The 56,665-nt window shown below is 66.3% G+C and carries 51 protein-coding genes and 1 tRNA gene (1 of these 52 cut by a window edge); 26 read left to right on the forward strand and 26 right to left on the reverse strand.

The window, feature by feature from the left end; genetic code table 11:
* Nucleotides 1–20: 20 nt before the first annotated feature.
* Both HBF26_RS18535 and HBF26_RS18540 read right to left on the reverse strand, forming a co-directional pair.
* Entirely contained in the window at nt 21–482 is a 462-nt protein-coding gene (locus HBF26_RS18535; protein ID WP_167129678.1) for an SET domain-containing protein, read from the reverse strand.
* A 111-nt stretch (nt 483–593) separates the two neighbouring features.
* Nucleotides 594–911, reverse strand: a complete 318-nt coding sequence (locus HBF26_RS18540) for a ComEA family DNA-binding protein (protein WP_240151422.1) — start codon at nt 909–911, stop codon at nt 594–596.
* Nucleotides 912–1,104: 193 nt separating this feature from the next.
* On the opposite strand from HBF26_RS18540, the gene HBF26_RS18545 reads away from it, so the two are divergent.
* The 3 genes from HBF26_RS18545 (at nt 1,105) to HBF26_RS18555 (ending at nt 4,211) form a co-directional block, all read left to right on the forward strand.
* Complete coding sequence (locus tag HBF26_RS18545) at nt 1,105–2,547, forward strand: M20 family metallopeptidase (protein WP_167129576.1); 1,443 nt, start codon at nt 1,105–1,107, stop codon at nt 2,545–2,547.
* A complete protein-coding gene (locus HBF26_RS18550; protein WP_167129578.1) occupies nt 2,544–3,248 on the forward strand; it encodes a YggS family pyridoxal phosphate-dependent enzyme in 705 nt (234 codons plus the stop codon). Before HBF26_RS18545 ends, HBF26_RS18550 begins: the two co-directional genes overlap by 4 nt.
* 255 nt (nt 3,249–3,503) lie before the next feature.
* The gene (locus tag HBF26_RS18555; protein ID WP_167129580.1) at nt 3,504–4,211 is read left to right on the forward strand and encodes a C40 family peptidase; all 708 of its coding nucleotides are present in this window, start codon (nt 3,504–3,506) and stop codon (nt 4,209–4,211) included.
* Between the two features lie 109 nt (nt 4,212–4,320).
* Here HBF26_RS18555 and HBF26_RS18560 read toward each other — a convergent pair whose 3' ends face one another.
* Genes HBF26_RS18560 through HBF26_RS18570 form a run of 3 tightly spaced genes read right to left on the reverse strand, consistent with a single transcriptional unit; the run spans nt 4,321 to nt 9,711 of the window.
* Nucleotides 4,321–5,796 carry a hypothetical protein gene (locus HBF26_RS18560; RefSeq protein ID WP_167129581.1) on the reverse strand — a complete coding sequence of 492 codons (1,476 nt, stop codon included), beginning with the start codon at nt 5,794–5,796 and terminating at the stop codon, nt 4,321–4,323.
* Nucleotides 5,797–5,835: 39 nt separating this feature from the next.
* On the reverse strand, nt 5,836–8,091 hold the full coding sequence (locus HBF26_RS18565) for a hypothetical protein (RefSeq protein ID WP_167129583.1): 2,256 nt from the start codon (nt 8,089–8,091) through the stop codon (nt 5,836–5,838).
* Nucleotides 8,092–8,133: 42 nt separating this feature from the next.
* Complete coding sequence (locus tag HBF26_RS18570) at nt 8,134–9,711, reverse strand: hypothetical protein (RefSeq protein WP_167129585.1); 1,578 nt, start codon at nt 9,709–9,711, stop codon at nt 8,134–8,136.
* 116 nt (nt 9,712–9,827) lie between these two features.
* Here HBF26_RS18570 and HBF26_RS18575 point away from each other — a divergent pair, with 116 nt between their 5' ends.
* Nucleotides 9,828–10,637: a pseudouridine synthase gene (locus HBF26_RS18575; protein WP_167129587.1), complete on the forward strand. Its 810-nt coding sequence runs from the start codon at nt 9,828–9,830 to the stop codon at nt 10,635–10,637.
* Nucleotides 10,638–10,653: 16 nt separating this feature from the next.
* Here HBF26_RS18575 and kbl read toward each other — a convergent pair whose 3' ends face one another.
* The 3 genes from kbl to tdh form a co-directional block, all read right to left on the reverse strand.
* Nucleotides 10,654–11,853 (reverse strand): glycine C-acetyltransferase, encoded by a 1,200-nt coding sequence (gene kbl / locus HBF26_RS18580; RefSeq protein WP_167129589.1) that lies wholly within the window; start codon nt 11,851–11,853, stop codon nt 10,654–10,656.
* A gap of 76 nt (nt 11,854–11,929) precedes the next feature.
* On the reverse strand, nt 11,930–15,514 hold the full coding sequence (locus HBF26_RS18585) for a DUF748 domain-containing protein (RefSeq protein WP_167129591.1): 3,585 nt from the start codon (nt 15,512–15,514) through the stop codon (nt 11,930–11,932).
* Nucleotides 15,515–15,600: 86 nt separating this feature from the next.
* The gene (tdh, locus tag HBF26_RS18590; RefSeq protein WP_193569971.1) at nt 15,601–16,635 is read right to left on the reverse strand and encodes an L-threonine 3-dehydrogenase; all 1,035 of its coding nucleotides are present in this window, start codon (nt 16,633–16,635) and stop codon (nt 15,601–15,603) included.
* 210 nt (nt 16,636–16,845) lie between these two features.
* Here tdh and HBF26_RS18595 point away from each other — a divergent pair, with 210 nt between their 5' ends.
* The 12 genes from HBF26_RS18595 (at nt 16,846) to HBF26_RS18650 (ending at nt 31,172) form a co-directional block, all read left to right on the forward strand.
* A complete protein-coding gene (locus HBF26_RS18595) occupies nt 16,846–18,999 on the forward strand; it encodes a S46 family peptidase (protein WP_167129593.1) in 2,154 nt (717 codons plus the stop codon).
* 378 nt (nt 19,000–19,377) lie between these two features.
* Nucleotides 19,378–20,337 (forward strand): tRNA (adenosine(37)-N6)-dimethylallyltransferase MiaA, encoded by a 960-nt coding sequence (gene miaA, locus HBF26_RS18600; RefSeq protein WP_167129595.1) that lies wholly within the window; start codon nt 19,378–19,380, stop codon nt 20,335–20,337.
* A gap of 110 nt (nt 20,338–20,447) precedes the next feature.
* Nucleotides 20,448–20,708 (forward strand): RNA chaperone Hfq, encoded by a 261-nt coding sequence (gene hfq / locus HBF26_RS18605; RefSeq protein ID WP_167023080.1) that lies wholly within the window; start codon nt 20,448–20,450, stop codon nt 20,706–20,708.
* A 136-nt stretch (nt 20,709–20,844) separates the two neighbouring features.
* On the forward strand, nt 20,845–22,140 hold the full coding sequence (gene hflX, locus HBF26_RS18610; protein WP_167129597.1) for a ribosome rescue GTPase HflX: 1,296 nt from the start codon (nt 20,845–20,847) through the stop codon (nt 22,138–22,140).
* A 160-nt stretch (nt 22,141–22,300) separates the two neighbouring features.
* Complete coding sequence (gene hflK / locus HBF26_RS18615) at nt 22,301–23,434, forward strand: FtsH protease activity modulator HflK (protein WP_167129599.1); 1,134 nt, start codon at nt 22,301–22,303, stop codon at nt 23,432–23,434.
* Nucleotides 23,431–24,300, forward strand: a complete 870-nt coding sequence (gene hflC, locus HBF26_RS18620) for a protease modulator HflC (RefSeq protein ID WP_167129601.1) — start codon at nt 23,431–23,433, stop codon at nt 24,298–24,300. Before hflK ends, hflC begins: the two co-directional genes overlap by 4 nt.
* A gap of 30 nt (nt 24,301–24,330) precedes the next feature.
* Nucleotides 24,331–25,638 carry an adenylosuccinate synthase gene (locus HBF26_RS18625; protein WP_167129603.1) on the forward strand — a complete coding sequence of 436 codons (1,308 nt, stop codon included), beginning with the start codon at nt 24,331–24,333 and terminating at the stop codon, nt 25,636–25,638.
* Nucleotides 25,639–25,642: 4 nt separating this feature from the next.
* A complete protein-coding gene (gene folC, locus HBF26_RS18630) occupies nt 25,643–26,989 on the forward strand; it encodes a bifunctional tetrahydrofolate synthase/dihydrofolate synthase (RefSeq protein ID WP_167129605.1) in 1,347 nt (448 codons plus the stop codon).
* A 40-nt stretch (nt 26,990–27,029) separates the two neighbouring features.
* Nucleotides 27,030–28,073: an SPOR domain-containing protein gene (locus tag HBF26_RS18635; RefSeq protein ID WP_167129607.1), complete on the forward strand. Its 1,044-nt coding sequence runs from the start codon at nt 27,030–27,032 to the stop codon at nt 28,071–28,073.
* A gap of 36 nt (nt 28,074–28,109) precedes the next feature.
* Nucleotides 28,110–28,745 (forward strand): CvpA family protein, encoded by a 636-nt coding sequence (locus tag HBF26_RS18640; RefSeq protein ID WP_167129609.1) that lies wholly within the window; start codon nt 28,110–28,112, stop codon nt 28,743–28,745.
* A gap of 11 nt (nt 28,746–28,756) precedes the next feature.
* Nucleotides 28,757–30,235 carry an amidophosphoribosyltransferase gene (gene purF / locus HBF26_RS18645; RefSeq protein ID WP_167129611.1) on the forward strand — a complete coding sequence of 493 codons (1,479 nt, stop codon included), beginning with the start codon at nt 28,757–28,759 and terminating at the stop codon, nt 30,233–30,235.
* Nucleotides 30,236–30,371: 136 nt separating this feature from the next.
* A complete protein-coding gene (locus tag HBF26_RS18650) occupies nt 30,372–31,172 on the forward strand; it encodes a ferritin-like domain-containing protein (protein WP_167129613.1) in 801 nt (266 codons plus the stop codon).
* Nucleotides 31,173–31,331: 159 nt separating this feature from the next.
* Here the strand turns inward: HBF26_RS18650 and HBF26_RS18655 are convergent, their stop codons facing one another.
* From HBF26_RS18655 to HBF26_RS18695, 9 genes are all read right to left on the reverse strand, one after another.
* Nucleotides 31,332–32,078, reverse strand: a complete 747-nt coding sequence (locus HBF26_RS18655) for a UDP-2,3-diacylglucosamine diphosphatase (RefSeq protein WP_167129615.1) — start codon at nt 32,076–32,078, stop codon at nt 31,332–31,334.
* Nucleotides 32,075–32,788 (reverse strand): peptidylprolyl isomerase, encoded by a 714-nt coding sequence (locus HBF26_RS18660; RefSeq protein WP_167129617.1) that lies wholly within the window; start codon nt 32,786–32,788, stop codon nt 32,075–32,077. The genes HBF26_RS18655 and HBF26_RS18660 overlap by 4 nt, the downstream gene beginning before the upstream one ends.
* 65 nt (nt 32,789–32,853) lie before the next feature.
* Nucleotides 32,854–34,371, reverse strand: a complete 1,518-nt coding sequence (locus HBF26_RS18665) for a Ppx/GppA phosphatase family protein (RefSeq protein ID WP_167129619.1) — start codon at nt 34,369–34,371, stop codon at nt 32,854–32,856.
* A gap of 147 nt (nt 34,372–34,518) precedes the next feature.
* On the reverse strand, nt 34,519–35,025 hold the full coding sequence (locus tag HBF26_RS18670; RefSeq protein ID WP_167129621.1) for a hypothetical protein: 507 nt from the start codon (nt 35,023–35,025) through the stop codon (nt 34,519–34,521).
* Entirely contained in the window at nt 35,022–36,167 is a 1,146-nt protein-coding gene (locus HBF26_RS18675; protein ID WP_167129623.1) for an MGDG synthase family glycosyltransferase, read from the reverse strand. Before HBF26_RS18675 ends, HBF26_RS18670 begins: the two co-directional genes overlap by 4 nt.
* Nucleotides 36,164–38,239, reverse strand: a complete 2,076-nt coding sequence (gene ppk1 / locus HBF26_RS18680; RefSeq protein ID WP_338039708.1) for a polyphosphate kinase 1 — start codon at nt 38,237–38,239, stop codon at nt 36,164–36,166. Before ppk1 ends, HBF26_RS18675 begins: the two co-directional genes overlap by 4 nt.
* 78 nt (nt 38,240–38,317) lie before the next feature.
* Nucleotides 38,318–39,424 (reverse strand): phosphate regulon sensor histidine kinase PhoR, encoded by a 1,107-nt coding sequence (phoR, locus tag HBF26_RS18685; protein ID WP_240151429.1) that lies wholly within the window; start codon nt 39,422–39,424, stop codon nt 38,318–38,320.
* A gap of 241 nt (nt 39,425–39,665) precedes the next feature.
* Nucleotides 39,666–40,355: a phosphate regulon transcriptional regulator PhoB gene (phoB, locus tag HBF26_RS18690; RefSeq protein WP_166698972.1), complete on the reverse strand. Its 690-nt coding sequence runs from the start codon at nt 40,353–40,355 to the stop codon at nt 39,666–39,668.
* Between the two features lie 118 nt (nt 40,356–40,473).
* Entirely contained in the window at nt 40,474–42,090 is a 1,617-nt protein-coding gene (locus HBF26_RS18695) for a M48 family metalloprotease (protein ID WP_167129629.1), read from the reverse strand.
* 158 nt (nt 42,091–42,248) lie between these two features.
* Here HBF26_RS18695 and grxC point away from each other — a divergent pair, with 158 nt between their 5' ends.
* The 3 genes from grxC to HBF26_RS18710 all read left to right on the forward strand — a co-directional run bounded on the left by grxC (nt 42,249) and on the right by HBF26_RS18710 (nt 44,037).
* Complete coding sequence (grxC, locus tag HBF26_RS18700; protein ID WP_167129631.1) at nt 42,249–42,518, forward strand: glutaredoxin 3; 270 nt, start codon at nt 42,249–42,251, stop codon at nt 42,516–42,518.
* Entirely contained in the window at nt 42,518–42,907 is a 390-nt protein-coding gene (locus HBF26_RS18705) for a carboxymuconolactone decarboxylase family protein (RefSeq protein WP_167129633.1), read from the forward strand. The genes grxC and HBF26_RS18705 overlap by 1 nt, the downstream gene beginning before the upstream one ends.
* 107 nt (nt 42,908–43,014) lie before the next feature.
* Nucleotides 43,015–44,037: an isocitrate dehydrogenase gene (locus HBF26_RS18710; protein ID WP_167023135.1), complete on the forward strand. Its 1,023-nt coding sequence runs from the start codon at nt 43,015–43,017 to the stop codon at nt 44,035–44,037.
* A gap of 155 nt (nt 44,038–44,192) precedes the next feature.
* On the opposite strand, the gene HBF26_RS18715 is transcribed toward HBF26_RS18710, so the two are convergent.
* The 7 genes from HBF26_RS18715 to HBF26_RS18745 all read right to left on the reverse strand — a co-directional run bounded on the left by HBF26_RS18715 (nt 44,193) and on the right by HBF26_RS18745 (nt 49,527).
* On the reverse strand, nt 44,193–44,654 hold the full coding sequence (locus HBF26_RS18715) for a hypothetical protein (protein WP_167129635.1): 462 nt from the start codon (nt 44,652–44,654) through the stop codon (nt 44,193–44,195).
* 43 nt (nt 44,655–44,697) lie between these two features.
* Nucleotides 44,698–45,621 carry an aspartyl/asparaginyl beta-hydroxylase domain-containing protein gene (locus HBF26_RS18720; RefSeq protein ID WP_425483011.1) on the reverse strand — a complete coding sequence of 308 codons (924 nt, stop codon included), beginning with the start codon at nt 45,619–45,621 and terminating at the stop codon, nt 44,698–44,700.
* A gap of 100 nt (nt 45,622–45,721) precedes the next feature.
* Entirely contained in the window at nt 45,722–46,492 is a 771-nt protein-coding gene (thiD, locus tag HBF26_RS18725) for a bifunctional hydroxymethylpyrimidine kinase/phosphomethylpyrimidine kinase (RefSeq protein ID WP_167129639.1), read from the reverse strand.
* Between the two features lie 150 nt (nt 46,493–46,642).
* Nucleotides 46,643–46,966 (reverse strand): GIY-YIG nuclease family protein, encoded by a 324-nt coding sequence (locus tag HBF26_RS18730; RefSeq protein WP_167129641.1) that lies wholly within the window; start codon nt 46,964–46,966, stop codon nt 46,643–46,645.
* A gap of 18 nt (nt 46,967–46,984) precedes the next feature.
* On the reverse strand, nt 46,985–48,373 hold the full coding sequence (locus tag HBF26_RS18735; RefSeq protein WP_167129643.1) for a PhoH family protein: 1,389 nt from the start codon (nt 48,371–48,373) through the stop codon (nt 46,985–46,987).
* Nucleotides 48,374–48,455: 82 nt separating this feature from the next.
* Nucleotides 48,456–48,926 (reverse strand): peroxiredoxin, encoded by a 471-nt coding sequence (locus tag HBF26_RS18740; protein ID WP_167129645.1) that lies wholly within the window; start codon nt 48,924–48,926, stop codon nt 48,456–48,458.
* Nucleotides 48,927–48,951: 25 nt separating this feature from the next.
* Nucleotides 48,952–49,527: a glycine cleavage system transcriptional repressor gene (locus HBF26_RS18745; RefSeq protein WP_167129647.1), complete on the reverse strand. Its 576-nt coding sequence runs from the start codon at nt 49,525–49,527 to the stop codon at nt 48,952–48,954.
* A gap of 164 nt (nt 49,528–49,691) precedes the next feature.
* On the opposite strand from HBF26_RS18745, the gene dapA reads away from it, so the two are divergent.
* The 3 genes from dapA to HBF26_RS18760 all read left to right on the forward strand — a co-directional run bounded on the left by dapA (nt 49,692) and on the right by HBF26_RS18760 (nt 52,405).
* Entirely contained in the window at nt 49,692–50,585 is an 894-nt protein-coding gene (gene dapA, locus HBF26_RS18750; protein ID WP_167129649.1) for a 4-hydroxy-tetrahydrodipicolinate synthase, read from the forward strand.
* A 20-nt stretch (nt 50,586–50,605) separates the two neighbouring features.
* The gene (locus HBF26_RS18755; protein WP_167129651.1) at nt 50,606–51,193 is read left to right on the forward strand and encodes a hypothetical protein; all 588 of its coding nucleotides are present in this window, start codon (nt 50,606–50,608) and stop codon (nt 51,191–51,193) included.
* Nucleotides 51,194–51,442: 249 nt separating this feature from the next.
* A complete protein-coding gene (locus HBF26_RS18760) occupies nt 51,443–52,405 on the forward strand; it encodes a hypothetical protein (protein WP_167129653.1) in 963 nt (320 codons plus the stop codon).
* A gap of 45 nt (nt 52,406–52,450) precedes the next feature.
* Here HBF26_RS18760 and fdxA read toward each other — a convergent pair whose 3' ends face one another.
* Together fdxA and HBF26_RS18770 are read right to left on the reverse strand one after the other, a co-directional pair.
* On the reverse strand, nt 52,451–52,774 hold the full coding sequence (fdxA, locus tag HBF26_RS18765; protein ID WP_167129655.1) for a ferredoxin FdxA: 324 nt from the start codon (nt 52,772–52,774) through the stop codon (nt 52,451–52,453).
* Between the two features lie 27 nt (nt 52,775–52,801).
* Nucleotides 52,802–52,877 (reverse strand) — tRNA-Glu (locus HBF26_RS18770).
* Nucleotides 52,878–53,057: 180 nt separating this feature from the next.
* Between HBF26_RS18770 and pcnB the strand changes: the two genes are divergently transcribed.
* The 4 genes in view from pcnB to panB are tightly spaced (at most 58 nt apart) and all read left to right on the forward strand, a layout consistent with a single transcriptional unit that may run on beyond the window.
* A complete protein-coding gene (gene pcnB, locus HBF26_RS18775; protein ID WP_167129657.1) occupies nt 53,058–54,419 on the forward strand; it encodes a polynucleotide adenylyltransferase PcnB in 1,362 nt (453 codons plus the stop codon).
* Nucleotides 54,419–54,901, forward strand: coding sequence for a 2-amino-4-hydroxy-6-hydroxymethyldihydropteridine diphosphokinase (gene folK, locus HBF26_RS18780; protein ID WP_167129682.1), 483 nt, complete (start codon nt 54,419–54,421; stop codon nt 54,899–54,901). The genes pcnB and folK overlap by 1 nt, the downstream gene beginning before the upstream one ends.
* Nucleotides 54,902–54,959: 58 nt before the next feature.
* Entirely contained in the window at nt 54,960–56,045 is a 1,086-nt protein-coding gene (locus HBF26_RS18785; protein WP_167129659.1) for a GlcNAc-transferase family protein, read from the forward strand.
* A gap of 39 nt (nt 56,046–56,084) precedes the next feature.
* Nucleotides 56,085–56,665: the 5' portion of a 3-methyl-2-oxobutanoate hydroxymethyltransferase gene (panB, locus tag HBF26_RS18790; RefSeq protein WP_193569973.1), read on the forward strand. Its footprint extends 262 nt past the window's final position; 581 of the gene's 843 nt are visible here — the first part of the coding sequence; it begins with the start codon at nt 56,085–56,087; the stop codon falls past the right edge of the window.

The following is a 56,665-nucleotide window of genomic DNA, read 5'->3' on the forward strand; positions in this document are numbered from 1 at the left end:
GCCATCGAAGTGACCAGGTGTCAGCCGAGCAGGAGGGCCAGCGCGCGGGTGCTTTGCGCGAGGCTTTCCTGCCAGGACAAGCCGGTTATTTTCTCACCAGTGGCCGCGTCATGGAAGCTCTCATCCTGGCCCGGTGCGAGAAGGTGGCGGTAATCCACCGTGATTTCAGTACCTTGTGGCAGGTCTTTGGCGGCGAAGATGAAGCCAAGGTGCCAGAGCCCCGTCGGATCGAAGCTGTGGTTCACATAGCACTCGTCGGGCCATTCCGGCGACACGGTATAGCGGTCTTCGAACCAGCGCGCCGCGGCGTGCAGGTCGGCGGCGAGCGCGGGAGAGCCCGTGATCTCGGCCCAGCCGTAGGTGCGATCGATCTGGTCGGGCGCCGTGACGATGCGTCCGGCCGCCACGAATTCGTCGACGAAAAGGCCCTTGCCGGCGCCGGGGATGGCGGAGTCGGCGATACGGTAACGCGGCAGGATCATCGCTTCATCAAGCCCCTGTTCCATGCGGCGGCACACGTGGCGGCCCCGCACTGGGCGCGAGTGTAGCGCTTTCGCCGCGGGTGGGAAGGCCCGCCCGCGGCGGACACTCGATCAGTCTTCCTCGCTGCCCTTGGGCTTGCGCTGGCTTTTCGCCTTCTTGGCCGGCTTGGCGCCGTCCACCTGGATGGCGTCGCGGTTACGGTCGACGAGGGCGGCGCCGATGCCCTTGACCTCGGCGAGTTGGTCGGCGGACTCGAAGGCGCCGTTGGCTTCGCGCCAGGCCACGATGGCCTGGGCCTTGGCCATGCCGACGCCGTCGAGCGACTGCGCCAGGGTGGCGGCGTCGGCGGTATTGATGTTCACGGGCGTCGATGCGAGGGCCAGCGGCGACAGCAGAAGGCCCGCGAGGGCGATAACAAGACGTTTCAAGATGGTGCTCCTCATGGTGGCGCCGGATGGCGCTGGGGCACTCTGCGGTGCGCCGGAGGGCGCGCGAACCGGCGCGAGCCCGAACGGCGCGTGCGTCGTTCCCACCACACCGTGGCCATGGTTTCCGACATGATCCAGGGCGCCACCGTCGTCGCTGTTACAATCGGCCTTTGTCGAACGAGCCTGGCCCCTCATGGATACTTCTCGCGTTTCCTCCTTCGTCAGCGGTCTCTGGGATGCCGAGATCGTCCCGCAGCTGGTCGAGTACATCCGTATTCCGAACAAGTCGCCGATGTTCGACAGCCAGTGGCGCGAGCACGGATACATGGACCAGGCGGTGGCGCTGATGGAGTCCTGGGCACGTTCGAAGCTGCCCGCGCTTCCCGGCGCCACCCTCGAAGTGGTGCGCCTGGAAGGACGGACGCCGCTTATCTACATCGACGTGCCCGCGCAAGGCGTGCAGGGCGCGGGCACGGATCAGGCCGTGCTGCTCTACGGGCACCTCGACAAGCAGCCGGAGATGACAGGCTGGGCCGAGGGCCTCGGTCCGTGGACGCCCGTGATCAAGGGCGACAAGCTCTACGGTCGCGGCGGTGCCGACGACGGCTACGCCATCTTCGGTTCGCTGGCGGCCCTCCTCGCGCTGCGCGACCAGGGCGTGCCGCATGCGCGCTGCGTGATCCTGATCGAGGCCTGCGAGGAATCGGGCAGCTACGATCTGCCGTTCTATGTGGACCACCTGGCCGACCGCATCGGCAATCCGTCGCTCGTCGTCTGCCTCGACTCCGGCTGCGGCAACTACGACCAGTTGTGGCTGACTACCTCGCTGCGCGGCATGACCGGGGGCAATCTCACCGTGCAGGTGCTGGAAGAAGGGGTCCACTCGGGCGATGCGTCGGGCGTGGTGCCGTCGAGCTTCCGCATCCTGCGCGACATACTCAGCCGTCTGGAGGACCCGGCCACCGGCCGGATCGTGCCGAAGGAGCTCTATGTCGACATCCCGGCGCAGCGCATCGAGCAGGCGCGCCGGTCGGCGGAGGTGCTGGGCACCGCGATCTACGACAAGTTCCCCTTCGTGGAAGGCATGAAGCCCGTTACCGAGGATCTGGCGGAGCTCGTGCTCAATCGCACGTGGCGTCCGCAACTGGCGGTCACGGGCGCCGGCGGCATGCCCTCCCTCGACAGCGCGGGCAACGTGCTGCGCCCCAAGACATCCGTAAAGCTGAGTCTCCGCGTGCCGCCGACGTTATCGGGTGCCGAGGCCGGCAAATTCCTGAAGCAACTGCTCGAGAAAGACCCGCCGTACGGTGCGAAGGTCACCTTCGATCTCGAGAAGGACGGCAGCGGCTGGAATGCGCCGGCTCTCTCGCCCTGGCTCGAAGAGGCGGTGGCCACGGCCTCGGCGCATTATTTCGGCGCGCCCGCGGCCTACATGGGCGAGGGTGGCAGCATCCCGTTCATGGGCATGCTCGGTGAAAAATTCCCGCAGGCGCAGTTCCTCATCACGGGCGTGCTCGGACCGCATTCGAATGCGCACGGCCCCAATGAATTCCTGCATATCCCGACCGGCAAGCGGGTGAGCATGGTGGTGGCCGACGTCGTGGCCCGGCATTTCCAGGAAGCCTCCAAGGCATGAACCCCGAAGCGGGGACGCTCGCGGAACGGCTGGCCGCCGTTCGGGCCTCCATCGCCGACGCCTGCCGGCGTGCCGGTCGCGATCCCGCCGACGTGGCGCTGCTTCCGGTCAGCAAGACGTTCGGTGCCGACGTCGTGCGCGAGGCACTTGGCCTGGGCCTGCATCGCTTTGGCGAGAACAAGGCCCAGGAAGTGCAGGCGAAGGCCGCGGCCCTCGCCGGCGAGCCCGTGGAATGGGTGCTGATCGGCCATCTGCAGACCAACAAGGCCAAGATGGTGGCCGCCCACGCCAGCGAGGTGCAGTCGCTCGACCGCCCGGAACTGGCGGTCGCCCTGGACAAGGCGCTGCAGGCCCGGGGGCGCGCGATCGACGTGCTGGTGCAGGTGAAGACCTCGCCGGAGGAAACAAAGTCCGGCATCGCCCCGGACCGCCTGCTGCCGTTCCTCGATGAACTCAAGGCCTTTTCCTCCCTGCGGCCGCGCGGCCTGATGACGCTTGCCGAGGCAAGCGACGACGAGGAACGGGTGAGAGCCTGTTTCCGGATGCTGTATCGCCTGCGAGACAGGGCCCGCGACGCGGGCCATGCCGTGGATCGCCTGTCGATGGGCATGAGCGGGGACTACGCGCTGGCGATCGCGGAGGGAAGCACCGAGGTGCGTATCGGCTCCGCCATTTTCGGGGCACGAACCTACAAGGCCTGAGCCGATTCTCGGCGTTAGAGGTCGCGTACCCGCCGTTTTCCTCGTCACGTATGTGAAGGCAAGTGCCTAAACCTGTTCAGGTTTTCGCCGTTCCCGCCGTAATTTCATACGAGTGGTCTGAATCTTTCCTAGGAATGGCATTTTTTAACTTTATGCCAACAACAAGGCGTAGGGGGTTTGGTAACTTCACCGCTCGTTCACGGTCGTCTCACCTTCACGGCGGCTTAACTCCACGATGAATAGGCCTTTTCGCTCATGCATTTAAAGCGACTGACCGCTCTCGCGTTAGCCACCTGCTGTATCGCTTCCGTAACACCCGCCATCGCCGATACCGTCTCCGCTCCACAGGCCCTTGACCAGTCGGCAACGCTGCTCCTCACCGATCTGCCCGTGTTCGCGCCCGCTACGGCGCTGGCTCAGTCCGCCATTCCGGACCTCGCCTCCCTCTCCTCTCCCAAGGTCGACGAATCCGCCACGGCAGGGGACAACGTCGCCCTGTCCGATGATGGCGACGACGACGGTGACAGCCTCGTTGCCGCGGCTACGGCTCGCCTCGCAGGCCACGTCGACGGCCACGCCCGCGAGGCGCTCCTCGCCTTCGCCATGAAGCTCCGCGACATCCGTTATCACCGCGGCGGCCGCAAGCCCTCCACCGGTTTCGACTGCAGCGGCTTCGTTCGCTACGTGTTCCTGCACAGCATCGGCCTCGACCTCCCGACCAATTCGGCCAGTCAGTTCCTTGCCGGCCTGAAGGTCAAGCGCAGCGAAATGAAGACGGGCGACCTCGTTTTCTTCCGCACCCGTGGCAAGGCCATTTCCCACGTGGGCATCTATATCGACAACGGCCAGTTCATCCATTCGCCGTCGGCCGGCAAGACCGTCCGCGTCGACAGCCTCAACGAAGCTTACTGGTCCAAGCACTTCGCCGGCGCCAAGCGCCCCGAAGGCATCGCCAAGATCTGACGGAACCCTTCAACGTATATTTCCGAAACGGCGTGCTACGGCATGCCGTTTTTTTTTGTTGCTTTCCCAGCCTCGGCGTCGCCATCGCGCATGTCTCCATGCGAAAGACTCATTGCGGTCTGTCGGCGGAGACTACCGGCGAAACAAGGAACTGTCCGTCACGCTTCACCCAGTAATAGATCCGATCCGGTGCGCCGAGCCACGAAGGCGGAATACCTGCATTGAACGCAGCCGTTTTTTTCGGATACGGCGTGTCGTGGGTGCCGGTGCCTTCATAGGCCACCCATATCTGGTCGCTGCTCAGCATGCCGGGATAACCGATCCTGGCGTAGCTGCGGTCGGCGGCGAGTTCGGGCGGGGGCAAGTCTCCTGCGGCAGCTTCGACGTCGAGAGGCAGGGCCGGTGAAGTGTGGTTACCGGGTGGGAGCGTGTCGTCGATGACCACGAACGACACATGGACGGGCTGCCCCAACGCGGCGAGGACGTTGCCACGAGGGACATGGAACGCCGTGGGGCTATCCGCGACGAGCGGCTGGGCCGGGGTTTCGTAGAGGGACTGCTCGCTCTTCCAGCGGATGCGAGCCGCCACAGGGGGGAGGGGCACCGCCTGGTCTTCGGGCAGGTAATCGAACCGGGCATCCTCCGCTTCGGTTGTCGGCATCGTCATGCGGATGATCGGCACCCAGCGACCGGCACTCTGGTAGAAATCGCGCTGGTCCACCTTCGCGTTGGCTGGTCCGTTCGCCGTGCCGGCCTGATAGAAAAATGCCTCGATCGGTATGGTGGTATGGATGTCTTGCGGCCAGGTGCGAACCAGTAGTTCGTCGGTGTAGCTGCCGGGCTTGTTCGTCTGGAACCTCTCAGGAAGCAGTGCCATCGCCGCGCCCATCTGTCGGAAAGTCGTAGCGGAATGGGAGGTTCCAATGCGCACGTCGAAGCTGCAGATGTAGCCTCCGCTTCGATAGCGTGCGACCCATGCTTCGCCGGTGGTGATGCCCTGTTCGGCGCAAGGACGCGTATAGGTGGGATGGGACGCTGGATGGGGACCGCATCCAAGATCGCTGCGGGCATCGGTAGTCGCATCGAGCGGATAGACGCATACGATTTCCATCGGGTGGTAGCCGTGCTGCTCGGCATCGGCAGAGGGAAGAAAGATGAAACCGCTGGAATACCTGGGCGTATAGATGGTGCGAAACTTGGCGTCCTGCCGCAGCCACGAAAACGATACGGTGCCCTTGCTGCTCGACGGGTTCGGATTCCACGTGTGGTAGGGCCCCGGTACCGTCGCCCTGAAAAGAACGCCGGAACAGAGAAACGCGGGACGATCCTCCGCGCCGCAGTCATCCCGTGTGTCGGCATAGCGTTCCGTGAGGTGTCGGGCCACCGCAAGGCCGTCCACTCGATCGGACAGCGGCGGTACAACCACCTCGACGTCGGGACGGGCGAGGATGTCCCGGAGATACAGCGTGCCCGAGGACGCCACCGGCACCGAGGGCGCCTGATCGATAGAGCCCGCATTCGCGCTCAGGTCGACGACGAACAAGGTAGCGGCAAGGAATAACGGCTTGAGTGCACGTGACTTCATGTCGTTTCGCTCCGTGTTTGCCCGCGTTCTGCTTGCCCGTCATTTCCCAAAGGCCATGTGATTGACCGGGAAGCGCAAGGCACGCGTTTCGTCGGCGAGTTTCTCGAAGCCGACCTTCAGCTCGACCGTGAGTGGCGATCGGTCTGCCAGGGCATCGAGCTGAGCGAGCGGCACGGGCCGGATCAGGCCATTGGTGAGGTCGGCGGCGACGGTGGCTTCATTGCTGGCCAGGCCGATGACCGCTTCGCTGCCGTCGGGCTTGCGGCCGTGCACGCGAAGCCAGACGCGTTGGCCGAGGGCCATGCCGGGCCACGGCGCGACGCGAACCTGCGCTGTGCCGGTAAAGGCGGAGCGTGAGAGCAACCCGTCGACAGGAAGGGCGGCGCCGTCGGCCTGCGCGTCGACAACCTGCGGTAGCGGCTTGGTCACGATCGGCCCGGGTGCGTTGCGCAAGGTCAGCCGGGTCACCGGGAAGGCACGGGCCTGGGCGAGATCGCTGCCGGCGAGCGCGCGCAGGAAGACGGCACTGCCGTCGGGCAGGCGACGCAGCCAGTCGCGGGACACGGTGGCGTGTAGGCCTTGCTCGACCATCGCATCGTCGACGATGGCGCCGTCGATCAGGCGTGCACGTTGCTCGGTGCCGTCGGGGAAGTAAGCCAAGGCATCCAGCCATACCGACTGCCCCGTGGCGATGCCGTCCCAGGGCGCCACGGTGACCGCCGGATCGCTGGTGAGCGCGGCAAAGTCGAGCCAGCCGTTCGCGGCGTCGCGCACGATCGGCCAGGGTGCATGGGTAGGCGACAGCACGGGCGAGACGAGGAGCTGGGTGCCGCGTTTGACCCAGTAGTAAACCTGGTCGGGTGCACCCAGCCAGGAGGGAAGAAGCCCGGCGTTGAAGGCGGCGGTCTTCCTGGGGTACGGCGTGTCGTTGACACTCCTGCCTTCGTAGCTCACCCAGATCTGGTCGGTACTGAGCATGCCGGGATAGTCGATCCTGGCGTAGCTGCGGTCGGCGGCGAGTTCGGCCGGCGGCAAGGTGCCATCGGCGGCACCGACCGCGATGGTGAGTACGCGCGAGGTGCGCTCCTCCGCCAGGGTCTTGTCGGTCGCGACGAAGGACACGTCGACGGATTGGCCAAGGGTGGCGAGCACGCTGCCGCGGGGAATCGAGAATACGGTCGGCGTATCGGCGGCGAGGGGTCTTGCCGGGGTTTCGTAGTAAGCCCGCGTTCCCACCCAGCGCACGCGACCGGTCGATCCGGCGGGAAGGCCGGACTGAGCGGGCACGCTTACCTCGATGTCCTTGCGGGTAAGGATGTCCTGCGCACTCAGTGTCCCCGTCGGTGCCTGCACCACAGAAGGCGATTGATCGAGACTCGCCGGAAGGGTGGGCAAGGCGATGGCCTGGTCGGCGGGGGTGTAGGCAAAGGACGATTTGCCGCCGAGGGTGGTGGGCAGAGTGATCTTGATAACGGGTACGGCGACGCCGCTCGTATTGAGTAGATCGCGCTGGTTGCGCTGCGCGCCGGCGAGACCCGACTGGCCGGAGATCACGACATAGAAAAAGGCCTCGATGGGAAGGCTCGCGCCGACGTTCTGCGGCCATGTCGCCAAAAGTACTTCGTTCCATATGTTGAACTCGGCAACGGGTAACAACGCGCGGGCCTGCAGCACGGCGAGGAAGGCGGAGGCCGGGTCGGCGCTGCCATCGATGGTGAATCCGCATTGTTTTGCGTAGATCGGTGCGCCGGCTTGTGTCACGTGCTGCATCCATTGCGCCACCGTTTGAATGCCTTGCTCCTGGCACGGACGGCCGGTTGGGTAGGCACCATTCGCATAGGCACCGCATCCTTTCTGCGAACGGTTCCAGGTGTTGGCTTCGAGCGGGAACGCACAGAGCATGATGGGGTGGATGGTGGCGGCGTCGAGCGCTTTCGCCGGCGAAAAAATCAGTCCGTCCCTGTCGTTCCATGGCGTGCCCCCGAAATTGACATCGGCACGCAGATAAGCAAAAGACACGACTCCCATGGACACGGACGTAGGGCTGGGATTCCACACGTGGTATCCGACGCCGTCGCCTGTGAAGCGGAAGAGCACCGTGGAGCAGAGAAAGGCGGGTTCGTCGGGACCGCCGCAATCATCGGGCACGGCGTCATAGCGAGCTTGAATCGCCGCGAGTTGGGTCGTACCGAAGTCGGAGCGGGCAGGTATCCTGTCGGCGGCGACGCTGACGTTGAACCCGAAGAAGAGCAGGGTACAAGCCAGCACAGTGTGCATCATGGTTCGTGACGTCATGTCGTTGCGCTCCCTTGACCGTCGGCGAGGTCGGCGTGCGGGTCATCTCTGCAATTCGAAGCAATCCAGGCGAATGCCGTCCTTCGCTTCGAGTACGACGGAATCGATGTCTTCCATCTCGCACTTGGCCTCGTGACCCGCCGTGGGGCTTCCGCCGGGAATCGTCTGCTGGACCGTCTGTCCCGAGGCGCTGTGCCAGGTGAGGAGGAGGGGCGCGTCGACCGACGTCACACCGAAACGCACTTTCGCCCAGCGCCGCTTGAAATCGATGCGTACGACATTGTCCGTCGCCGTGCCCGTGGGGCCGCCGATGTAGAACACCATGCCGGAGTAATAACCTGGAGAACTGTAGGGAAAGTGTTCCACCGCGACCTGATTGCTTGCGGGCGAGACCTTGGCGGCGACGAAGACGACGTCCAGCAGCGGGAACGACAGGGTCTCTCCCACGTGGATGGGCGTAATCTCTTCGAACTGCAGATCCTCGAGATCCCAATAGACCCTGGCGGCTTGTGCGATGGTGTACGTCTTTTCCGGAAAATCGACGGTATCGAATGGATCGTCCGTACCGCTGAGATTGATGGCGATCTGCACCCTCAGGGTCGATCCGATGGGAAGGAGGTCGAGTAACTCCCGAGGGATCGGAATCCGCAGGCCGCTGTCGGCCTCGGCCTGGGTGACTTGGCCATCGAGCTTGACGGGATAGAAGACGGGCTCGCCGTCGCCTTCCGATGCGACATAAGCCCAGTAGATGCAACCCGCCTTGACGACTTCGCTGGGGTTCGTCGCGATATGGGCATCTCCGGTGAACGAGTCGACCTCGAGCACGTCGCCAATGGCTTCCTCGATGAGAGGCTCTTCCAGCCTGAGTGGCGTACCGATTCGGAAGGTCGTCGAGTCGGAAGACAAGGTTGTCGTTCCATCGGGCAATACGATCTCGTAAGAGGCATCGACCTCCTGGTCGTCGTGTCTCGCCGGATAGCCGCGAAGGACAAAAGGCAGCGGCGTCAGGGCAACGGCGATCCGCTTGGTTTCCTGCGTGATGTCCCTGGTCGCCCCGGGTGGCGATACGGCGAGGACCTGCGACAGCGCCTTGAGAAAAGGCGGCGTGTCGGTGCGCAAGGCAAGGATGACCTTGGCACCGGCCAGACTGGCTTCCGATGCCGGCACGGTGACGAGCAGCCGGGGAAGTGTGGAATCCACGATGCCGCTGACGAGGTCGCCGACCTCGGGCGGGGGAAGCGGTTCCGGCGCGACGAGTTCGCCGACGGTCACTTCCAGGCTTGCGGAATGAGCCGGCACGTCGCTGCCGTCGGGCGAAGCGATCGTATAGCTGAACGTCGCGCTGCCGTTTCGCAGCGATTCGACGAGATCCTTTGTGCAGTAGAACCACAGACTGTCGCCTGCGTTCTCTTCAGAAAGCTGGTCCGCGGACTCCCACTCGACCTCCGCACCCTGCAACGTCCTCCCTTCGACGCGCAGGATGCACCTGGCAAAGGGGACAAGGGCCGCGCTGGCGGGTACCTCGATCTCGAGGTAAGGGCCGACCAGGTCCGGGTCGAGGCTGCCGGCGTTTGCCAGTGGGACGATGGGCGCGGGCAAAAGTGTCTGGGCATGTGTCATCGGAGGTTCCTTCCTCGGACGTGTATGGATACGGCATCGCATGCTGACGAAACCGCAGTCCATGATCCGATGGTCTGCTAGCGAACGCGATAGGCCTCACGGTGTAGGTGTTCCCTATGCGACACCGGCAAGCGTTCGGCAAAGTCGCTATCCTGCGCGACATGTCTCGCCATGCCACCCGCGGTCCGGCCCGGCCCCCGCACCGTCCGCTCGCTCCCGTCCACGGCCTCGCACGCACGCTCTCGAAGCGCGGCATCTGCTCGCGCAGCCAGGGAGAACGGATGGTGAGGGAAGGGCGCGTGCGTGTGGACGGACGTGTCGTGCGCGACCCGGAGTGGCCCATCACCGGACACGAACGGATCGACGTGGACGGGGCATCGGCCGCGACCGCGGCGTCCGTTTATCTGGCTCTGAACAAGCCGCGCGGCATCGTTGTCTCCGCGGCGGACGAGCGCGGTCGCGATACTGTCTATTCCCTGCTGGAAGGCGCCGGGCTGCCGTGGCTGGGGCCGGTAGGACGGCTCGACAAGGCGAGCGAAGGTCTGCTGCTGATGAGCAACGACACAGTGTGGGCGGCGGGCATCACCGATCCCGCGACACATGTGCCGAAGACCTACCACGTGCAGGTCGCCGGCAAGCCCGACGAGGCGACCATCGCCGCCATGCTCGAAGGTGTCGTCGATGCCGGCGAGTCGTTGCGCGCGGGTGACGCATCGCTATTGCGTCAGGGCGAGCGCAACGCCTGGCTGGAAGTCACGCTGGACGAGGGCCGCAACCGGCATATCCGGCGCCTGCTGGCGGCACTGGGTTTCGATGTGCTGCGGCTAGTCAGGGTCGCGATAGGCGATCTGGCCCTCGGGGAACTGCCCAAGGGCCAGTGGCGACACTTGAGTGCCGACGAGGTGTCGGCACTGCGCCGTCGTTAGGGCCTGTAAACAGGGCCTAAGCCTTCAGGACGCCGAGCTTCCTGCCCACCTTGGTGAACGCGGCGATGGCGCGGTCGAGATGCTCCCGCGTGTGCGCCGCGCTCATCTGCGTACGGATACGCGCCTTGCCCTGCGGCACCACCGGGAAGAAGAAGCCGGTGACGTAGATGCCTTCCTCGAGGAGTTCCGATGCCATGGCCTGGGCCTGCTTGGCGTCGTAGATCATCACCGGCACGATCGGGTGCTGGCCGGGACGGATGTCGAAGCCGGCCTCGGTCATCTTCTCGCGGAAGTAGCGGGTGTTTTCCTTCACCTTCTCGCGGAGGTCGCCTGCCGCCGCCAGCATGTCGAACACCTTGATGCCCGCGGCCACCACGTGGGGCGGGAGCGAATTGGAGAACAGGTACGGGCGCGAGCGCTGGCGCAGCATCTCGATGACTTCGCGACGGCCCGTGGTGAAGCCGCCGAGGGCGCCGCCCAGGGCCTTGCCCAGGGTGCCGGTGAAGATGTCGATCTTGTCCATCACGCCGTGCAATTCAGCGGAGCCGCGGCCGGTCTCGCCGAGGAAGCCGGTGCAGTGGCATTCGTCGATGTGCACCAGCGCGCCGTATCTGCGGGCCAGGGCGGTGATCTGGTCGAGCGGGGCGACGAAACCGTCCATCGAGAACGCGCCGTCGGTGGTGATGAGCTTGGTGCGCGCGCCCGCTGCATCGGCCGCCTGGAGTTGGGCCTCGAGGTCAGCCATGTCGCAGTTGGCATAACGGAAGCGCTTGGCCTTGCACAAGCGGATGCCGTCGATGATCGAGGCGTGGTTCAGCGCGTCGGAGATCACGGCATCTTCCTCGCCCAGCAGTGGCTCGAACAGGCCGCCGTTGGCGTCGAAGCAGGCGGCATAGAGGATCGTGTCCTCGGTGCCGAAGAAGTCGGCGATCTGCCGCTCCAGTGCCTTGTGCAGATCCTGCGTGCCGCAAATGAAGCGCACGCTGGCCATACCGAAGCCGTGTGTGTCCAGGGCGTCCTTGGCTGCCTGGATCACGTCGGGATGGTCGGCCAGGCCGAGATAGTTGTTGGCGCAGAAATTGAGGACCTTGCGGCCTCCTTCCAGTTCGATCTCCGCCGACTGCGGCGAGACGATGACCCGTTCGTTCTTGAACAGGCCCTGCTCGCGGATGGATTCGAGCTCGCTGGCGAAACGGGTCTGGCCGGGATAAGACATGGTCGGGAGTTCCGGAACGTAGGAGAACTCCGATTGTGAGGCCTTTGGCCCGATGAGAAAACCTCGAGCCCCCGTCTCAGTGCAGGCCGAAATCCACGCGCGTCGTCTTACCACCGTCGTCGATGCCCTTGGCGTCCGTCTTCGGGGCGACCACGAACACGCGGTTCCCATCCACTTTTCCCTTGAGCCATTGCTGCACCGCGCCGGCCCGCCGCTCGGCCAGGTGGCGCAGGGCATCGGCATCCACCGGCACGTTGCTTTCCAACAGCGAGCGCATGTCGTCCGGCGGAAGCGACTTGTTCAGCCCGAGCAGGTTCTTCGGCTTGGGAAACGAGGCATGGCGGTAGGCACGCGCGAGATATTTCTCACGCTTTTCGTCGGTGAGGGGTGTGCCATCGTCGTCCCCCGCATTCGCCCGTTCCTCGCTGATGAGGTCGTCCACCGTCACCCTCCGCAACCCGCTCTCGTCCTGGGCCGGGTCGACGCGGCCCACGATGTCGAGGCTGATGGAGGGCTTGTCGGTCAGCACTTTCACGATCTCCGCCAGCTTGGCTTGTCCGGCCTCGTCGAGCACGGCGGAACCGGGTGCGAACTCGATATAGCCCAGGTCTTCGCGCCCGCCGTGGCCTCCGATGGAGGCCAGGAGGCGGAACGGCGAGGTAGCCGCCTTCACGATAAGGTTGCCGATGGCGCGCCACACGAGGCCGGCCACGCTGAATTGCGGATCGTCCAGCGAACCCGAGACCGGCACGTGTACGTCGATACGTCCCTGGCTGTCTTTCAGCAAGGCGACGGCGAGCTTCACGGGAAGATGGCTGATGCCGGGTCCTTCGATGCGATCGCCGAAGGTGAGTTGATCGATGAAAATGTGGTTGTCGGCGGTCAGCTTGCGCTGGTCGAGCAGGTAGTGCACGTCGACGTTCAGGCGTCCCTTCGTGATCGGATAGCCGGCGTACTTGCCGGAGTAGGGCGAGAGGTTGGCGAGCTGGATGCCCTGGGCTTTGGCCGTCACATCGAGGAATGCGACAGGGGTCAGGGGGTTGATCGAGCCACGAATGTCGACGGGCGCGTCGTTGTCCAGCTGGCCTTCGAGCGTCAGTTCCGCCGGCGCGGTGCCGCCAACGCTTCCGAACGCGCCGATCTTGCCCGTGAGCTGGGTCACGTCCGCGGTGTAGTTGGGCTTGATGAAATTGTCGGTGTAATTGAGACGGCCCCTGCTCAGCGTGATCTGGCCGATCCGGATATCCGCCGGGGGCCCAGCCGGCGCCGCGTCGACGGCGGCCGGCGCGGGCGTGGGCGCGGTGCGTACCTCCGTCACCGACACGGCAGCCGGCGCCTCGGGGCCGGCGACCACGTCCTGCAGGTTCAGCCGTCCATTCGCATTGACGATGACGCGAGCATAGAAGTCGTCCATCGCCAGCCCGCGGATATCGACATGCGGCGCTTCCTCGCCGAGGCGAATCGTCATGCCGGTGGCGCTGAGCGAACTCCAGCGCAGGAAGTCGGCGTCGGTGACCTTGTCGAGAACGCGCACGCGGCCCAGGGTGGCGTCGCCGCGGTAGGCGATCCGTGCGGGGGCCATGCCGCGGTCCGTGTAACGGACCTGGCCATTCATGCTCAGCAATCCGCTGGCGATGCGAACGTTCAACGGCACGGTGATCAGCGATTGCAGCGGTGCCACGTTCCATTGGCGGGCGGCTACGACCAGCTGCGCGTCGAGGGGCTGTGGCCTCAGGGTGCCCGTGACGGAAAACGCGCCCTTGCCCAAAGCGCCTTTCAGATCGAGCTTCACGGGCTTCTTCATGTCGTCGGACAGGCCGTCGACCGCGAAAGCCGTGGCCTGCAGTTCGATGCCGTCGCGTCTGGCCCCGGACCTGGCGTCGCGCAGGGTCACTCTGCCATCGCCCAGTCCGACATGGCCGATGCTCCATCGCCATGCGGGCGACGTCGTCTCTGTGCTGGAGGCAGGTGACGACGGCACGATGCGCGACAGGTCGAGGTTGCCGTCCGCGAGGCGGCGCAGGTCGAGCGAGAGCCCGTCGAGAACGAGGCTGTCGAGGCGCGCTTCGCTGCTCGCGAGATCGACCAGCGTCACGGCGGCCTTCATCGACGACCAGGTGACGGGCGCCGCCTTGTCGTGTCGGGGGACGAGGCGGAAACCGTCGACTTGTGCCTTGGCGTTGGTGACGCGCACGGTCGCCGCTTCGTGCCAGTCGAGCGTCAACTCGCCGTTCGCCCCCAGGTTACCTGCCGCGATGTCGGCGTCGATCGGGGGCGGTGCCAGCGGTACGAGTGCCGGAAGCGAGACATCCGCCAGCGACAGCGTGCCCGCATAGCGGCTTCGGGGAAGATCGAGCTTCCCCTTGGTGGCGACATGGCCGCCGGCCATGCGCGCCCCGAGGACAAGGTTCGCCACCGGCGCTGTTACCGTGCCGAGGCCATGGATCTCGCCATGCACGTCTTCGAGCAGCAGGTGCGCCGGTGCAGGGGCCGCAAGGTCCGCGTAGTCGACGCGCGAGTCGTTCAGAACCAGTGTGTCGATGCGAACGTCCGCGGGTTTCGAGTCGGCCGACTCGGGTGCCGACGGCCCGCCCGTGAGCGCATCCACGTTGCTGCGGCCGCCGGCGAGTCGCGCATAGCGGACACTGAGGCGGTCGAGGGCGACCTTGCCCAGGCGATAGCGGGATGTCAGCGGTTCGAGCGCGGTGAGTTCGGCGTCGCCGTGTCCGAGTTCGAGCAACGGGCCACCGCTCTTGTCGGTCACCTTGAGGTCGTCTACGGCAAGGCGCCCGCTCAGAATCACGCGGGGATGTGAATCGGCCATGGCGAAGCGCAGGTCGAGCAGCCCCGATAGCTTGCCGCCTGGCATGGCCACCGGCATGGGCGCGGGTACGAATCCGATATAGCGGGGAAGATCGAGGTGGTCGAGCCGGAATGTCAGCAGCGATTCCCGGCTGTCGGCGAACGGCTTGCTCTGGCCTTCCACCCGCAGGGGGCTGCCGTCCACGTTCATGGCGAGCAGCGGGCGCACGTAGATATCCGTGGCGCTCGGCAGGTTGGCGATGAAGGGCAGGCCCAGCTCGATGTGGTCCACGCGATGCGTGGCATCCAGTACCCGATCATCGAAGTCGACCTGTCCGCCGTGGATGGCGATGTTGGCTATCGCGAAACGTGCCGGGCCCTCGCCGGGTTCGGCCGGCCCCGACCCGAGGCGCTCGACGATGTCGGAGACATTGAATCGCTGTGGCGCGGTCCGCCGCAGCCGGATCGTGGGCTTGTCGAGCTCGAGCGCATCCAGGATCGGCGCGACCCGGAAGAGCGAAGCCCAGGACGCATCGGCGACGAGCCTGTCGACATCGACGAACGGTGCCTTGCCGTCCGCCTCGCGGACATGCAGGCCCTCGATGGTGAGCTTCAGCGTGAACGGATTGAAGGAAAGCCCGTCGACCGTCACGGACCGCCCGAGTGCCGCGCTGGCGCGCGTTTCCATCTGGTGGCGAATGAGGGGCGGGGCGGCCAGGAAACCCAGCAGGCCGAAAACGATCAGGGCGATCGCGGTCGCCGCGGCGACCCGGCGGGCCCGGCGCGATCGATAAAGGACGAGGGCGCGCTCACGTCCCTTGTCCAGGTACACCTTCCCCTTGATCCTGCGTGTTTCCATACTTCCGACTCCCCGGGCAACCCGGCTTCCCCGGCGCAGTGTACTCGCCGGGGAAACCCTTCGGAGGTCGGATCAGGCGACGTGGATCACGTCCAGGAGCAGACGACCTTTCCGCAATGGCCGGCGTCCATCAGGTCGAACCCCTTCTGGAAGTCGTCGATGGCGATCTGGTGCGTGAGCACCTTCTGCAACGGGAAGCCCGTGAGCACCATCTGGGTCATCTTGTACCAGGTTTCGTACATGCGCCGGCCGTAGATGCCCTGCAGGGTGAGGCCCTTGAAGATCACCTTGTCCCAGTCGATGCCGGCGCCGCGCGGCATGATGCCGAGCATGGCAATCTTGCCGCCGTGGTACATGCACTCCAGCATGTCGCTGAAGGCGCGCGGGTTGCCGCTCATCTCCAGGCCGACGTCGAAGCCTTCGATGTGCAGGTCCTTCACCACGTCCTTGAGCGACTGGTTGGCGACGTTGACGACACGCGTGGCGCCCATGTCGGCCGCCAGCTTGAGGCGGTAGTCGTTGACGTCGGTGACCACGACATTGCGCGCGCCCACGTGCTTGGCGATGCCGGCGGCAATGATGCCGATGGGGCCGGCGCCGGTTATGAGCACGTCTTCGCCGATCAGGTCGAATTCGAGCGCGCAATGCGCGGCATTGCCGTAGGGATCGAAGAACGCCGCCAGCTCGGACGGAATCTGGTCCGGGATCGGCCACAGGTTCGAGGCCGGCATGGTCATGTATTCGGCGAAGGCGCCGTTGCGGTTCACGCCGATGCCGATCGTGTTCGGACAAAGGTGCTGGCGCCCCGCGCGGCAGTTGCGGCAGTGGCCGCACACGATGTGGCCCTCGGCGGATACGCGGTCGCCCACCTTGTAGCCGGTGACGCCGGGGCCGATCTCGGCGATGCGGCCGACGAATTCGTGGCCGATGGTCAGGCCGGGCTTGATGGTGCGCTGGGACCATTCGTCCCACTTGTAGATGTGCAGATCGGTGCCGCAGATGGCGGTCTTCTCGATCTTGATCAGGACTTCGTTCGGGCCGACCTGCGGCACCGGCACTTCTTCCATCCAGATGCCTTGCTCGGGATTGCGCTTCACCAGCGCCTTCATCGTCTGCTGCATGGGGTTCCTGGGTTCCGTGCGGGGAAGGTCCGCGGCGCGGACCGAATTGCACATTATAAGTGGGAAGCGACCTTGGGCGCGAAAGGCGGCCTCCCTGGCACGCTCCCCCGGGGGGGCGGGTGCCCGGCGAATGCCATTGCCAGCCGTGGCGGCGGGCCCTATGGTCGGGGGCGGTTTTCTTTCTGCCGGATGGCGACAGGGGCAACGAACATGCGAATCCGCTCGATGATGCTGGGGGCCGCCATGGCACTGGCGCTGGACGCGAATGCCGACGAAGGCATGTGGCTGCCGTCGCAGCTCCCTGGGATTGCGAAGAATCTCAAGAATGCAGGCTTCCGTGGCGACCCCAAAGACCTCGCCGACCTCACCCGGGCGCCCCTGAACGCTGTGGTGCGCATCGGCGGGGGCACCGGCTCCTTCGTCTCGGACGAAGGCCTCGTCGTCACCAATCACCACGTGGCGTTCGGTGTCATTCAGTACAACTCGAAGCCCGGCCGCGACCTGATAGCGAACGGCTACGTGGCGGCGGACCGCGCCGGCGAACTGCCGGCCAACCCGGACTACCGTCTTCGCGTCACGGTCGGCTTCGACAAGGTGACCGACCGGATCCTGTCCGCCGCCAGAGGCAAGACGGGTCGGGCCTATTTCGACGCCGTGGATGCCGCCAGCAAGGCGCTGGTCGCGGCATGCGAAGGCGAGAAGGGATACAAGTGCAGCGTCGCCACGATGTTCTACGGGCGCGACTTCTATCTCGTGAAGCAGCTCGAACTGCGCGACATCCGCCTCGTGTACGCACCGCCCCGGGCCATCGGAAACTACGGCGACGAGATCGACAATTTCATGTGGCCCCGCCACGCGGGGGATTTCACCATCCTGCGGGCCTACGTGGGTCCGAACGGCGAACCGGCCGACTATTCACCCGACAACAAGCCATACCGCCCGCCGTCGCACCTCAAGCTCGCCACCGAGGGCGTGGCCGAGGGCGACTTCGTGATGCTGGCCGGTTATCCGGGCATTACCTACCGCCACCGCACGGCGGCCGAGTTCGCGGATCAGGTGGAGTGGCGTCTGCCCACGTCGGTCGCGGTCCTCAAGGCCTTGCAGGACGTGATCGAGGCCAAGGGCAAGGGCGACAAGGAGGCGGGCATCCGGTACGCCGCCCAATTGCAGTCGTTGAAGAACGGCATCAAGCGCTTCAGCGGCGAACTGGAAGGTCTCCAGCGCAGCGATGCCGTCGCCGTGCGGCGCGACGACGAGGCGGCCATGCTCGCCTGGCTGGCGACTCAGCCTGAGGGCAAGGCGTTGCAGCCGGACATCGACGCCGTCATGGCGCTCATCGCCCGCGGCAAGGACGTGCGCGAGCGCGATCTTCTCGTGGGTCTGCTGTCGACGCAGACGCAGTTGCTGAAGGGCGCGCTTGCCGTGGACCGCTTGTCGGTCGAACGGCCCAAGCCCGACGAGCAGCGCGAGACGGGCTACCAGAAGCGCGACGAGGAACTCATCCGCAGTCAGCTGAAGCAGATCCAGCGGCGCTACGATCCCGCGGTCGAAAAGGCGCTTGTCACATCGATGATGCTGCGCTACCAGCAGTTGCCCGATGCGGCGCGACTGCCCGAAGTCGACGCCGTGTTCGGCCGTACACCGGCCGACCTGGCCGCGGCGCTCGACCGCATCTACGCGGGCACGGGGTTCGGCGCCGACGCCGAACGTACGCGCCTCTTCGCGGCGTCGCCGGCTGATGTCGCAGCCAACAGGGATCCATTGCTGGTGGCGGCGCGTGCGCTGCGTCCGGCGATGCTGCGCATCGAAGACGAACGCAAATCGCGCGAGGGCGATCTGTTGCGCCTGCGCCCCGCCTACATGCAGGCGCTCATCGCCTATCGCGAGAAGCAGGGCAAGGCGGTGTATCCCGATGCGAACTCCACCCTGCGCGTGAGCTACGGCAAGGTCACCCCGCTGGCGGCGCGCGACGCGGTCACCTATGCGTCGCTCACCACGGTGGCCGGCATCGTCGAGAAGAACACCGGCAAGGAGCCGTTCGACGCGCCGAAGCCGTTGCTGGACGCCATCCGCAAAGGCGACTTCGCCGGCTACGCCGATCCGAAGACGGGCGCCATGCCGGTGGACTTCCTCAGCAACCTGGACACCACCGGCGGCAATTCCGGCTCGCCGGTGCTGAACGCGAAGGGCGAACTGGTGGGGCTGAACTTCGACAGCAATTGGGAAGCGGTGAGCGCCAGCTGGATGTACGACCCGCGTTACAAGCGCGCCATCCACGTGGACATGCGCTACATGCGCTGGCTCATCGACAAGGTGTACCCGTCGCCGGCGTTGCTCCGCGAACTCGGCGTGCCGCGTCACTGAGACATCGTGCGGATATCCACAGCCTGTGTGGATACCCGCTGCATAAGCGTGTGGACAACTCCGTTTCGCCGTTACGCGGCGAGCACTTGCGTTATGTCGATCAATAAATCGCCAGTGCCTTCGCGATATCCACAGCCCGTGTGGATACGCGCTGCATAAGCATGTGGACAACTTCGTTTCGGCCTTGCACGACGCGTACTTGCGTCGTGTTGTCTACGAAATGACCAAGGCGGTCGGGTGCGCCATGCATGGACGATATCCACAGGCTGTGTGGATACGCGCTGCATAAGCATGTGGACAACTTCATTCCGGTCTTGCGCGACATACACTTGCGTTGCGCTGGTCAAGGCGTGTTCACCGCCGTAACCTTGCGGCCGCATGCGCATCGACAACCGTCCCCTCGCCATCTTCCTCATGGGCCCCACTGCGTCGGGCAAGACGGCGCTTGCCTGTGCGCTGGCCGACCGCTTTCCGGTCGACCTGGTGAGCGTCGATTCGGCGCTTGTCTATCGTGGGCTCGACATCGGTTCGGCCAAACCGGACCCGGCGATGCTGGCGCGTTATCCGCACGCGCTCGTCGACATCCGCGATCCTGCCGATGCGTATTCCGCCGCCGAGTTCAGGGACGACGCGATGGCCGCGATGGAGCACATCACGGCGAAGGGCAGGGTGCCGCTGCTCGTCGGCGGCACCGGCCTGTACTTCCGCGCCCTGCAATACGGTCTGTCCGATCTGCCGGAAGCGGACGCCGCCGTGCGCGCGAAACTCTCCTCGGAGGCTTCCGTCATCGGCTGGGAGGCCATGCACGCACGCATGGCGGCGCTCGATCCGGCGGCCGGTGCGCGAATTCGGCCCGGCGATGCGCAACGCATCCAGCGGGCGCTCGAGGTGATGGAACTGACCGGGCGGACGCTCAGTGAACTCCAGCAGGGGGGGACCACGGTGCGCTTCCCCTGGCGGCTGTTGAAGCTCGCCTTGTTGCCGGCGGACCGGGGCGCCCTCCACGAGCGCATCGCGCGGCGCTTCGACGCCATGCTGGATGCGGGTTTTCTTGGCGAGGTCCGGGCTCTGCGCGCTCGCGGTGACCTCCATCCCGACCTGCCCGCGATCCGCGCGGTGGGGTACCGGCAGGCATGGGAGCACCTCGCCGGCGATTACGATGCCACGGAGTTCCGCAACCGTGGTATCTATGCCACTCGTCAGCTCGCGAAGCGCCAGATCACCTGGCTGCGGAGCGAACTGGACGCCCGAACGTTCGACCCGGAGCGGGGGGATCCGTTGCCCGAGGCCGTACGTGCGGTGGAGCAGTTCGTTGGAATGCCGAGGCCGTCACGGTAGCGGCTTCCAGCGGGCATTTAAAAGCAGTTAAGATTCCGGGCACTTGGGCCGGGGCGCCGCATGGCGTTTTTTTACCCGGACCCGCATGAGTAGCGTAGGGGAGAAGAAGAATGTCCAAAGGGCAATCGTTGCAGGATCCATTTCTGAACGCACTGCGCCGCGAGCGCGTTCCCGTCGCCATTTACCTGGTGAACGGCATCAAGCTGCAAGGCACCATCGAGTCGTTCGACCAGTTCGTGGTTCTGCTGCGCAACCAGGTGAGCCAGATGGTCTACAAGCACGCGATCTCGACGGTGGTGCCGAGTCGGAACGTAAGGGTCGGCGGTCATGAAAATCACGGAGATGCCGCGTCCGGCGACGGCGAGGGTTGAGGGGCCTTCGGCGGAATCCCATATCGAGTGAACAGTAAACCGTGAACCGTAAGTGCGGGAGGGCCTCGGTACGCCGCTCTTACGGTTCACTGTTCACGCTTTACTGTTCACCCCCCATCAAAGGTTTTCCGTCTAAGTGTTCGACAGACAAAAGAAAGGCGATCGCGCCGTGCTGGTATTGCCGCATTCCCGCGGCGAAGGCGACGCGGTGCGTCGTGGCGAAGAGTTCGCCGAACTGGTGTCCTCGGCCGGGGCCGAGATCCTGGCCAGCATCCCGGCGCGGGTGGACGCGCCGAATCCCCGTTTCTACATCGGCAGCGGCAAGGCCGACGAAGTGGCCGAGGCGGTCCGTGCGCTCGAGGCCGACCTGGTGCTGGTGGACCACGTATTGAGTCCGGTGCAGGAGCGCAACCTCGAAAAGCACCTGAAGGCACGCGTCGTCGACCGTGCCGGCCTGATCCTCGACATCTTCGCCCAGCGCGCCCGTTCCCACGAAGGCAAGCTCGAGGTGGAACTGGCGCAGCTGAAGCATCTGGCCACGCGGCTCGTGCGGGGCTGGACCCACCTGGACGCCCAGCGCGGCGGTGCCATCGGCAACCGAGGCCCGGGCGAAACCCAGCTGGAAACCGACCGCCGCCTGCTGGCCGAACGGGTGAAGATGCTGACCAAGCGGCTGGAAAAGGTCGGCGTGCAGCGCGACCAGCAACGCCGGGCGCGTCTACGCAATACCGTGCCCCGCGTGGCCCTGGTCGGATACACCAACGCGGGCAAGTCGACGCTGTTCAATGTGCTGACCACCGGCGGCGTCTACGCGGCGGACCAGTTGTTCGCCACGCTGGACCCGACGGTGCGCAAGATCGACGGGCTCGCCTGCGGGCCGGCGGTCGTGGCCGATACCGTCGGATTCATCCGTGAACTTCCCCACGATCTCGTGGCGGCCTTTCGGGCAACGCTGGCCGAGGCGCGCGACGCCGACCTCCTGATCCACGTGAGCGATGCCGCGGACGAGGAGCGCGAGCTCCTGGGCCGTGTGGTGAACTCGGTGCTCGAGGAAATCGGCGCTGGCGACGTGCCCCAATTGTCGGTCATGAACAAGATCGACCTCGTGGACACGCCACCTCGCGTGGATCGCGGCGACGACGGCAAGCCGCGCCAGGTGTGGCTCTCTGCCGCGACCGGCGCGGGGCTGGACGGGCTTCGCGAGGCGCTCGGCGAACTCCTGGGCGGTGACCGAGTCCGTGCCGCCCTTGAGCTTCCTCTCACTGCCGGGCGTCTGCATGCGCGGCTCAAGGCCGTCGGCGCCATTGCCGGCGAAGCCGTGGACGAACACGGCTGGCACCTCGATATCGATGCGCCGCGCTCGGTGCTGGCCCCCTTGTTGAGTGACGGCGACCACGCCAGGCCGCTGCGCGACCTGATCGATCCCGCGTAGGGGCGCGTACAGCGCAACCATCTGGTAGAATTCGCAGCGTTTGCGTGCCCCATCGGCGCGGCGACGGGTGTTCGCGCGCCTGACGTCTCTTCCGCCGTCGCGGGTCTGCCCCAGGCTCTGAAGCCACCCACCCTCCGGTCCCCGAAGGAGACTGCCGCCCATGGCTTGGAACGAACCCGGCAACGGCCAGAAGGACCCATGGAATCGCAACCGGCCGAACGGGCGAAAGCCCGACATCGACGGTGTGCTCAAGAGCCTGAAGGCCCGTTTCGGCCGTTTCGGCGCAGGTAGCGGCGGCATCCTGGCCGTGGCGCTGGTATTCGTGGTGGCCTGGCTCCTGGTGTCCAGCTACACGGTGATCGACGCCCGGCAGGTGGGTGTTGTGCTCCGCTTCGGCCAGTTCTCGCGCATCCTTCCTCCGGGCTTCCACCTCAAGGCGCCGAGCCCGGTGGAGACGGTCACCAAGGTGGAGACCACCCAGGTCCGTTCCGTCTCGGACAGTGTGTCCATGCTCACGCGCGACGAGAACATCATCGAGATCAACTTCAACGTGCAGTACCAGGTCTCCGACGCGCGCAAGTTCCTTTACTCGAACGCCGACCGTGAAGAGGACACCGTTCACAACGCCGCCGAGGCCGCGGTGCGCTCCGTGGTCGGCGCGAACGTCATGGACAACATCCTGACCACGCCGGGCGACGACACGCCGGCCCCGACGCAGGCGCCTGTGGCCGGCGTGGCGCCGGCGGCCAAGGAAACCCTGCAGCAGCAGTCCCGCGACATCCTTCAGGAAACGCTCGACAAGTACGACGCGGGCATCCTCGTCACCGGCATCAGTTTCCAGAACGTGGCGCCGCCGAAAGAGGTGAAGGACGCCTTCGACGACGTGAACGCGGCGCGCGAAGACAAGCAGAGCGAAGAAAACAAGGCCCGGGCTTACGAGAGCCAGGTGGTTCCCGTGGCCCGAGGCGATGCGGCGCGCATCGCGGCCGAGGCCGACGCCGAGCGGGTGGAGCGCATCGCCCGGGCGAACGGCGACGTGGAACGCTTCAATCTTCTGCTGAAGGAATACCGTGCCGCTCCGGAAGTCACGCGCCGCCGCCTGTGGCTGGAGACGGTGGAAGAGGTGATGGCGGGCAATCCGAAGGTGGTCGACGGCAGCAACGGCAAGAACATCATCCAGCTGCCAGTCGAGCCCAACAACGCCGCCGTACGCAACGTTCCGGGCGTCGGCACGGTGATCCAGTCCGCCACGACGGACGCCAACCCGAATGCCTCGCAGGGGAGCGCCCAGTGAAATTCGTTACAGGCATCATCGTCGCGGTCGTCGTCCTGCTCGGGTTCAACAGCGTCTTCGTGGTGAAGGAAGGCGAGAACGCGCTGCTTCTGCAGTTCGGCCGCATCGTGCGGGCCGACTACAAGCCGGGCCTGCACTTCAAGGTTCCCGTCGTGCAGCAGGTCATGCGCTTCGACAACCGCATCCTCGGTCTCGACGCCGAGCCCGAGCGCTACTTCACGCTGGAAAAGAAAAGCGTCAACGTCGACTTCTACGTGAAATGGCGCATCGCCGACAACGCGGCCTATTACCGTGCCACGTCCGGCGACCAGGTGCAGGCCAAGCAACGCCTCAGCCCCATCGTGAAGGACGCGCTGCGCTACGAATTCAATGCGCGTCCTCTCGAAGAGCTCATCGCCGGTGGCCGGAAGGACATTACCGAGCGCGTGCGCCAGCAGACCGACGGCATTGCCCGCAAGAACCTCGGCATCTCGGTCGTCGACGTGCGGATCAAGCGGATCGACCTGCCCGACGAAGTCAGTGGCTCCGTCTACAAGCGCATGCGCGCGGAACGTCTGCAGCTTGCGAACGAGCTGCGCTACACGGGGCAGGAGCTCGCCGAGAAGATCCGCGCCGATGCCGATCGCCAGAAGCTGGTACTGCTGGCCGATGCCAATCGCGAGGCAACGAAGGTAAAGGGCGACGGCGACGCGCAGGCGGCCGCCATCTACGCCCAGGCCTACAGCCAGGACCCCGAGTTCTTCGCGTTCTACCGCAGCCTCGCGGCTTACCGGAAGGCCTTCGCCGACGGCAAGGGCACGTTCGTGCTGAAGCCCGATTCCGAATTCCTGCGCTATCTCAACGACGGCCCCGGCCGCCAGCGCTAACACCACATCCTCATCGATAGAGATACAACCATGGGTAAGTCAGTCGTCATTCTCGGCGCGCAATGGGGCGACGAGGGCAAGGGCAAGATCGTCGACCTCCTCACCGAGCGCGTGGGGGCGGTCGCCCGCTTCCAGGGCGGCCACAACGCCGGTCACACGCTGGTGATCAAGGGCAAGAAGACGGTTCTCCACCTCATTCCCTCGGGCATCCTGCGCGACGACGCGCTGTGCCTCATCGGCAATGGCGTGGTGCTGTCGCCCGCGGCGCTGATGAGCGAGATCGCGGAACTGGAAGGGCAGGGTGTCGACGTGCGTCCGCGCCTGAAGATCTCGCCGGCCACGCCGCTGATCATGCCGTACCACATCGCCGTGGATAAGGCGCGCGAGGTCGCATCCGGCGCGAAGGCCATCGGTACCACGGGTCGCGGTATCGGCCCGGCGTACGAGGACAAGGTGGCGCGTCGTTCCATTCGCGTGGCCGACCTCATGTACCCGCACGAGCTGCCCGAGAAAGTGAAGGCCGCCGTGGACTACCACAACTTCGTGCTCACGCAGTGGCTGAAGGCGGAGCCGGTGGATTACAAGACCGTGCTCGACGAAGCCCTGACCTGGGGCGAATACCTGCGACCGATGGTCGACGACGTCGCCACCATCCTGCACGATGTGCGCCGAGACGGCGGCAACATTCTTTATGAAGGCGCGCAGGGCGCGCTGCTCGACATCGATCACGGCACCTATCCGTACGTCACCTCGTCGAACACCACGGTGGGCGGCGCGCTGGCCGGCACGGGCGTGGGCGCGCGCGACATCGACTACGTGCTGGGCATCTGCAAGGCCTACGCCACGCGCGTCGGCGGCGGTCCGTTCCCCACCGAGCTCAACGACGACATGGGTGAACTGTTGCGCAAGAAGGGCAACGAGTTCGGCGCCAGCACCGGCCGCCCGCGCCGCTGCGGCTGGATCGACCTCGTCGCGCTGAAGCGCGCGGTGCAGATCAACGGCATCGACGGCCTCGCCATCACCAAACTCGACGTGCTCGACGGCCTGGAAAGCATCAAGGTCTGCATCGCGTACGAATACCGCGGCAAGCGCCGCGAACTCGCGCCGCTCGATGCGGACGGCTGGGCGGAGTGCAAGCCGGTCTACCTCGAGTTCCCGGGTTGGGAAGAGTCCACCGCGGGCATCCGCGATTGGAACAAGCTCCCGCCTGCCGCCCGTGCGTATCTGCGCGCGGTCGAGGAACTGTCCGGTTGCAAGCTCGCGCTCGTGGCCACGGGTGCGGACCGCGACGACACGATCGTGCTCGACGACCCGTTCGGCGACGACGGCAACTGCTGATCCGATGAGCCGCACGCTCGGCGAGTGGCTCGCGTACCAGGAACGCACGCACCCGCGCGACATCGAGCTGGGGCTCGAGCGGGTGCGCGCGGTGTGGCAGGCCATGGGGGCACCGCGCCCCGCGCCCATCGTCATCACGGTGGGCGGTACCAATGGCAAAGGCTCCACCGTGGCGCTCCTCGAAGGGATGCTGCGCGCCGCGGGGTACCGCACGGGCTGCTACACCTCGCCCCACCTGCTTCGCTATAACGAGCGGATCAGGATCGACGGCGTCGATGTCGCCGACGACGCGCTCGTGGCGTCGTTCGAGCGCATCGAGGCTGCCCGCGGGGACATTCCGCAAACGTACTTCGAGTTCGGCACCCTCGCGGCGCTGGACCTCATGGCGCGCGCGTCGCTCGACGTCGCCATCCTCGAGGTGGGGCTGGGCGGGCGTCTCGACGCGGTCAACATCGTCGACGCCGACGTGGCGGTCGTGACCACCGTCGACCTCGACCACCAGGATTGGCTCGGTAGCGACCGCGACAGCATTGGCCGCGAAAAGGCGGGCATCGCACGGGCAGGCCGGCCGGTCGTCGTCGGCGAACTCGCGCCACCGCAGGGGTTGCTGGATGCGCTCCGCGGCATCGGCGCCGACATCGTGCGTTCCGGTGAAACATTCTGGAGCCGCCACGATTCTGTGGGAGCCGCTTCAGCGGCGATCCCGCGGCAGCGGGCCAGTTCGCCGCGAGCACCCATCGCCGCTGAAGCGGCTCCCACACTCTGGCGGTGGGAGCATCGCGATGGCACGGTGCTGGAGCTCCCTCTGCCCGCGCTGGCGGCACCGGTTCAGCTGGCAAACGCCGCGACGGCCATCGCCGCCATCCACGCGCTCGGCACCCGACTCGACGTGCCGCCGGACGCCATGCGTTCGGCCCTGTCGGCCGTTCACGTTCCCGGTCGCCTGCAGCGGATTGCCGAGCGTCCGCTTACGCTCGTCGATGTGGGCCACAACCCGCAGGCAGCCCGCGCCCTTGCGGCGTGGTTGGCTGAGCAGCCGGCCCACGGTCGCGTGTTCGCCGTTTACGGCGCCCTCGCGGACAAGGACGTGGCCGGTGTCGTCAAGGCGATGGCGTCGGGCATCGACCGCTGGTTCCTTGCCGGCCTCGAGCGCGACACACCACGCGGGCTGCCCGCGGCAACGCTGGCGTTCACGCTAGCCGAGGTTCTGCCCGATGCGGCAGCCTCGGCATACCCCAGCGTCGCCGAGGCCTGGGCCGCCGCGCGCGCCGCGGCGGCCGACGACGACACCGTGCTGCTGTTCGGTTCCTTTTTCGTTGCGAGCGCGGCCCTCACCCATTGCCGGGTATAATCGCCGCGATTCGCATAGCGCCGGTCGTATGGAGCCTTCCTTGAAAACACGCCTGCTGGGTGCCGCTGTCCTGATCGCTCTGTTGGTGCTGATCGTGCCGATGTTTTTCTCCAGCACACCGCCGAAGACCGACACGGACCAGACCGTCAGCCTCGCCATCCCGCCGGCGCCCGACCGCGAACTGCAGAGCCGCACGCTCGACGTCGGCCCGGCCGGCGCGCCCTCGACCGGCGCCACTCCCGCGGCGACTCCGGCCGTGCAGCAGCCCGCGGCACCTGCGTCCGCACCGGCCGCCACCGTGACCCCGGGGAACGGCAACAAGCTGGCTTCGGTAGATATCGCATCGCGCAAGCCCGCCGACGCCTTGCCCGAGGACTTCGCCGGCACGGCTCCCGCTGCAGCGCGCCCCGCCGCCACCAAACCGGCTGCCACCCCGGCACCGGCGCAGGCAACGCCCGTGGCGACGACGCCCGCACCGGCCCTGCCTCCCGGCACGGCCGCCCGTGGCAGCTACAGCATCAATCTCAGCGCCTATGCCGACCGCGCCAAGGCCGATGCCCTCGTGCAGAAGGTGAAGGCCCTGGGTTATCCCGTGAGCACCGCCGCCACGAACCAGGCCGGCAAGGCGCTGACGCGGGTCACCGCGGGCCCCTTCGAAACCCGCGCCGCCGCGGAAGCCGCCCGGTTGAAGATCGTGGCTGCCGCGCCGGGAGCTCCCGCCACCCTGACCTCCAGGCCCGAGACCCAGACCGCCGACGTACCGGCGCCGGCGCGTCCCGCCGCGACCAAGGCACCCGCCACAACGGTTGCACCGACGGCCCCGGCGCCGGCAGCGGCGCCACGCGCGGGCGGCTTCGCGGTCCAGGTGGCGGCGGTCAGCAGCGAGGCGGACGCCATGCGCCTGCGCGACAGACTGCGCGGCGCGGGCATCCCCGGTTACGTCGACAGCGTCGCCTCGGCCAGCGGCGCGAAGCTGTGGCGCGTGCGCGCCGGTCCGCAGACGCAACGGGACGACGCGGTGCGGCTGAAGGATCAGATCAAGGCCAAGGTGGGCCTGGACGGCGTCGTGGTCACGGCGCCCTGACGGGCCGGCCGCCGTCGTAACACCGAGGAGCACCGCGTGAACTGGGCCGACTACGTCATCCTTGCGGTGCTGTTCATCTCCGTCTTGATCGGTCTGGCACGCGGCCTCATCTCGGAAGTGCTTTCGCTCGTGATCTGGGTGGCCGCGTTCTGGCTGGCCTGGCTGTTCGGCCCCGCGGTGGCGCGCTATTTCGAGGGCAGTGTGTCGCTGCCCTCGGCGCGTTACGCGATCGGCTACGGGCTTTGTTTCATCACGGTGCTGCTGGTGGGCGCCGTGCTGCGGTTCCTGATCTCGCGGCTGGTTTCAAGCACGGGGCTGGGCGGCGTAGATCGCCTGTTCGGCATGCTGTTCGGTCTTGCGCGTGGAGTGCTCATCGTCAGTGCGGTGGTGTTCCTGCTCGGCTTCACGGGCCTTCCGAACGAGCCCCTGTGGCGCGAATCCACGATGCTGCCGCAGTTCGCCGCGCCGGCCGCGTGGCTCGGCCAGCAGGTACCGGCGAACGTGCGTGAGTACATGCATCCGCCGGCGGCGCTGAAGGACATGAAGCTGCCGGATGTGAAGTTGCCCAGTCGGGAAGAATTGATGAAACTGCGCGGCCTTACGACGCCGACGCAGCCCACGCAAGAACAGAACGTTCACCCTGCCGCCGCGACCACGGCGGCCTCTTCGTAGAAGGCAAGACCATGTGCGGAATCATCGGCATCGTCGGTACCACGGAAGTGGCATCGGCCCTGTATGACGGCCTGACCGTCCTGCAACATCGCGGGCAGGATGCCGCCGGCATAGCCACCGTGGAGGGCGCGCGCCTGCGCCTGCACAAGGGCAACGGGCTGGTCCGTGACGTCTTCAATTCGGCCGGCGTGAGCAAGCTGCGCGGCCGCATCGGCATCGGCCATTGCCGCTACCCGACGGCGGGCTCGGAAGGCACCGAGGAGGCCCAGCCGTTCTATGTGAACTCCCCCTACGGCATCGCCTTCGCGCATAACGGCAACCTCGTGAACACCGAGGTGCTGCGCAAGGAGATGTTCGAGGACGACCGTCGCCACATCGACACCGATTCCGACTCCGAGGTACTGCTCAACGTGCTGGCGCACGAACTGCAGGTGGAGGATCGCGGCAACCTCACCCACGAACACGTCTTCAAGGCCGTGTCGCGCGTGCATGCGCGCGCCCGTGGCGGCTATGCGTGCATCGCGCTGGTGCTGGGTTACGGACTCATCGCCTTCCGCGATCCGAACGGCATCCGCCCGCTGGTGCTCGGCGAGCGCGTGACCGCGGAGGGCCGCGAGTATGCGGTCGCCTCCGAATCCGTGGCGCTCGACGTGCTGGGCTTTAAGCGCCTGCGCGACGTTGCCCCGGGCGAGGCGGTCGTGATCACCGAGGGTGGCGAGTTGTTCGCGCAGCATTGCGCCGAGGGCGCGGTGCATGCGCCGTGCATCTTTGAATACGTGTATCTCGCCCGGCCCGATTCGATGATCGAGGACGTCTCGGTGTACAAGGCGCGCCTGCGCATGGGCGAGAAACTGGCCGAGAAGATCCTGCGCGAGCGCGGCCCCGACCACGGCATCGATGCGGTCATTCCCATTCCGGACACGTCCCGCACGGCGGCCAGTTCGCTGGCGCAGGCGCTGGGCGTGCCGATGCGCGAGGGCCTGGTGAAGAACCGGTACATCGGCCGCACCTTCATCATGCCGGGGCAGGGCGAGCGCGTGAAATCCGTGCGCCGCAAGCTCAACGCCATCGATCTCGAGTTCCGCAAGAAGAACGTGCTGCTCGTGGACGATTCGATCGTGCGTGGCACCACCTCCAAGCAGATCATCCAGATGGCCCGCGATGCCGGTGCCAAGAACGTCTACTTCGCCTCGGCAGCGCCGCCGGTGCGGTATCCGAACATCTACGGCATCGACATGCCAGCGGCCTCGGAACTGATCGCCGCCGGGCGCACGGTGGAGGAAGTTGAGAAGGCCCTCGGCGCCGACTGGCTCATCTACCAGGATCTCGACGATCTCATCTGGGCGGTGACCGACGGCAACGAAGACCTTCGCCAGTTCGATACGTCCTGCTTCTCGGGCGAATACGTGACGGGTGTCGATGCCCGTTTCCTCGAGCAACAGGAAGCCCTGCGTTCCGACGCGGCGAAGAACGAACGCCGTAGCGCGTGAGAGTTGAGGGCGGCGCTTCCTGTGGGAGCCGCTTCAGCGGCGATGGGTGCTCGCGGCAGGGTTGCCCGCTGCCGCGGGATCGCCGGCATAGCCGGCTCCCACAGCGCTCCTATCCGGTTGCATGGCGCTTGATGCGATGAACGACCTGCACGCCGCGGCTCGTCGCTGCCTCGACGCGGCCGATCCGGTTGAGAAGGTGCGGCTCACGTTCGAGACTTGGGCTGCGCTGGAAGCCAGAGATCTCGCGCCCGATTCGTCTTCGCCCCCGGCCCTGCCCATCGGCCTCCCCGGTCGACCGAGCCGCCCAAGGCTCGTTCCGGCGCGCGAACTCGCGCAGCGTGGCCTCGGCACCGAAGTGGGCAGGGCGGCGCTCGTACACGCCATCGCGCACATCGAGTTCAATGCCATCGATCTGGCCTGGGATGCTGTCTATCGCTTCCGCGGCAAGCCCGATGCCTACTACCGCGACTGGGCTTCCTGCGCCAACGATGAAGCGCGTCATTTCACGATGCTGTCCGGGCGCCTCGCCGAACTCGGCCATGCCTACGGCGATTTCGACGCGCACAACGGTCTGTGGGAAATGGCGGAGAAGACCGCGCACAGCGACACGGCGCGGATGGCCCTCGTGCCGCGCGTGCTGGAAGCGCGTGGCCTCGACGTCACGCCCGGCATGATGGAGCGCCTGCGCCGGCAGGGCGACGAACGCACGGTGGCCATCCTGGAGGTGATCCTTCGCGAAGAGGTGTCGCACGTGGCGGCGGGCACGCGCTGGTTCCACTGGTGCTGCGAACGCGACGGTCTGGATCCGGAGAACACCTTCGCGCAGTTGCTCGCCGACTATATGAACAACTCGCTGCGTGGGCCGTTCAATCTGGACGCACGCCGGGAGGCGGGGTTTTCCGAGTCGGAATTGACTTGGCTGGGCACATTGGGCTGACCACGCTTCTGTAGAAGCATCAGCTTTTGTGGGAGCCGGCTATCTCTTTGGGAGCCGGCTATCTCTGTGGGAGCCGGCTATGCCGGCGACCCCGCGGCAGCGGGCAAGGTTGTCGCGAGCACCCATCGCCGCTGAAAGCGGCTCCCACACAAAGCATGCCTACTCTTCCTTGGGAAGGTCTCCGAGCGTCAGCCCGCGCAGTTCGACCGAAGGCCCGTCGATGCGCAACACCGAACCATGGTCGAACCAGTCGCCCAGCACGATGCGCTGTGCGTTCGCGCCGTCCAGCGCGAAATCGTGGATCGCCGGGCGGTGCGTGTGCCCATGCACCAGCCGCTGCACGCCGGCCTGTCGCATGGCGTTCTCGACGGCGCCCTGGTTCACGTCCATGATCGTCTCGTCTGTGCGGCCGGTGCGTGACTTGCTGTCGCTGCGCGCCTTCGCGGCGAAGGCCCGGCGGGCCTCCAGCGGCATGGCGAGTATCTGCGCCTTCCAGGCCTCGGTGCGCACTTGCGCCCGCACGGCCTGGTATTCGATATCGTCGGTGCAGAGCACGTCGCCGTGCATCAGCAGCGTGGGCTTGCCTTCGATGTCGTGCACTGTGCCGTCGTCGAGCAAGGTCATGCCCGCGCGCGCCGCGAACGCCGGCCCGAGCAGGAAGTCGCGGTTGCCCACCATGAAATACACGGGCACACCGGCGTCGTGCAGGCCACGTGTGGCGGCCGCGATCCGGGTGGGGAGCTCCGCATCGTCGTCGTCGCCAATCCACGCTTCGACCAGGTCGCCGAGGATGTAGAAGGCGCGGGCCGTGCGGGCTTCGTCCGATGCGAGGAACCGCTCGAACAGCGCGGTGATGTCCGGCCGCGCCTCGTCGAGGTGCAGATCCGCGATGAAGAGCGTGCTCATGCGGCCTTCGGCGGCGTGGAAGCTTTCTTCTGGCCCTTGCCGGGCGCCGCCGGCTGCGCGGTCGGGGCCGCCGTGGATGAGCGGGCCGGTGCGGCTTTCTCTTCGCCGACCACGTTGGCCGACTCGATGACGACCAGCGGATTCGGTACATCGCCGACGAACGGGCCCTGGGCACGCGTCGGCAGGGCCGCGATCTTGTCGATGGTGTCCATGCCGGACACGACCTTGCCGAACACCGCGAAGCCCCAGGTCAGGCTGCTCTGGTTGCCGACGTAATCGAGCCGGCGGTTGTCGACGAGATTGACGAAGAACTGCGACGTGCCGGAGTTGGGGTCGGTGCCGCGGGCGACGGCCACCGTGCCGCGCAGGTTCGACAGACCGTTGTCGGCTTCGCTCGGAATGGCGGCACGGGTACGGCGCTGCGTGAGGTCGCGACTGTAAAGGCCGCCCTGCACCATGTAGCCATTCACCACGCGATGGAACACGGTGCCGTCGTAGAAACCGTCACGCACGTACTGGAGGAAGTTGGCGACGCTCTTGGGCGCTTTTTCCGGGTACAGCTCGAGGGTGAATTCCCCCTGGCTCGTGTGCATCACCACTTTCGGATGCTCGACCGCGGCAGGGGCCGGGGCTGCCGGCTTGGCGGCCTGCTGCGCCATGAGGGCAGCGGGCAGGGCGAGAAGGGCGCTGGCGAGTACGGCTCTTAACATGGGCAACCGGTCGTTACGTCGAAACATCCACGTGATGATACGCCCCTTTGCCGGACGTATCCCGCTCATTCGGTGACGATCTCGAGTTCCAGCCCTAGTTCCGCCAGCGGTTCGCGCTCCTGCTCCAGGTCGGCCTCCGTGAGCGGATGCTGGTCGAGCCAGTCGGCGGGCAGCGACAGCCGCAGGCGCTGCCGGGTGGCCACGACACGGATACGCGGCAGCGCTTCGGCCCGGCGCGCCCGCCGGAACAGCACGGCAAGGCGGAGGATGGCCGTGATGTGCCGGGCCAGCATGCGATAGCGCGCCGGCAGCGCCGAGATGACCGACTTCTCCGGCTTGCGCCGGTGCAACTCGACGATGGCCGCGAGCAGCTGCTGTTCCTGGCGAGAGAAACCCGCGAGGTCGGCGTTGCGCAGGATGTACGCGCCATGGCGGTGGTGCTGGCTGTGCGCGATGGCGAGGCCGAGTTCGTGCACCCGCGCGGCCCACGACAACCACTCGCGCGCATCGTCGTCGAGCTTCCATACCTTGGCCAGCTGGTCGAACAGGGCCAGGGCGGTGGTTTCCACACGTCGCGCCTGTGCGCGATCCACGCCATAGCGGGCTGCGAGCGAGTCGATGCTGGCCATGCGCGGGTCGGTACCCGCGGAACGGCCGATGAGATCCCAGAGCAGTCCTTCCCGCATGGAGCTTTCCGAGACACGCAGCCTGTCGATGCCCAAGGCGTCGAAGGCGGCTTCGAAGATCGCCACGCCGCCGGCGAACACCGCGGCCCGATCCTCGGCCAGCCCGGGCAATTTGAGGACGTCGGACGAGCCTTGCTCGATCAGGGCCTCGCGCACCGCCGCCAGCGATTCCGGCGTGATGCCGTCGTCGGAGAGCTTCATGGCGCGCACGACCGCGCCAATGGCCTTTGCGGTACCGGAGGAGCCGTAGGCGTCCGCCCAGCCGGCTTCGCGATAGTCCTCGGAGAACTGCTGGAGCAGCACGCCGATCTCGCGGCGCGCGCGCAACCAGCGCTTGCGCGTGATCTTGCCACCGGGAAAGAAACGCATGGTGCTGGCGATGCAGCCGACCTGCACGCTCTCGGTGAGGATGGGCGAGGTACCGCGCCCGACGATGAATTCGGTGCTGCCACCGCCGATGTCGATCACCAGCCGGTGGTCGCGCGACGCGGGCAGGTCGTGCGCCGCGCCGAGGAAGATCAGGCGGCCTTCCTCGCGGCCGGACACGATTTCCACCGGATGCCCCAGGGCGGCCTCGGCGGCGGAGAGGAAGGCGTGCGGGGCGGCCAGGCGGCGCACCGTGTTGGTGGCCACGGCGCGCACGTGCAGGGCGGGAATGCCCGCGATGCGCTGGCCGAAGCGCGCGAGACTGGCAAGCGCAGCGGCCCTGTGGCTGGCGTCCAGCGTGCCGTCCGGTCGCAGGCCGACGGCCATGCGCACGGAATCGCGCAGTCGGTCGATGACACGGGGTTCGCCGTGTTCGTAACGCGCCACCACCATGTGGAAGCTGTTGGAACCTAGATCCACCGCGGCGAGGAGCTCGCCTTCGTTGATCTGCGATTTACCTGTCGATGCCATCGGCGAATTCTGTCATGGCTGACCTAGAGTGTGTAGGAGCGCGCCCTGCGCGCGACATGTTTTGAGGCCGTGCCCCGGCGCTGGCGCGCAAGCTTGGGTACTGGCCCGAAAACATGTCGCGCGCAGGGCGCGCTCCTACAAGGGCGATCAGGAGGAACCCTTCACAGGGCGGGACTTCGGCATCGCCGAAAGCACGAACAGCAGGATGCAGAGGAAGCCGAAGACCCAGTAATCCGTTGGCGCGGGCCCCCACCAGTGGCGGTGCCACGGCACGTCCACGGGATTGAAGCGTGCCAGTCCGAAGGCCGGATTGAGCACGAACCAGAGTCCGTCCTCGGCCACCCAGAACAGCATCACGCAGGCGATCGCCCGCACTTGCGCGCGCCAGCTCCAGAACCCGCGAAACACCATGGGGAAATGGAAAAAGAGCGCGATGAACGGAAATACCCAGGCGTGGTAGCCCGTCATCGCCCGTCCGCCCCAGAACAGATCCAGCAGCCAGTGGTTCTCCACGCGCCAGGTAGGCAGGCTGGTGGCCCAGCCGTGCGGACCCTCGATCTCGATCTCCACGTGGGCGAAGAAGAAGGCGAGGACAAGCGTGAAGAGAGCGGTCGCCAAGGCGGCGACGATGCGGCGACGCGGGGAATGGCTCATGCGTGGCCCATGTGACCCAGGACTGTGGCGATCACGTCGCGCGCCGCGTGAGGCCGGCCGATGGCGCGTGCGTTCGCCGCCATCGCCGCCAGGCGCTCCGGCTCCGCGTGCAGCCGGCCGATGCGCCAGGCCAGCGACACGCTGTCGATGGCCTTCCATGCCGCGCCCTGTTCCATGAGGTAGTCGGCATTCCGTTCTTCCTGGCCTGGGATGGGCGCGTTGACGATCATGGGCAGACCCATCGCGAGGCATTCCGACGTGGTAAGGCCCCCGGGCTTGGTGATGGCCAGGTCGCAGCAGGCCATCAGGCGGTCGACGTGCTGTGTATAACCCTGGGGGAAAAGGCGCCCCCGATAGCGGGACGCGGCCAGGGCACGCAGGCGCTCGAGCATCGCCGCATTGCGGCCGGCAAGAACCACCAGCTGGAAGTCGCCGCCGGACGAGAGCAGCGATTCCGCGAGCCGATCCAGCGCACCGACGCCGGCACCGCCGCCCATCATGAGATACGCGGGCCGAGCCGGATCGATGCCGAATTCCGTCGCCAATGCGTGGCGGTCGTGCGGGCCTGCGAAGGCGGGCATCACCGGTATCCCGGTGGTATGTACGCGGGTCTCCGGAAGGCCCACGGCCCGCATGCGTTGGGCGATTTCCTCGCTGGCGGCGAAGTAGCCCGTCATGCCGGGAATGACCCACATGCGATGCAGATCGAAATCGGTGACCTGCAACCACACGGGCACGTCGACGCGGCCCTTGCGAATCTGCCGGGCGAGCAGTTCGGCGGGAAGGAAATGCGTGCAGACGATCGCATGCGGCGCGAAATGGGCAATGGCGGCGCGCAGGCGGCGCGTGTGCAGCCGTTCGATCGTACGGCGCATGCGCTGGGTGAGCGCATCGGGATGCGTGTCGTCGGTGATGCGGTAGAGCATTCCCCACAACTGCGGATGCCTGGTGATGAGGCGCAGGTAGAAGTCCGCGTAGATGCGACGGAAGCTGGCCGGCACGTAATCCATGACGTCGAGGTGGCGGGCCTCGACATCGTGTCCCTCGGCTGCCAGCGACGACACGGCTGCTTCCAGCGCTTGCGCGGCGCGGACATGTCCCGCGCCTGCCGACACCGACAGCAGAAGGACGCGGCGCTTCACGCGCTATAGGCCGCTAGCAGGGCCTGCTGTGCCGAATGCGGCACCTCGCCCTTGGCCGGATGGCTGCGGGTATAGCGTCCATCGCTGCCCAGTAACCACGCCTGCGTGTTGTCGCGCAGGTAGTTTTCCAGCGTTTCCTCATAGACGCGGCGCGCGAGTTCGGGCTCCAGAATGGGCACGCCGACCTCGATGCGCCGCATGAGGTTGCGTTCCATCCAGTCGGCGCTGGCGCAGTACAGCTCCGGCGAGCCGTCGTTGCCGAACCAGTACACGCGGCTGTGCTCCAGGAAGCGCCCCACGATGGAGCGCACCCTGATGTTCTCCGACACGCCCGGGATGCCGGGCCGCAACGTGCACGCGCCGCGAATGATGAGGTCGATCTGCACGCCAGCCATCGACGCGCGGTACAGCGCCTCGACCACGTGCGCCTCGTTGAGCGCATTCAACTTCGCGACGATGCGGCCCGGGCGCCCGTTGCGCGCGTGTTCGGTTTCCCGCTCGATCTTGCCCATGACGCTGGAGTAGAGCGTGAAGGGCGAATGCAGCAGGCGCTTCAACTGGATCATCGGTCCCAGGCCGGAAAGCTGCTGGAACACCTTGTGGATGTCCTCGCCGATTTCCGGGTTCGCCGTCATCAGGCCGATGTCGGTATAGCCGCGGCTGTTGCCTTGGTGGTAGTTGCCGGTGGACAGGTGGACATAGCGGCGAAGGGTGCCGCCTTCACGGCGCACGATCAGCAGCATCTTCGCGTGTGTCTTATAGCCCACCACGCCGTACACCACCTGCACGCCCGCTTCCTGCAGGCGGTTGGCCAGGCCGATGTTGGCTTCCTCGTCGAAGCGGGCCCGCAGTTCGACCACCACGGTGACGTCTTTTCCGTTGCGGGCGGCTTCCACCAGCAGGTCGACCAGGGGCGAATCCTTTCCCGCGCGGTACAGTGTCTGCTTGATCGCGAGCACACCCGGATCGTCCACCGCGCGTCGAAGCAGTTCGACCACCGAAGCGAAAGACTCGTAGGGATGGTGCAGCAGCACGTCGCGCGTGCCAAGCACGTCGAACTCGTTCAGGCCTTTTTCGAATGCGGGCGAAAGCCGCGGCGTGAAACGCGGGAACTTCAGTTCCGGCCGGTCGACCTGATCGTAGATCACGCCGGCGCGAATGATGTTGACGGGGCCCTCGCAGCGATAGACGTCGGTTTCCTCGAGCTCGAAGTTCGCGATGAGCATCTCGGTGATGGCGCGCGGGCAGTCGGCCCCGACCTCCAGGCGCACGGGACGCGCGTAGCCGCGTCCCGCCAGTTCTTCCTTGAGCGCGCGCGCCAGGTTCTCGACCTCGGCTTCTTCCACCACCAGTTCGCTGTTGCGGGTGACCCGGAACTGATAGGTGGCGCACACCTGGAACCCAGGAAAAATCTCATCGGCGAACGCCTGCAGCACTTCGGCAAGGAAGACGAAGTCGCCGTCGCCGCCGGAGACCTCGGCGGGCAGGCGGATGATGCGGGGGAGAGATCGCGGCGCCCGTACCAGCGCCATATGGCCCTCCCGGCCGAAGGCGTCGCGGCCCTTGAGCACCACCGCGAGGTTCAGTGTCTTGTTGAGAATGCGGGGAAACGGATGCGCCGGATCGAGGCCCAGGGGCGACAGCACCGGCATCACCTCGTTCTGGAAATAGCCTTGCAGCCAGCGCCGCTGTTTGTCGCTCCAGCCCTCTTGGGTAAGGAAGCGGATGCCCTCGGCTTCCATGGCGGGAAGAAGTTGCTCGCGCCAGGTGTCGAAGATCTCGGCGACCAGGGCCAGCGCCCGTTCGCGGATCCGCGCCAGGATTTCGCCGGATGTGAGGCCGTCGGCACCGGGCACGGCCGCTCCCAGCGTGTGCTTGTGCTTCAGCACCGCCACACGCACCTCGAAGTATTCGTCGAGGTTGTTGCTGACGATGGTGAGATAGCGCAGCCGTTCGAGCACCGGCACGTCCGGATCGCGGGCCTGGGCGAGCACGCGGAAGTTGAATTCCAGTGCTGCCAGTTCGCGGTTGATGTACAGCTCGGGGGCGCCGAGGTCCACGGTCTTGCTCATGCGTTCCACTGATTCGCTCATGGGTGCCGATGGTGGCTCATCGGCGATCGTGCGGGAAAGTGGCGACGCAGCAAGCCATCAGGGGTGGAGGCCGGCAACGTCCTGCAGCCGCGTGCCGTCCAGCAGCCGCTCGCTACCGAAAACGCAGGCGAAGGTGGAGCCCTTGCCCGGCTCGCTCTCGATCGACAGGCGCGCCTGGTGCAGGTTGAGCACGTGCTTCACGATCGACAGGCCGAGGCCTGTGCCGCCCGAGTCGCGGGAGCGGCTGGAGGAGACCCGATAGAAGCGCTCGGTGAGCCGGGCGATGTGCGCGGCGGGAATGCCGAACCCGGAATCGTGCACGGAGAACCGTGCGCCGCCCTCGACCTCCGCCCAGCGAATGGCGATGCGGCCACCCGTGGGGGTGTAACGCACGGCGTTGCTCACCAGGTTCGAGAACGCACTGTGCAGGTCCTTCGGCGAACCGAGCAGGTCGTAAGAAGTCGCGATGTCCAGGGTGACGGTGTGCCGCCCCTGGCTCAGCGCCTCCGCCTCCTTGCGCAGGCTGGCCAGCAGCGGCGGCATCTGCACGTGTTCCTCGGCCACGTGGTCCTGCGTCTCCAGACGCGACAAGGTGAGCAGGTCTTCCACGATCTGTCCCATGCGCTTGGATTGCGCACGCATCTCGTCGAGCACGGGGGCCAGTTCGGGGACGTCTTCCGGGTCGAGCAGTTCGAGGTAACCGTGTATCACGGTAAGCGGCGTGCGCAGCTCGTGCGACACGTTGGCGACAAAGTCGCGGCGGATCTGTTCCAGCCGGGTGAGATGGCTGGTGTCGCGGGCGAGCAACAGGCGCTGCCGGCTTCCGAAGGGCAGCAGCGTGGCGGTGACGTGCCGGTTGGGGTGACCCGGCGCGGTGACGTCGTTCAACGGCTCGCGCGCGCCGTCGGCCAGCCATTCGGACAGTTCGGAGTTGCGCAGCAGTTCCGCGATCGAGCGGCCGCGGTCGCGGGGCGCTTTCAGGCCGAGCAGGTCTTCCGCGGCGTGATTGAACCAGCGGATGTGCAGCCCATGGTCGAGGAGCACCACGGCGTCGGGGAGGGTGCCGGCCGCACTGCGCAGGTCGCGCAGGCGGGAGGCGATTCGGCGGGTGCGAGTCATCAGACGGTCATGCTCAGGATGGGGCGTGGCGGACGAATGCAACATTGGCCGCGCCTTGTGACGGAACAGCGACAGCAACACGACGGTTTGCGCCACGGCGACCACGGCGATGCCGGAAGAAGCCGAACCCGCGAGTGCGCCTACGGTGCCGCCCAGCACGAGCAGTGCGGCGCAGGCGGCGGGCAATCGCCAGGTGGTGGTGGAGCGCTCGGTCATGCGGTATGCCGGTGACGGTCTGGTGTCACCCACCATAGCGCGGCTGGCCCGCGAAAGCCCAGGTGCGCGCCTAGGTGTTCGACGAGAACCGGTACCCGGCGCCGCGAACGGTCTGCACCATGTCGTCCAGCTTCCAGGGTTCCAGCGTCTTGCGGAGGCGGCGAATGTGCACGTCCACCGTGCGTTCCTCCACGTAAACGCTGCCGCCCCACACGTGGTCCAGGAGCTGGGCGCGCGAGTACACGCGCTCCGGGTGGGTCATGAAGAAGAAGAGCAGGCGGTATTCCGTGGGCCCGATGGGTACGGCGTCCTCGCCCGCGAATACGCGGTGCGCGGGGCCGTCGATGCGCAGCCCGCCCAGTTCGACCACGCCGGAACCGTCGTCGCCCTGGCTGCGGCGCAGCACCGCCTTGATGCGGGCGATGAGTTCCCGGGTGGAGAACGGCTTGATCACGTAGTCGTCGACGCCGGCCTCCAGGCCGTTCACCCGGTCCATCTCTTCGCCGCGGGCGGTGAGCATGATGATGGGGATTTCCCGGGAAAGCTCTTCCCGGCGGAGGCGTCGGGCCAGTTCCAGCCCGCTCGTGCCGGGCAGCATCCAGTCGAGCAGGATGAGGTCCGGGACCCGCTCCGAGATGGCCATCTGTGCGGCGCGGGCGTCGGCGGCGTGCGCCGCGTCCATGCCCGCCTTGCGAAGCGCGAAGGCGACCATGTCGCGAATCGATGCTTCGTCTTCCACGATGAGGATGCGCTTATGCACGCTGTGACCATTCGTTGGCTGTGACGGTCATATTGCAGCCGTGCTGTGTTACACGGCAATGACAATCGTCACATTGGCGGGAATGGGGATGACCCGCCCTGCGGGCGGGCGCCGGTGGCTACTGGCTCCGGCCGTCCGGGTTGTCGTCGGTCGCCACCCGCTTCTTCCGGAGCTCCAGGAGGAGGGGAGTGAGATCGCTGATGCGGGCCTGGATGCGCGACCGCTGGTAATAATCGAGGTCGTCGCGCTTGAGCAGCCGACGCAGCTGCTCCATGGCGTCGAAGGGGCGGCCGGAGAGGTAGGCACTGTCGGCGTAGGCTTCGGCGGCCCGCACGGTGTCTCCCGAGCGTTCGCTGGCCCGGGCGAACGTGCGGAATATCTCGGGATCGTCGCTGTCGTCGAGCAGCGGGCGGAGCAGGGATGTGGCGGTGCGGGCATCGTCGATCCGGCCACTGTTCGCGAGCGCCCGCGCGTAGCCCAGTGCCACCGCCCGGTTCCGGGGCGAGTTGTCGTGCAGCGCCTTGTAGATGGCCATGGCGTCGCCGTGCCGGCCGGCGTCCTCGTAGGCGTCGGCCATCGCCAGGCGGATCACCACGTTGCCCGGCTGGCTGGCCAGCAGCGGCTGGAGTTGCTGGACCGCCAGGGCCCCCTGGCTGCTGCGGATCAGGGCGAGCGCGTAGCCGTAGCGGTTCGCGGCGGTGTCGAAATCTTTCCGCTTGAGGTTCGTGGCGTAGTAGCCGGCGAGCTTTCGTGCGTCGCCGGACAGCACGCGCACCCGTTCGCGCATCAGGGCATACGTGTCGCCCACGCTTTCCTTGGGGGCGTTCGAGGCGGGGCTCACGAGGGTGGTCGGGTCTTTAACGAAGAGCACCGGCGCGGTGCTCTTTTCCCAGGTGGCCTTGTCGATCGTGGGCAGGCGGGGTTTGTTGGCCTGGCGCTCCTCCAGCACACGGGCCCGCGCCTTGGCATCGCTGATACGGGCCAGGGTGACGGGGTGCGTCTGGAGCAGGGCGGGCAGGGCCTCCTCGCCTTCGCCGACGCGGAGCGTGTCCTGCATGCGGCCGAAGAACCCCGCCATGGCGTTCGGGTCGAAACCGGCGTTGGCGAGGGTCTGGATGCCGACGCGATCGGCCTCGACCTCGTCCTTGCGGGTGAAGTTGATCTGCCGCTGCAGCAGCAGGCCCTGGCCACCCATGAGCACGGCCGGGGCTGCGTCACCGGCACCGCCGCCTGCGCCGGCGGCGATGGCGCCAAGCAGCACCAGCGCCATGAGCGGGGCGTTCTTCTTGGAGTCCTCGAACGCCCGGTAGAGATGGTTCTGGGTGATGTGGCCGATTTCGTGCGCGATGACGCCGGCCAGCTCGCTTTCGCTGCTGGTGATGTCGATCAGCCCGGAGTTCACGCCGATGTACCCGCCGGGGGCGGCAAAGGCGTTGATCTGGTCGTCGCGCACGATGAAGAACGAGAAGTGGTCTTTCGGACGGTCGCTGGCGGCCACCAGGCGGTAGCCCAGGTCGTTGATGTACTGGTCGAGCAGCGCGTCGTCGACGGTCATGTCCAGCGCGTGCATCTGGCGCAGCATCATCGCCCCGTACTGGTCGGCCTCGCGAGGGCTGATCAGGGCGTTGGCGGAACTGCCCAGGTCGGGCAGGCGGACGGCATCCTGGGCTCCCGCGACGAAGGTCGCGAGGGCAATGGCGGCGGCGAGGGCAAGGCGGGGAAAGGAGGGGCGCATAGGTCGAACGACGATACCATCACCAAACGATGAGATGCCTTCCACGGGCGGCACGGTGGGATGGCTTTGACCACGGTGCCGCCCGCGGGTTCGCCCGCCTTGCAAAATCGGGCCCCGATCGCCATCTTGCGCCCATTCCGACTGGAGAAATCCTTCCCATGTCCGCCCCCGACATCACCATCTATTCCACCGCCGTTTGCCCGTACTGCGTGGCCGCCAAGAACCTGCTGAAGGCCAAGGGCCTGGCCTGGAACGAGGTTCGGATCGACTCCGACCCCTCGCAACGCGACGTCATGCTCGAAAAGAGCGGCGGCCGGCGCACGGTGCCCCAGATCTTCATCAACGGCACGCACGTGGGCGGGTTCGACGACCTGGCCGCCGCCGACCGCAGCGGCCGCCTGGCCCAGATCCTCGAGGCGACGCACTGATGGCCGGCGATCGCGTGGAGGAATTCACCGCGTTCCGCAAGCGGATGAACGAGCGGATCCTCGCCGAGGACAATCAGGTGGTGCGGCGCTTTTTCGCGCTCGACACCCAGACCTACCGCGAGGGCGCGCTGGATGTGAAGACCAAGGAAATGCTGGGTCTCGTGGCTTCCATGGTGCTCCGCTGCGACGATTGCATCAGCTACCACGTGGCCCAGTGCAAGGAAGCCGGAGTGAATCGCGACGAGTTCTTCGAGGTATTCAGCGTCGGTCTGGTGGTGGGCGGCTCCATCGTGATTCCGCACCTGCGCCGCGCCGTGGATTTCCTCGACACCCTGGATGGCGAGGCCTCGCCTGACGCAGCCGCCTGCGCCGACCATACGGCCGCCTGAAGCGCCCGATCCTTGAAGGAAGCGGGGCGGATCGCCGATAATTGGGCGATTTTCCTCCCCGCCCGCGTCCCATTCGCGCGCTTCGCTTCCCTTCAGGAGTATCCCCCATGAGCAAGACCATTGCCGTGATTCCCGGCGACGGTATCGGCCCAGAGATCATGGACGCGACCATCCGCGTCCTCGACGCGCTCGACTGCGGCCTCACCTACGACTACGTGGACGCCGGCGTGGTGGCGCTCGAAAAGCATGGCGATCTCCTTCCCCAGGCCACGATCGATGCCATCGCGAAGCACAAGGTCGCCTTGAAGGGCCCGCTGACCACCCCGATCGGCGGTGGCTTCACTTCGATCAACGTTACCCTGCGCCGCAAGTTCGACCTCTACGCCAACGTGCGTCCGGCCATCAGCTTCCCCGGCACGAAGGCGCGCTACGAGAACATCGACATCATCACGGTGCGCGAGAACACCATGGGCGCGTACATGGCCGAAGGCCAGACGCGCGAGGGCGAGGGCGAGAACGAGGTGGCCGTGTCGGTCATCCGCAATACCCGCCCAGGTATGGAACGCATCTGCCGCTACGGCTTCGAGATGGCGCGCAAGAAGGGCCGCAAGAAGGTCACGGCCGTGCACAAGGCGAACATCATGAAGACCTCGTCGGGCCTGTTCCTCGACGTGGCGCGTGAAGTGGCGAAGGATTACCCCGATCTCGAATTCAGCGAGATGATCGTGGACAACGCCTGCATGCAGCTGGTGATGAACCCGTACCAGTTCGACGTGATCGTCACCACCAACCTGTTCGGCGACATCCTCTCCGACCTTTGCGCCGGTCTCGTCGGCGGCCTCGGTCTCGCGCCCGGCGCGAACATCGGCAAGGACGCGGCCATCTTCGAAGCCGTGCACGGCTCGGCGCCGGACATTGCGGGCCAGAAGAAGGCCAATCCCTGCGCGCTGCTGCTCGCCGCCGCCGACATGCTGGACCACCTCGACATGGTCGCCAAGGCCACCCGCCTGCGCAGCGCCATCCGCGACGTAATGGATGCCCGCGACCGCACCACGCCCGACGTGGGCGGCACCGGCACCACCGACACCTTCGGCGACGCCATCGTGGAGCGGATTCGCGCCACGGCGTAAGCCCTCGTAACGGCTTCAACGAAAAGCCCCGCCGAAGAGCGGGGCTTTTTTTTAGGCGGCTTTGTGCGGGAGCCGCTTCAGCGGCGATGGTGCTCGCGACGGGATTGCCCGCTGCCGCGGGATCGCCGGCACAGCCGGCTCCCACAAGGAGCCGTTTATTTCATATCCGACGTGCGCCCCGACCGGCACACGTCCGCCTGCATGGGATAGCGCTGCACACACCACGCCACCCACTTGCGTGTGTTCTTCTCGCGCTGGGACTTCAGCAGATGGCCGTTCTGTGGGCCCATGGTGACGCCGGTGAGTTCGTTCAGCACCGCTTCGAGGCCGTCATGCACGTACCAGGGCTGGTATTGGCGATCCTCGTGTCCATGACGCCTGACCCAGATGGATTGTTCGGGGAGGCGCCGGCCGTCGCCCAGCCGGGCCACGATGTAAGGCACGGCGGCGCTGCCGAGATGCATGAGCCGGTCGAAGGCGCGCGCCTCGCTGGCGGAATCCTTCGTCGTGTCGTCGACCAGTCGGTCAACCAGCGTTCGCATGTCGTCGTGCGGCGGCGAAGCTGAGGCAGTGAACGTCGCGGCGAGCATTCCCAGGCAGAACACCATGTGCTTCATGGACGACTCCTTGGTGGAAAGACTCTTTCCGGTTCGCTATGGCTCAACGAAAGAACGGGTAAGGCGCGAGGAAGATAAGCCAGATCAGCAGCACGATGCCGATGTACTTCAGCACGCGAAACAGCTTCGGGTTCGCCTTCTTGAACCGCCGCGTACGCTCGCGGCCGCGCTGGTTGAGCGCGAACATGCGATTGACGAAGCCGACCTGTTCCTTGCCGTCGTCGCTGTTCGGCGACGCCGTGATCGAACCCATGAACGCGCCCACGCGCTTGTTGATCGCGGTCATCAGGCCGCTCTTCAGCGGGCGCTCGACGTCGGCAAAAAGGATCACGCGAGTCTGGTCGGTGCGGTTCTCGGCCCAGTGCACATACGTCTCGTCGAACACCACGTCCTTGCCGTCGCGCCACGCGTGCATCTCGCCGTCGACGAAGATGCGGCAGTCGTCGGAGTTCGGCGTGATGAGGCCGAGGTGGTAACGCAGCGAGCCCGCGAATGGGTCGCGGTGGGGATTGAGCTTGCTGCCTGGCGGAAGGAGCGCGAACATCGCGGCCTTCACGCTGGGGATGGCGTTGAGCAGCTTCACTGTTTCGGGACACAGGGCTTCGGCGGAGGCGAGCGGCTCGCCGTACCACTTGAGGTAGAAGCGCTTCCAGCCTTGCTTGAAGAACGAATTGAACGAGGCGTCGTTGTGTTTCTCCGCGGAGCGGATGAAGCCTTCGTCGAACAGGTGCAGGGCTTCCTCGCGAATTTTCTGCCAGTTCGTCTGCAGCAGGTCGAGTTGGGGGAACCCGCTGCGGTCGAGGATGGGTCGCGCAGGCACGGCCGAGAAGGCGTACATCAAGAGGTTGTACGGCGCGAAGATGGCCGAATGGTCGACGAGCTGGCGGTCGAAGCGCAGGCGCGAGCGGCCGCGCAGATGCACCAGCAACACGCAGAGCGTGAACAGGATCAGCACGTACAGAACGATGAAACGTGGCCCGAGGAAATTCATGGGATGGACTCGAGGGGAACGGGCGATACATTCGGCCGCAGGCGGCCGGTATCAACACGCATAGGATACTCCGCGCTCAATGCCCGAGCACGTGGACGGTGCCGGCTCCGGGCCGCCAGGCGCGCTGGAACGCCCTGTCGACCCAGGCCAGTGCTGCCCGGGCCGCGGCGCGCGGCGACTTGCCCCGGGCCAGTTCGGCGGCGAGGGCGGAGGCGAGCGTGCAGCCGCTGCCGTGGCCTTCGAACGGCAGGCGGGGATGGCGGATTTCCAGCACACCGTCGGCGTCGTAGTAGCGATCCACGATGTCCCGTCCCCGTGCATGCCCTCCCTTGAGAAGCACGGCCCGGGCGCCGAGGGCGAGCAGGTCCGCACCCGCGGCGTCGATGTCGCGGCCCACAGGGCGGCCCAGCAGGGCTTCGGCCTCCGGCAGGTTGGGTGTGACCACGTCGGCCAGGGGAATCAAGCGGTTCACGAGTGCGTCCATCGCATCCTCGTCCAACAGGCGCGCACCGCTGGTGGCGACCATGACGGGATCCACCACCAGCCACGGCGGCTTGCGCCTCTGCATTTCCCGCGCCACGAGACGGGTGACGGCCGCGCTGCCGAGCATGCCGGTCTTCACGGCGGCAATGGGGAAGTCGTCGAAGACAGCCTCGATCTGGCTGCGAATGTGGGCCAGCGGCAGGGTGTGCACCGCTCGGACACCGCGCGTGTTCTGCGAGGTGACCGCGGTGATGGCGGTGAGCCCGTGCGTGCCGCGTGCTTGGAAGGTCTTCAGATCGGCCTGGATGCCGGCACCGCCACCGGAGTCGGAGCCTGCGATGGTGAGGGTGTTGGGTTTGGTCATGTCGAAGCGCCAAGAGGGGTATGGCGAAAACCGATCATTACGGCGCTGGGTTCCTGCTTTTGCAGGAACGACGGTCATGGGGGCCGCCGCAGTCCTGAGCTCGTCGTTCCTGCGCACGCAGGAACCCAGGGCGACAGTATCCGGCCGAAGCTAAAGCAACGAAGGATACAGATCTTCCCAGAAAGGATTCTCGCCTTCGATGAGCTCCAGTTTCCACGCCCTTTTCCATTTCTTCAGCGCCTTCTCCCGAAGAATCGCCGATTCCATCGTCACATGCGTCTCGAACCACACCAGCCGATCGACCGCGTGCTCTGCGCTGAACCCAGAAACGAACTTCCCCTTGTGCTGCCAGATGCGCTTGGCGAGATCGCTCGTAACGCCGATGTAGAGCGTGCCGTTCCGGCCGGATGCCAGCATGTAGACGCAGGGATTCCTTTCCACCCGGGTTTCTCCATGAAAGAGCGCGGGCTCCATGCCCGCGCTCGCTTGTCGTTACAGCGCTTCCGACGCGAAATCCGCCAGCCTGGACCGCTCGCCGCGCTTGAGCGTGATGTGCCCCGAGTGGGCCCACATCTTGAAGCGGTCCACGGCATAGGTGAGGCCGGAGGTGGTTTCCGTGAGGTAGGGCGTGTCGATCTGCTCCACGTTGCCCAGGCAGACGATCTTCGTGCCGGGGCCGGCGCGTGTGATCAGGGTTTTCATCTGCTTCGGCGTGAGGTTCTGCGCCTCGTCGATAATGAGATAGCGGCTCAGGAACGTGCGGCCACGCATGAAGTTCAGCGAGCGGATCTTCACGCGGGAAGCCAGCAGGTCGTTCGTGGCCTGGCGGCCCCACGAGCCGCCTTCCTCCGGATTGGCGAGCACTTCGAGGTTGTCGGTGAGGGCGCCCATCCAGGGGGTCATCTTCTCTTCCTCCGTGCCGGGCAGGAAGCCGATGTCCTCACCCACCGAGACGGTGGCGCGGGTCATGATGATTTCGCGGTAGCGCTGCTGGTCCATCACCTGCGCAAGGCCCGCGGCGAGGGCGAGCAGCGTCTTGCCGGTACCTGCCGTGCCGAGGAGCGTGACGAAGTCCACGTCCGGATCCATCAGGAGGTTGAGCGCGAAGTTCTGTTCGCGGTTGCGCGCCGCGATGCCCCAGACCCCATGCGCGGCGTGGGTGTGGTCGTCGAGCAGGACGAGCTTCGCCTTGCGTGCGTCTTCGTCGCCGGCGATCTCGAGCACGCGCAGTTCCACGTCGTTCTCGCCCGGCATGTACAGGCACTGGTTGGGGTACCAGAGCTCGTCGTCACGAACGTTCACTTCGTAGAACGTGCGGCCGCGCTCGTTCCAGGAGCGCAACTCCGGATGGAGGCTCCAGAAGTCCTCGGGCAAGGCGTCGGAACCCGTGAACAGCAGGGCGAAGTCGTCCAGGGCACGGTCGTTCTCGTAGTCTTCCGCGGTGATGCCGTAGATGGACGCCTTGATCCGGAGATTGATGTCCTTGGTGACGAGGATCACCGGGCGGTCGGGGAACTGATCGCGCAGGTCGATCACCGACGCCAGGATCTGGTTGTCGGCCTTGCCGTTGCCGTGCCCCGCGCGCTGCTGGAAGAACAGCCGTCCCACCGCGCCGCGTTTCAGGTTCACGCCCTGCGGGTTGGTGAGCTCGAGGCCGTCGCGGATACCGTGGCCGTTGCCGCGCTCGATCAGTTCGTTGAGGAACCGGCTTACCTGACGTCCGTTCCGTGAAACTTCCGATCCGCCTTTCTTCTTCTCGTCCAGTTCCTCCAGCACCGTCATGGGTATGAAGACGTCGTGTTCCTCGAAGCGGAACAGGGCGGTGGGGTCGTGCAGAAGCACGTTGGTGTCGAGGGCGTAGATGCGCTTGCTTCCGGTCATGCGGAAGTGACCTCATGCGGAGGTTGCGATTGCCGGCCGCACGGCGACGGCCGGAGGGGAAAGCCGCCTGACGCGGTATCCGTCACGCGGTTGGAACACTCAACAGTGTGTCTAGAACGGCCTGCACGTGGCCGGGGATCTTGATGCCGCGCCATTCCGCGGCCAGGCGGCCGCTGGGATCGATGAGAAAGGTGCTGCGGACCACGCCGAGATAGCGCTTGCCGTAGAGAACCTTTTCGTGGATGACGTCGAACGCCTTGCACCAGGCTTCGTCGGCGTCGGAAACGAGTGGGAAGGGAAGGTCGTGCTTGGCGGCGAAGTTCGCGTGCGAGCGCACCGAGTCGCGGGACACCCCGATCACTTCGGCGTTGCGGGCCTGGAACGCCGCGTAAAGGTCGCGGAAGTCCTTGGCCTCGTTCGTACAGCCGGGGGTGTTGTCCTTGGGGTAGAAGAAGACGACGACCCATCGGCCCTGGAGTGAAGACAGGGACAGCGTGCTGCCGTCGCCGAGGTTGCCTTCGAGTTTGGGAAGCTTCTTGCCCTTGCCGGTCATGCGTACGTCTGCCGCTCCTTGAGAATCAGAATTTCACGGGATCCATGATGGCGTCGAGATTGAGGCCATCGCAAAGCTCGAGGAAATCGTCGCGCAGCGCGGCGATGTGCGTTTCCGCGGGAATGCCGATGGTGATCTGCGCCTGGAACATCTCGGCACCGGTCTGCATGGCCTGGTACCGCATGGACGAAAGCTGTTCCACGCTGATGTCGCGGCGGGAGAAGAATTCGATGATCTTCACCAGAATGCCGGGCCGATCGGCGGCGATGACTTCCACCAGGTAGGGAAGAAGGTGTGCGGTGGGTTCGCGCGGCGTGGTGCGGTAGTGCACGATCTGCAGTTCTTCGTCGCGCCCGAGCTTGCCCAGCGAGGTTTCGAGCTTGGCTACGGCGTCCCAGGCGCCCACCGCCAGCAGCATGACGGACGTGTCGTTGCCGATGGTGGACACACGGGCGTCGGCGAGGTTGCAACCGGAGTCCGCGATGCGCTTGGCAAGCGCCAGGATCGGCGCGCGATGCGCCGGCGACAGCGTCGAAATCAGGAGCTGGTTGTCGGTGGCGGCGTTGCGTGCTGCAGAACGATTCAAGGCGGGTTTACCCATGGCGCGTCCCGCGGGGCGCGGAACCAACGCTTTGGGGGCAGCTTACTTGCCCGCGTCGCACGCTAGCAAGACACGCCTGGCTTCCCGGCCGCCGCAGCGCCGAATGGACGCGCCGGAACGGCCCCGGTAACATGCGAAGGGCTGATGACACAACGGGTTTGGCCTTGGATATCTCAGGAAGCATCACCGCGCTGGCGACACCTTTCGCCGCCGACGGATCCCTCGATCTGACCGCCTTCGCGCGCCTGCTCGACCAGCAGCTGGCCGGCGGTACGCAGGCCGTGGTCGTGGCGGGCTCCACGGGTGAATCGCACTTCCTGGAGCACGACGAATACGAGCGCCTGCTCAGCTTCGCCGTGAAGCATGTGAACGGCCGCATTCCGGTCATCGCCGGCACCGGCGAAGCGGGCACGGCGAAAACCATCGCAACCACCCGCCGGGCCCGGGCCCTCGGGGCCGACGCGGCACTCGTTGTCGCACCGTTCTACGTACGCCCGACACAGGAAGGCTTGCGCCGCCACTTCCTCGCCGTGGCCGACGAGGGCGGCCTCCCCGTCATCCTCTACAACGTGCCGCCGCGCACTGGCTGCGACATCGCGCCGGAGACGGTGGCCGTGTTGCGCGACCATCCTGGCATCGTCGGCATCAAGGAAGCCAGAGGCGATGCGGAGCGCATCCATGCCATCGCGGAACTTATCCGTGCCGATTTCGTCTACCTCAGCGGCGACGACGGTACGGCTCCCGAAGCCATGCTGGCCGGCGCCGCGGGGACCATCTCCGTCGTGTCCAATCTCGTGCCGGAAGCCTTCCGGGCTCTCTGCGACGCCGCCCGTGCCGGCGACGCGGGGCGCACCAGGGACGCCGCGACGCGACTTGCCCCACTGGTGGATGCTCTCAATTGCGCGCCCAACCCCATCCCCGTCAAGGCCGGTCTGGCCGCGCTGGGGCTGGGCCTGGCGGCTCCGCGGCTACCCCTGGTGGCGTTGGAGCCGGGTCCGGCGCTGACACGGCTACGCGAAACCCTTGCGGCTCTGGCACCATTGGCGTCTGCCGCCTGAAGCTCAACAACGGAACTCACATGAAGAAAACCTCGTACGCGCTGGTCGTCCCGGCACTGCTCCTCTCCGTCCTGGTCGTTTCCGGTTGCGGCGCGTTCCGCTCCAAGAAGGATTGGGAAAGGGCCCAGCAGGAAGCTCCGTTGGAGATCCCGCCGGGTCTCGACACCCCGTCGACCAGCGCCGCCCTCGTCATTCCGGACGTGGGGTCGGGCGCCCAGGCTGCCGCGGCCAACCAGGCAGCCCCGGTTTCGGACGGCTTCATCCTTGCCGACGACGCCGACGCCGCTTATCGCCGCATCGGCGAGCTCCTGAGCGTGGGCGATCTCGGCAAGGTCACGTCGCACGACGATGCCACGCACACCTACCAGATCGCCGTGAACCGCGGTAAGCCGGAGGGTCGTCCGGGCTTCTTCCGTCGCATGTTCGGTGGCGGTAAGAACGCCGACCAGGATGCCAAGGACGCGCCGGCTTCGGCGGCCGGTGCCGCACACACGGTGCAGCTGGCCGTCACCTCCAGCGGTACCGGCAGCGAAGTCCGCGCCCAGGGCGATGCCGACGGCGTCAGGCGTGTCATCGACGCGCTGAAGTCGCGGATGGGCAGCAAGTAAAACCAGCGCCTTCGTCGAGTCCCAGAACGCCGCCCCCTGGGCGGCGTTCTTTTTGCTTCCTTGGCGGCGCAGTCGGGCGAAGCATGCCGAATCGACTCGTTGGCGCCTACGACTTAATGTCGATGGATGTTTGCCATGCGCCCTGCAAGACTGGGAAACAAGTGACGCGCTCGATCAGGAACGGATCGTTTCGCGAACAACGCGGGTAGCAGGACGAGGGCGGGCAACTGACACACGGAGAGTGTCGACATGAAGTATCTGAGCGGCAGCCGAATGCAACGGATTGCTCTGGGCGCGATGTTCGCTCTGGTGGTCGCATGTGCGGGCCAGACCCCGCGTCAGGGCGGCGGCTTGGAGGCGGATGGCGTCGTCGGGTTGGCGCAGGTACCCCGGGCGGACACGCCCGGGCCCACGGTGGCTCAGCATCTCACGGACCGCTACCAGTCCACCGCACCGAACTGCAAGAAAACCAGCACCGATCCCAACCCGCTGCCAGCAGTGCTCTGTTCCGGCATCCTGCTTCGCGCGACGAAACGTGGCGCAGGGTACTACGTGTGGAACCCGAATCCGGGATCGAGCACGCCCAATGGCGTGCCGTTCTCGTGGCTCCGGCGGGATTCTGGCTTCTCCAGCCTCGTTTTCAATTACACAAATGGCTTCATCATCCTCCCGGTCTTTTTCGCGGACGATCCGGCGGACGGGTACACCCAGTTGATCGTTCGTTGTGTCTTCCCTTTCGATGGCGCAACCAACAACAGGACAGGCGGGGATCGTGACGGCTGCGGTCAGTATGGAACGCAGGCGGGGACCGGACCGTGCCAGCCCCAAGGAATCACCACGGCCGCGCAGTGGCTCGCCAAATTCCAGAATGGCGGCCTCTACGGGAACCAATGCGGTTTCCGGTTGCTGCCGGGAACAGCGAATGCCTGGCAGGCGTTCCAGGCGCAAACGGAGATCCGGACGGCGATGTCCTCCCGATTCGCCCTGCACAATGAAGTCATAGTGGGAACGTGGGCGCAGGACGATAGGAAGCTGCCGCTCGAGGCGTTCTTCTATATAGCCGGCGGCTTGGCCGAAGCGAAGGCCAACCAGGTCGATTTCAAAACCCGGACGGGGCGCTGGGTACCCGTGATCAACATCAAGCTGCCGACGACGCCGGGCGGTGCGGCGACTTTCACCTTCAATATGGCCGACCAGGGAATCCAGCAGTGAGAGAGGGGAAGCACCGCCGGAATCGACGGTGCCTGCAACGACGCCTCAGCGTTCGAGCAGGTCCAGCTTGCCGGGCTTGCCTTCCCATTCCTTGGCATCGGGAAGGCCGTCTTTCCGCTCCGTGATGACCGGCCATGCCTTCGAGAGCTCTGCGTTGAGCTCGACGAACGTTTCCTGTCCGGCGGGGACGTCGTCCTCGGGATAGATGGCGTTGATCGGGCATTCCGGCTCGCAGAGCGTGCAGTCGATGCACTCGTCCGGATTGATCACGAGGAAGTTCGGGCCCTCGTGGAAAGCATCCACGGGACAGACCTCGACGCAGTCCGTGTACTTGCACTTGATGCAGTTGTCGGTAACGACAAAGGTCATGCGAACGGTTCGGCGCCGGAAGGAAAGTGGCGCTCCCTACGAGGTTCGAACTCGTGTTCCCGCCTTGAGAGGGCGGTGTCCTGGACCACTAGACGAAGGGAGCGGGTCGTACCGGAAGTACGAAGCGCGCTAGTATAGCCGAATTCGTACGGCCGGCAACGGGTTTGCCTGCCGCTCGTCGAACCGGGTCGAATTCGTTACATTTGGCCCATTCATCCCGACCGGCAGCCGGTGGGGGCAGCCACTTGAAGGGCGCCGGGGCGCCCGCCAGGACTTCGACCGCTTGAATTCCGATACCAGGAGTGACGTTTCGCCGGTACTGCGCATCATCCCGCGCGACCAGCACTCCATTTCCCGCAAGAACATCAGCAAGGCCGCGTTGCGCGTGCTGTACCGCCTGCACGACGCGGGCTTTGCGGCGTACCTCGTCGGCGGCGCCGTGCGCGACCTGCTGCTGGGTGGGCATCCGAAGGATTTCGACGTCGCGACCGACGCCACGCCGGATGAAGTGAAGAGCCTCTTCCGCAACTGCCGGCTCATCGGCCGCCGGTTCCGGCTGGCGCACGTGGTGTTCGGCCCTGAAATCATCGAGGTGGCCACCTTCCGCGGCACCGGCGAAGAGGGCGGCGAAGGCGACCGCCATATCGTCGACGGACGGATCGTTCGCGACAACATATGGGGCACCATCGAGGAAGACGCCGTGCGTCGCGACTTCCGGGTGAACGCCCTGTATTACGACATCTCCGACTTCAGCGTGCGCGACTACGTGGGCGGCATGCGCGACCTCGAAGACCGCACCATGCGCCTCATCGGCGATCCCGAGCAGCGTTATCGCGAAGATCCCGTGCGCATGCTCCGTGCCGCGCGCCTCGCGGCGAAGCTAAATTTCACCATCGATCCGGCCGCCGCCGCACCGTTCGCGTCGCTCGGGCACCTCCTTGGCGAGGCCGCGCCGGCTCGCCTCTTCGACGAGTCGCTGAAGCTTTTCCTGGCCGGCCATGGCCTGAAAAGCTTCAAGATGCTCGAGGCCTGTGGCCTCCTGAAATTCCTTTTCCCGGCCACCGCTCGTGCACTGGAGCGCGGGGACAACGCGCTGCGTGCGCTCGTCGAGCAGGGGCTCGCCAACACCGACGCCCGCATCGCCGAAGGCAAGTCGGTGACACCCGCGTTCCTGTACGCCGTGCTTCTCTGGGGCGAGGTACGCGACCAGGCGCAGGGCTGGATCGCACAGGGCTATGACGACAACGAGGCATGGCAGCGCGCCGCCGTGCACGTGGTGGGCGAACAATGCCAGCGCGTAGCCATCCCTCGCCGGTTCACCTTCACCATGGAAGAAATCTGGGCATTGCAGCCGCGCTTCGAGCAGATCCATCGCAAGCGCGTGTTCCGTCTGATGTCGCATCCGCGTTTCCGCGCCGCCTTCGACTTCCTGCTGCTTCGCGCCCACGAGTCGCCGCGCATGCGCGAGTTGGGCGAGTGGTGGGCGCATGCCCAACAGCTTCCGCCGGAGATGCTGGCCGCGGCGCTGGGCGGTGGCGGTGTGCCCCCGCACGAGCCGTCCGCGGCTTCGGGTGCGCCGGCGAGAAAGCGCCGCCGCCGGCGCAAGCCGGTCGGACGCGGCAAGGGCGATTCGGGCGGCACGTGATCGCCCGCGCCTTCATCGGCCTGGGCGGCAATCTCGGCGACGCGCGGCAGACCCTGGAAGCGGCCATGACCCGGCTGGCGAACCATCCGGACCTGGTGCTGACGGGGCGCTCTGCCTTCTACCGGACAGCCCCCTGGGGCGTGCTGGACCAGCCGGACTTCGTGAACGCGGCCGTTTCGGTCGATACGGCGCTGCCACCGCACGCGTTGCTCGACGTGCTGCTGGAGACCGAGCGTGCCTTTGGCCGGGTGCGCGACGGTGAGCGGTGGGGGCCGCGCACGCTGGATCTCGATCTTCTCCTCCATGGGGCGACGGTTGTCCATGACGAGCGTCTGGAACTCCCGCATCCACGCATGGCCGAGCGCGCCTTCGTGCTCCTGCCACTGGCCGACATCGATCCCTCGCTCGAGATTCCCGGGCAAGGCCGCGTCGCGAATTTGCTGGAAACGCTTGATACACAGGGCTGCGAACGCCTTTCCTAGCCGCGACGCGACGGCGTAGCATGGGTATGCGCCAGGATGGCGCCCGACGGAATCCCTCATGGACGAGCAGGGGAATACGATCTTCGTGCAGATTCCCGCCTATCGGGATCCGGAACTGTTGCCCACGCTGGTGGACCTCGTCGACAAGGCGAGGTATCCGTCCCGGTTGCGCGTTTCGGTCTGCTGGCAGCATGACGGCAGCGAGAGCCCAGCCGACTTCGAGGCCGGGCGATTCACCCTGAGCAGCCGTATCGTGGGCGGGCGCCTGCGTCACCGCCTTTCGCGTCGCGGTGCCGTCGTACAGCTTTTCGACCACGCCATGCACGAGTCGCTTGGCTGCGGGTGGGCGAGGGCCGTTGCGCAACAGGGGTTCGCGAGCGAGCGCTACACGCTGCAGCTGGATTCGCATCATCGCTTCGCGCGCGACTGGGATGCCAGCCTGGTGCAGATGCTGGAGGACGTTCGCTCCAAGGCTTTCCCGCGCCCCGTGCTCGTTGCCCATCCGCCTGCCTATGCGCCGGGCGATCCGGTGCCTCCTTACTGCGATCGCGGCTACCAGATCGATTTCGTGGAATTCGGAGGCCCCGGGGTGGTGCGCACCCGCTCCACGACCATCGATTCCCCCGCCGGGCGGAAGGCGCCCGTGCGTGCGCGCTTCTTCAGCGGCGGTTTCGCCTTTGCCGACGGGAGCTTCGTGTGCGACGTGCCCGCCGATCCCGATCACTACTTCAATACCGAGGAGATCACGCTGGCCGTGAGGGCTTACACGCACGGCTATGACCTTTTCCATCCGCACCGGCACGTGCTCTGGCACTACTACGGACGGCAGGGCATGCCGAGGGTGTGGGACGACCAGGCGAAGGCGCTCGCGCGCGGCGACACGACCCTCGACGGCGCGCAGCTCGGCATGCGGGCCATGGCGGCGGCGGAAGCCGCCTTCGGCATGCACGGCGATCCGGAGCCGGTACCCTGGCTGGGCCGGCAGCGGAGCCTGGAGGACTACGAGCGTTACGCAGGCATCTGTTTCGCCCTGCGCTCGGCAACGCCCGAGGTGTTCGCACGCATCGCGCCGTCGGACGCGGACCTCGCCCTTCCGCGCGCGCAATGGGAAGCGAAACTGAAACCGGCGGCGGGGCTTCCTTGAGATACCGCGACTTTGGGCGGACAATTCCGGTTTCCACCCATGAGGCGACAGAGCGTGTACGTCGAAAATACGAGTGCGCCGGCGCGTAAGCCGGTGACCGTGCCGGGCCTGAAGGCGATGAAAGCCGAAGGCCGGAAGATCGTGATGCTCACCGCCTACGACGCGAGTTTTGCCTCGCAACTGGAAACCGCAGGGGTCGATGTGGCCCTGGTCGGCGATTCCCTTGGCATGGTGGTGCAGGGCCGGTCCAGTACGTTGCCGGTCACGATCGATGACATGGTCTACCACACGGCGGCCGTGGCGAGGGGGCTTTCCTCCACGCTCCTGGTGGCCGACCTTCCGTTCATGAGCGACCGCGACGTGCCCGCGGCGATGGACGCCGCGGCGCGCCTCGTCGCCGAGGGCGGCGCGGCCATGGTGAAGATCGAGGGGGCTGGGCGCGTCTGCGATGTCATCGCCGCGCTCGCCGAGCGGAATATCCCTGTGTGCGCGCACCTCGGTCTCACCCCGCAGTCGGTGAACCGGCTGGGCGGCTACAAGGTGCAGGGAAAGACCGAGGAAGCCGCCATGCGGCTCCTGGAAGATGCCAGGGCTGTGGAAGCCGCCGGTGCCGATCTCCT

The organism is Luteibacter jiangsuensis, from assembly GCF_011742555.1.
GTDB lineage: Bacteria > Pseudomonadota > Gammaproteobacteria > Xanthomonadales > Rhodanobacteraceae > Luteibacter > Luteibacter jiangsuensis.

Excerpts from the sequence above, each read along its gene's own strand:
- HBF26_RS18555 (WP_167129580.1), top strand. The coding sequence starts at position 3,504 with ATGCATTTAAAGCGACTGACCGCTCTCGCGTTAGCCACCTGCTGTATC.
- HBF26_RS18565 (WP_167129583.1), bottom strand. The coding sequence starts at position 8,091 with ATGACGTCACGAACCATGATGCACACTGTGCTGGCTTGTACCCTGCTC.
- fdxA (WP_167129655.1), bottom strand. The coding sequence starts at position 52,774 with ATGACCTTTGTCGTTACCGACAACTGCATCAAGTGCAAGTACACGGAC.
- HBF26_RS18545 (WP_167129576.1), top strand. The coding sequence starts at position 1,105 with ATGGATACTTCTCGCGTTTCCTCCTTCGTCAGCGGTCTCTGGGATGCC.
- phoR (WP_240151429.1), bottom strand. The coding sequence starts at position 39,424 with ATGTTGCATTCGTCCGCCACGCCCCATCCTGAGCATGACCGTCTGATG.
- HBF26_RS18715 (WP_167129635.1), bottom strand. The coding sequence starts at position 44,654 with ATGAAGCACATGGTGTTCTGCCTGGGAATGCTCGCCGCGACGTTCACT.
- HBF26_RS18735 (WP_167129643.1), bottom strand. The coding sequence starts at position 48,373 with ATGACCGGAAGCAAGCGCATCTACGCCCTCGACACCAACGTGCTTCTG.
- HBF26_RS18755 (WP_167129651.1), top strand. The coding sequence starts at position 50,606 with ATGAAGAAAACCTCGTACGCGCTGGTCGTCCCGGCACTGCTCCTCTCC.
- HBF26_RS18670 (WP_167129621.1), bottom strand. The coding sequence starts at position 35,025 with ATGAGCCATTCCCCGCGTCGCCGCATCGTCGCCGCCTTGGCGACCGCT.
- HBF26_RS18745 (WP_167129647.1), bottom strand. The coding sequence starts at position 49,527 with ATGGGTAAACCCGCCTTGAATCGTTCTGCAGCACGCAACGCCGCCACC.
- hflK (WP_167129599.1), top strand. The coding sequence starts at position 22,301 with ATGGCTTGGAACGAACCCGGCAACGGCCAGAAGGACCCATGGAATCGC.
- HBF26_RS18650 (WP_167129613.1), top strand. The coding sequence starts at position 30,372 with ATGAACGACCTGCACGCCGCGGCTCGTCGCTGCCTCGACGCGGCCGAT.
- HBF26_RS18710 (WP_167023135.1), top strand. The coding sequence starts at position 43,015 with ATGAGCAAGACCATTGCCGTGATTCCCGGCGACGGTATCGGCCCAGAG.
- hfq (WP_167023080.1), top strand. The coding sequence starts at position 20,448 with ATGTCCAAAGGGCAATCGTTGCAGGATCCATTTCTGAACGCACTGCGC.
- HBF26_RS18560 (WP_167129581.1), bottom strand. The coding sequence starts at position 5,796 with ATGAAGTCACGTGCACTCAAGCCGTTATTCCTTGCCGCTACCTTGTTC.
- HBF26_RS18625 (WP_167129603.1), top strand. The coding sequence starts at position 24,331 with ATGGGTAAGTCAGTCGTCATTCTCGGCGCGCAATGGGGCGACGAGGGC.
- kbl (WP_167129589.1), bottom strand. The coding sequence starts at position 11,853 with ATGTCTTATCCCGGCCAGACCCGTTTCGCCAGCGAGCTCGAATCCATC.
- HBF26_RS18550 (WP_167129578.1), top strand. The coding sequence starts at position 2,544 with ATGAACCCCGAAGCGGGGACGCTCGCGGAACGGCTGGCCGCCGTTCGG.
- folC (WP_167129605.1), top strand. The coding sequence starts at position 25,643 with ATGAGCCGCACGCTCGGCGAGTGGCTCGCGTACCAGGAACGCACGCAC.
- HBF26_RS18705 (WP_167129633.1), top strand. The coding sequence starts at position 42,518 with ATGGCCGGCGATCGCGTGGAGGAATTCACCGCGTTCCGCAAGCGGATG.
- HBF26_RS18575 (WP_167129587.1), top strand. The coding sequence starts at position 9,828 with ATGCGACACCGGCAAGCGTTCGGCAAAGTCGCTATCCTGCGCGACATG.
- HBF26_RS18740 (WP_167129645.1), bottom strand. The coding sequence starts at position 48,926 with ATGACCGGCAAGGGCAAGAAGCTTCCCAAACTCGAAGGCAACCTCGGC.
- grxC (WP_167129631.1), top strand. The coding sequence starts at position 42,249 with ATGTCCGCCCCCGACATCACCATCTATTCCACCGCCGTTTGCCCGTAC.
- HBF26_RS18655 (WP_167129615.1), bottom strand. The coding sequence starts at position 32,078 with ATGAGCACGCTCTTCATCGCGGATCTGCACCTCGACGAGGCGCGGCCG.
- HBF26_RS18570 (WP_167129585.1), bottom strand. The coding sequence starts at position 9,711 with ATGACACATGCCCAGACACTTTTGCCCGCGCCCATCGTCCCACTGGCA.
- HBF26_RS18535 (WP_167129678.1), bottom strand. The coding sequence starts at position 482 with ATGATCCTGCCGCGTTACCGTATCGCCGACTCCGCCATCCCCGGCGCC.
- thiD (WP_167129639.1), bottom strand. The coding sequence starts at position 46,492 with ATGACCAAACCCAACACCCTCACCATCGCAGGCTCCGACTCCGGTGGC.
- purF (WP_167129611.1), top strand. The coding sequence starts at position 28,757 with ATGTGCGGAATCATCGGCATCGTCGGTACCACGGAAGTGGCATCGGCC.
- ppk1 (WP_338039708.1), bottom strand. The coding sequence starts at position 38,239 with ATGAGCAAGACCGTGGACCTCGGCGCCCCCGAGCTGTACATCAACCGC.
- HBF26_RS18785 (WP_167129659.1), top strand. The coding sequence starts at position 54,960 with ATGGACGAGCAGGGGAATACGATCTTCGTGCAGATTCCCGCCTATCGG.
- HBF26_RS18730 (WP_167129641.1), bottom strand. The coding sequence starts at position 46,966 with ATGGAGCCCGCGCTCTTTCATGGAGAAACCCGGGTGGAAAGGAATCCC.
- HBF26_RS18595 (WP_167129593.1), top strand. The coding sequence starts at position 16,846 with ATGCGAATCCGCTCGATGATGCTGGGGGCCGCCATGGCACTGGCGCTG.
- HBF26_RS18665 (WP_167129619.1), bottom strand. The coding sequence starts at position 34,371 with ATGGCATCGACAGGTAAATCGCAGATCAACGAAGGCGAGCTCCTCGCC.
- HBF26_RS18660 (WP_167129617.1), bottom strand. The coding sequence starts at position 32,788 with ATGTTAAGAGCCGTACTCGCCAGCGCCCTTCTCGCCCTGCCCGCTGCC.
- miaA (WP_167129595.1), top strand. The coding sequence starts at position 19,378 with ATGCGCATCGACAACCGTCCCCTCGCCATCTTCCTCATGGGCCCCACT.
- HBF26_RS18695 (WP_167129629.1), bottom strand. The coding sequence starts at position 42,090 with ATGCGCCCCTCCTTTCCCCGCCTTGCCCTCGCCGCCGCCATTGCCCTC.
- tdh (WP_193569971.1), bottom strand. The coding sequence starts at position 16,635 with ATGCAGCAGACGATGAAGGCGCTGGTGAAGCGCAATCCCGAGCAAGGC.
- HBF26_RS18760 (WP_167129653.1), top strand. The coding sequence starts at position 51,443 with ATGAAGTATCTGAGCGGCAGCCGAATGCAACGGATTGCTCTGGGCGCG.
- HBF26_RS18585 (WP_167129591.1), bottom strand. The coding sequence starts at position 15,514 with ATGGAAACACGCAGGATCAAGGGGAAGGTGTACCTGGACAAGGGACGT.